This window comes from Streptomyces sp. NPDC050161, assembly GCF_044460025.1.
In the GTDB taxonomy this organism is placed as follows: Bacteria; Actinomycetota; Actinomycetes; order Streptomycetales; family Streptomycetaceae; genus Streptomyces.
Map to the genome: position 1 here is coordinate 170032 of NZ_JBITJM010000011.1, position 56701 is coordinate 226732.

The 56701-nt window shown below is 71.2% G+C and carries 57 protein-coding genes and 2 tRNA genes (2 of these 59 running past the window's edge); 48 read left to right on the forward strand and 11 right to left on the reverse strand.

The annotated features are described in order from the left end of the window. The 3 genes in view from ACIBK8_RS19860 to ACIBK8_RS19870 are tightly spaced (at most 35 nt apart) and all read left to right on the forward strand, a layout consistent with a single transcriptional unit that may run on beyond the window. Positions 1–32, forward strand: the 3' end of a protein-coding gene (locus tag ACIBK8_RS19860) for a chorismate-binding protein (protein WP_399043135.1). 1039 nt of this gene lie to the left of the window's left edge; 32 of the gene's 1071 nt are visible here — the last part of the coding sequence; its start codon lies off the left edge, out of view; the stop codon is at positions 30–32. Continuing rightward, positions 29–853, forward strand: coding sequence for an aminotransferase class IV (locus tag ACIBK8_RS19865; protein ID WP_399043136.1), 825 nt, complete (start codon positions 29–31; stop codon positions 851–853). Before ACIBK8_RS19860 ends, ACIBK8_RS19865 begins: the two co-directional genes overlap by 4 nt. 35 nt (positions 854–888) lie before the next feature. Continuing rightward, positions 889–1719 carry a GNAT family N-acetyltransferase gene (locus tag ACIBK8_RS19870; protein ID WP_399043137.1) on the forward strand — a complete coding sequence of 277 codons (831 nt, stop codon included), beginning with the start codon at positions 889–891 and terminating at the stop codon, positions 1717–1719. 18 nt (positions 1720–1737) lie between these two features. Here ACIBK8_RS19870 and ACIBK8_RS19875 read toward each other — a convergent pair whose 3' ends face one another. Beyond that, entirely contained in the window at positions 1738–2268 is a 531-nt protein-coding gene (locus ACIBK8_RS19875) for a DsbA family protein (RefSeq protein WP_399043138.1), read from the reverse strand. Positions 2269–2438: 170 nt separating this feature from the next. Between ACIBK8_RS19875 and ACIBK8_RS19880 the strand changes: the two genes are divergently transcribed. After that, positions 2439–2897 carry a hypothetical protein gene (locus ACIBK8_RS19880; protein WP_399043139.1) on the forward strand — a complete coding sequence of 153 codons (459 nt, stop codon included), beginning with the start codon at positions 2439–2441 and terminating at the stop codon, positions 2895–2897. Between the two features lie 68 nt (positions 2898–2965). Continuing rightward, positions 2966–3121 (forward strand): hypothetical protein, encoded by a 156-nt coding sequence (locus tag ACIBK8_RS19885; protein WP_399043140.1) that lies wholly within the window; start codon positions 2966–2968, stop codon positions 3119–3121. 109 nt (positions 3122–3230) lie between these two features. Here the strand turns inward: ACIBK8_RS19885 and ACIBK8_RS19890 are convergent, their stop codons facing one another. Beyond that, entirely contained in the window at positions 3231–3797 is a 567-nt protein-coding gene (locus tag ACIBK8_RS19890) for a CGNR zinc finger domain-containing protein (RefSeq protein ID WP_399043141.1), read from the reverse strand. 224 nt (positions 3798–4021) lie between these two features. Then, a complete protein-coding gene (locus tag ACIBK8_RS19895; protein ID WP_003959770.1) occupies positions 4022–4435 on the reverse strand; it encodes an SsgA family sporulation/cell division regulator in 414 nt (137 codons plus the stop codon). 190 nt (positions 4436–4625) lie between these two features. On the opposite strand from ACIBK8_RS19895, the gene ACIBK8_RS19900 reads away from it, so the two are divergent. From ACIBK8_RS19900 to ACIBK8_RS19915, 4 genes are all read left to right on the forward strand, one after another. Further along, positions 4626–5057: a TIGR02611 family protein gene (locus ACIBK8_RS19900; protein ID WP_399043142.1), complete on the forward strand. Its 432-nt coding sequence runs from the start codon at positions 4626–4628 to the stop codon at positions 5055–5057. A gap of 52 nt (positions 5058–5109) precedes the next feature. After that, positions 5110–5181 (forward strand) — tRNA-Val (locus ACIBK8_RS19905). An 86-nt stretch (positions 5182–5267) separates the two neighbouring features. Then, a complete protein-coding gene (locus ACIBK8_RS19910) occupies positions 5268–5726 on the forward strand; it encodes an SRPBCC family protein (protein ID WP_399043143.1) in 459 nt (152 codons plus the stop codon). Positions 5727–5858: 132 nt separating this feature from the next. Further along, positions 5859–5930, forward strand: a tRNA-Val gene (locus ACIBK8_RS19915). A 107-nt stretch (positions 5931–6037) separates the two neighbouring features. Here ACIBK8_RS19915 and ACIBK8_RS19920 read toward each other — a convergent pair. After that, complete coding sequence (locus tag ACIBK8_RS19920) at positions 6038–6763, reverse strand: exonuclease domain-containing protein (protein ID WP_399043144.1); 726 nt, start codon at positions 6761–6763, stop codon at positions 6038–6040. Positions 6764–6971: 208 nt separating this feature from the next. Between ACIBK8_RS19920 and ACIBK8_RS19925 the strand changes: the two genes are divergently transcribed. The 3 genes from ACIBK8_RS19925 to thrS all read left to right on the forward strand — a co-directional run bounded on the left by ACIBK8_RS19925 (position 6972) and on the right by thrS (position 10853). Continuing rightward, the gene (locus ACIBK8_RS19925; protein ID WP_399043145.1) at positions 6972–7538 is read left to right on the forward strand and encodes a DUF4365 domain-containing protein; all 567 of its coding nucleotides are present in this window, start codon (positions 6972–6974) and stop codon (positions 7536–7538) included. Continuing rightward, positions 7538–8746 carry a hypothetical protein gene (locus ACIBK8_RS19930; protein WP_399043146.1) on the forward strand — a complete coding sequence of 403 codons (1209 nt, stop codon included), beginning with the start codon at positions 7538–7540 and terminating at the stop codon, positions 8744–8746. The genes ACIBK8_RS19925 and ACIBK8_RS19930 overlap by 1 nt, the downstream gene beginning before the upstream one ends. Before the next feature lie 127 nt (positions 8747–8873). Next, the gene (thrS, locus tag ACIBK8_RS19935) at positions 8874–10853 is read left to right on the forward strand and encodes a threonine--tRNA ligase (protein ID WP_399043147.1); all 1980 of its coding nucleotides are present in this window, start codon (positions 8874–8876) and stop codon (positions 10851–10853) included. Positions 10854–10925: 72 nt separating this feature from the next. Here the strand turns inward: thrS and ACIBK8_RS19940 are convergent, their stop codons facing one another. Beyond that, positions 10926–11567, reverse strand: coding sequence for a potassium channel family protein (locus tag ACIBK8_RS19940; protein ID WP_399043148.1), 642 nt, complete (start codon positions 11565–11567; stop codon positions 10926–10928). Between the two features lie 67 nt (positions 11568–11634). Between ACIBK8_RS19940 and ACIBK8_RS19945 the strand changes: the two genes are divergently transcribed. The 3 genes from ACIBK8_RS19945 (at position 11635) to ACIBK8_RS19955 (ending at position 14319) form a co-directional block, all read left to right on the forward strand. Then, positions 11635–12192 (forward strand): HIT family protein, encoded by a 558-nt coding sequence (locus tag ACIBK8_RS19945; RefSeq protein ID WP_399043192.1) that lies wholly within the window; start codon positions 11635–11637, stop codon positions 12190–12192. A 115-nt stretch (positions 12193–12307) separates the two neighbouring features. Continuing rightward, positions 12308–13108 (forward strand): polysaccharide deacetylase family protein, encoded by an 801-nt coding sequence (locus tag ACIBK8_RS19950; protein ID WP_399043149.1) that lies wholly within the window; start codon positions 12308–12310, stop codon positions 13106–13108. Beyond that, positions 13108–14319, forward strand: a complete 1212-nt coding sequence (locus ACIBK8_RS19955; RefSeq protein ID WP_399043150.1) for a hypothetical protein — start codon at positions 13108–13110, stop codon at positions 14317–14319. The genes ACIBK8_RS19950 and ACIBK8_RS19955 overlap by 1 nt, the downstream gene beginning before the upstream one ends. On the opposite strand, the gene ACIBK8_RS19960 is transcribed toward ACIBK8_RS19955, so the two are convergent. From ACIBK8_RS19960 to ACIBK8_RS19970, 3 genes are all read right to left on the reverse strand, one after another. Continuing rightward, positions 14316–14975, reverse strand: a complete 660-nt coding sequence (locus ACIBK8_RS19960) for a DUF5701 family protein (RefSeq protein ID WP_399043151.1) — start codon at positions 14973–14975, stop codon at positions 14316–14318. The two genes, ACIBK8_RS19955 and ACIBK8_RS19960, sit on opposite strands and share 4 nt — an antisense overlap. A 147-nt stretch (positions 14976–15122) precedes the next feature. Beyond that, positions 15123–16778: a hypothetical protein gene (locus ACIBK8_RS19965; protein ID WP_399043152.1), complete on the reverse strand. Its 1656-nt coding sequence runs from the start codon at positions 16776–16778 to the stop codon at positions 15123–15125. Between the two features lie 146 nt (positions 16779–16924). Further along, positions 16925–19123 (reverse strand): elongation factor G-like protein EF-G2, encoded by a 2199-nt coding sequence (locus ACIBK8_RS19970; RefSeq protein ID WP_399043153.1) that lies wholly within the window; start codon positions 19121–19123, stop codon positions 16925–16927. 264 nt (positions 19124–19387) lie between these two features. Here ACIBK8_RS19970 and pgsA point away from each other — a divergent pair, with 264 nt between their 5' ends. The 15 genes from pgsA to ACIBK8_RS20045 all read left to right on the forward strand — a co-directional run bounded on the left by pgsA (position 19388) and on the right by ACIBK8_RS20045 (position 35026). Continuing rightward, positions 19388–20044 (forward strand): phosphatidylinositol phosphate synthase, encoded by a 657-nt coding sequence (gene pgsA / locus ACIBK8_RS19975; protein WP_399043154.1) that lies wholly within the window; start codon positions 19388–19390, stop codon positions 20042–20044. Next, positions 20041–20985, forward strand: coding sequence for a phosphatidylinositol mannoside acyltransferase (locus tag ACIBK8_RS19980; RefSeq protein WP_399043155.1), 945 nt, complete (start codon positions 20041–20043; stop codon positions 20983–20985). Before pgsA ends, ACIBK8_RS19980 begins: the two co-directional genes overlap by 4 nt. Next, positions 20982–22181 (forward strand): glycosyltransferase family 4 protein, encoded by a 1200-nt coding sequence (locus ACIBK8_RS19985; protein ID WP_399043156.1) that lies wholly within the window; start codon positions 20982–20984, stop codon positions 22179–22181. Before ACIBK8_RS19980 ends, ACIBK8_RS19985 begins: the two co-directional genes overlap by 4 nt. 77 nt (positions 22182–22258) lie before the next feature. After that, positions 22259–22804, forward strand: a complete 546-nt coding sequence (locus ACIBK8_RS19990) for a hypothetical protein (protein ID WP_393686005.1) — start codon at positions 22259–22261, stop codon at positions 22802–22804. Positions 22805–22912: 108 nt separating this feature from the next. After that, positions 22913–23824 carry a pyridoxal 5'-phosphate synthase lyase subunit PdxS gene (pdxS, locus tag ACIBK8_RS19995; RefSeq protein WP_393686003.1) on the forward strand — a complete coding sequence of 304 codons (912 nt, stop codon included), beginning with the start codon at positions 22913–22915 and terminating at the stop codon, positions 23822–23824. Between the two features lie 8 nt (positions 23825–23832). Beyond that, positions 23833–24420, forward strand: a complete 588-nt coding sequence (pdxT, locus tag ACIBK8_RS20000; protein WP_399043157.1) for a pyridoxal 5'-phosphate synthase glutaminase subunit PdxT — start codon at positions 23833–23835, stop codon at positions 24418–24420. Between the two features lie 117 nt (positions 24421–24537). Beyond that, complete coding sequence (locus ACIBK8_RS20005; RefSeq protein WP_393686000.1) at positions 24538–25290, forward strand: YebC/PmpR family DNA-binding transcriptional regulator; 753 nt, start codon at positions 24538–24540, stop codon at positions 25288–25290. A gap of 158 nt (positions 25291–25448) precedes the next feature. Continuing rightward, entirely contained in the window at positions 25449–26024 is a 576-nt protein-coding gene (ruvC, locus tag ACIBK8_RS20010) for a crossover junction endodeoxyribonuclease RuvC (protein ID WP_393685998.1), read from the forward strand. Further along, positions 26021–26641 (forward strand): Holliday junction branch migration protein RuvA, encoded by a 621-nt coding sequence (gene ruvA / locus ACIBK8_RS20015; protein WP_399043158.1) that lies wholly within the window; start codon positions 26021–26023, stop codon positions 26639–26641. Before ruvC ends, ruvA begins: the two co-directional genes overlap by 4 nt. Positions 26642–26756: 115 nt before the next feature. Then, a complete protein-coding gene (ruvB, locus tag ACIBK8_RS20020; RefSeq protein ID WP_393685994.1) occupies positions 26757–27842 on the forward strand; it encodes a Holliday junction branch migration DNA helicase RuvB in 1086 nt (361 codons plus the stop codon). Positions 27843–28005: 163 nt separating this feature from the next. Then, positions 28006–28521: a preprotein translocase subunit YajC gene (gene yajC, locus ACIBK8_RS20025; protein ID WP_393685993.1), complete on the forward strand. Its 516-nt coding sequence runs from the start codon at positions 28006–28008 to the stop codon at positions 28519–28521. 151 nt (positions 28522–28672) lie between these two features. Next, complete coding sequence (secD, locus tag ACIBK8_RS20030; protein ID WP_399043159.1) at positions 28673–30436, forward strand: protein translocase subunit SecD; 1764 nt, start codon at positions 28673–28675, stop codon at positions 30434–30436. A 1-nt stretch (position 30437) separates the two neighbouring features. After that, positions 30438–31580 carry a protein translocase subunit SecF gene (gene secF / locus ACIBK8_RS20035; RefSeq protein ID WP_399043160.1) on the forward strand — a complete coding sequence of 381 codons (1143 nt, stop codon included), beginning with the start codon at positions 30438–30440 and terminating at the stop codon, positions 31578–31580. Further along, a complete protein-coding gene (locus ACIBK8_RS20040) occupies positions 31577–32125 on the forward strand; it encodes an adenine phosphoribosyltransferase (RefSeq protein ID WP_399043161.1) in 549 nt (182 codons plus the stop codon). The genes secF and ACIBK8_RS20040 overlap by 4 nt, the downstream gene beginning before the upstream one ends. 171 nt (positions 32126–32296) lie before the next feature. After that, the gene (locus ACIBK8_RS20045; RefSeq protein ID WP_399043162.1) at positions 32297–35026 is read left to right on the forward strand and encodes a RelA/SpoT family protein; all 2730 of its coding nucleotides are present in this window, start codon (positions 32297–32299) and stop codon (positions 35024–35026) included. Positions 35027–35095: 69 nt separating this feature from the next. Here the strand turns inward: ACIBK8_RS20045 and ACIBK8_RS20050 are convergent, their stop codons facing one another. Then, complete coding sequence (locus ACIBK8_RS20050) at positions 35096–36325, reverse strand: DUF349 domain-containing protein (RefSeq protein ID WP_393685984.1); 1230 nt, start codon at positions 36323–36325, stop codon at positions 35096–35098. 241 nt (positions 36326–36566) lie between these two features. Next, positions 36567–37391: a peptidylprolyl isomerase gene (locus ACIBK8_RS20055; protein WP_399043163.1), complete on the reverse strand. Its 825-nt coding sequence runs from the start codon at positions 37389–37391 to the stop codon at positions 36567–36569. A gap of 180 nt (positions 37392–37571) precedes the next feature. On the opposite strand from ACIBK8_RS20055, the gene ACIBK8_RS20060 reads away from it, so the two are divergent. The 4 genes from ACIBK8_RS20060 (at position 37572) to ACIBK8_RS20075 (ending at position 42037) form a co-directional block, all read left to right on the forward strand. Beyond that, positions 37572–38285, forward strand: a complete 714-nt coding sequence (locus ACIBK8_RS20060) for an MBL fold metallo-hydrolase (RefSeq protein WP_399043164.1) — start codon at positions 37572–37574, stop codon at positions 38283–38285. An 11-nt stretch (positions 38286–38296) separates the two neighbouring features. Beyond that, positions 38297–39559 carry a histidine--tRNA ligase gene (hisS, locus tag ACIBK8_RS20065; protein ID WP_399043165.1) on the forward strand — a complete coding sequence of 421 codons (1263 nt, stop codon included), beginning with the start codon at positions 38297–38299 and terminating at the stop codon, positions 39557–39559. 383 nt (positions 39560–39942) lie between these two features. Beyond that, positions 39943–40593 carry a vitamin K epoxide reductase family protein gene (locus ACIBK8_RS20070; protein WP_399043166.1) on the forward strand — a complete coding sequence of 217 codons (651 nt, stop codon included), beginning with the start codon at positions 39943–39945 and terminating at the stop codon, positions 40591–40593. 85 nt (positions 40594–40678) lie between these two features. Further along, complete coding sequence (locus ACIBK8_RS20075) at positions 40679–42037, forward strand: replication-associated recombination protein A (RefSeq protein WP_399043167.1); 1359 nt, start codon at positions 40679–40681, stop codon at positions 42035–42037. A 141-nt stretch (positions 42038–42178) separates the two neighbouring features. Here the strand turns inward: ACIBK8_RS20075 and ACIBK8_RS20080 are convergent, their stop codons facing one another. Beyond that, a complete protein-coding gene (locus ACIBK8_RS20080; RefSeq protein WP_399043168.1) occupies positions 42179–42937 on the reverse strand; it encodes a DUF2470 domain-containing protein in 759 nt (252 codons plus the stop codon). A gap of 185 nt (positions 42938–43122) precedes the next feature. Between ACIBK8_RS20080 and rpsD the strand changes: the two genes are divergently transcribed. The 14 genes from rpsD to efp form a co-directional block, all read left to right on the forward strand. Further along, positions 43123–43734, forward strand: coding sequence for a 30S ribosomal protein S4 (gene rpsD / locus ACIBK8_RS20085; RefSeq protein ID WP_393685972.1), 612 nt, complete (start codon positions 43123–43125; stop codon positions 43732–43734). A gap of 312 nt (positions 43735–44046) precedes the next feature. Then, complete coding sequence (locus tag ACIBK8_RS20090; RefSeq protein ID WP_227047037.1) at positions 44047–44466, forward strand: DUF948 domain-containing protein; 420 nt, start codon at positions 44047–44049, stop codon at positions 44464–44466. Between the two features lie 8 nt (positions 44467–44474). After that, positions 44475–44822, forward strand: coding sequence for a DUF6167 family protein (locus tag ACIBK8_RS20095; protein WP_399043169.1), 348 nt, complete (start codon positions 44475–44477; stop codon positions 44820–44822). Next, positions 44822–47491 carry an alanine--tRNA ligase gene (gene alaS / locus ACIBK8_RS20100; protein ID WP_399043170.1) on the forward strand — a complete coding sequence of 890 codons (2670 nt, stop codon included), beginning with the start codon at positions 44822–44824 and terminating at the stop codon, positions 47489–47491. Before ACIBK8_RS20095 ends, alaS begins: the two co-directional genes overlap by 1 nt. Positions 47492–47504: 13 nt before the next feature. Beyond that, a complete protein-coding gene (ruvX, locus tag ACIBK8_RS20105; protein ID WP_393686475.1) occupies positions 47505–47969 on the forward strand; it encodes a Holliday junction resolvase RuvX in 465 nt (154 codons plus the stop codon). Positions 47970–48095: 126 nt separating this feature from the next. Further along, positions 48096–49832, forward strand: coding sequence for an endolytic transglycosylase MltG (gene mltG / locus ACIBK8_RS20110; RefSeq protein WP_399043171.1), 1737 nt, complete (start codon positions 48096–48098; stop codon positions 49830–49832). 10 nt (positions 49833–49842) lie between these two features. Next, complete coding sequence (locus ACIBK8_RS20115) at positions 49843–50670, forward strand: shikimate dehydrogenase (protein WP_399043172.1); 828 nt, start codon at positions 49843–49845, stop codon at positions 50668–50670. A gap of 134 nt (positions 50671–50804) precedes the next feature. Next, on the forward strand, positions 50805–51989 hold the full coding sequence (gene aroC / locus ACIBK8_RS20120; RefSeq protein WP_399043173.1) for a chorismate synthase: 1185 nt from the start codon (positions 50805–50807) through the stop codon (positions 51987–51989). Beyond that, positions 51986–52543 (forward strand): shikimate kinase, encoded by a 558-nt coding sequence (locus tag ACIBK8_RS20125; RefSeq protein WP_399043174.1) that lies wholly within the window; start codon positions 51986–51988, stop codon positions 52541–52543. Before aroC ends, ACIBK8_RS20125 begins: the two co-directional genes overlap by 4 nt. After that, positions 52540–53631 (forward strand): 3-dehydroquinate synthase, encoded by a 1092-nt coding sequence (gene aroB / locus ACIBK8_RS20130; RefSeq protein ID WP_393685956.1) that lies wholly within the window; start codon positions 52540–52542, stop codon positions 53629–53631. The genes ACIBK8_RS20125 and aroB overlap by 4 nt, the downstream gene beginning before the upstream one ends. Continuing rightward, the gene (gene aroQ, locus ACIBK8_RS20135) at positions 53628–54095 is read left to right on the forward strand and encodes a type II 3-dehydroquinate dehydratase (RefSeq protein WP_399043175.1); all 468 of its coding nucleotides are present in this window, start codon (positions 53628–53630) and stop codon (positions 54093–54095) included. The genes aroB and aroQ overlap by 4 nt, the downstream gene beginning before the upstream one ends. Positions 54096–54309: 214 nt before the next feature. Then, complete coding sequence (locus ACIBK8_RS20140; RefSeq protein WP_399043176.1) at positions 54310–55209, forward strand: Pro-rich N-terminal domain-containing protein; 900 nt, start codon at positions 54310–54312, stop codon at positions 55207–55209. 80 nt (positions 55210–55289) lie between these two features. Continuing rightward, entirely contained in the window at positions 55290–56396 is a 1107-nt protein-coding gene (locus ACIBK8_RS20145) for an aminopeptidase P family protein (protein ID WP_399043177.1), read from the forward strand. Positions 56397–56462: 66 nt separating this feature from the next. Continuing rightward, on the forward strand, positions 56463–56701 hold the beginning of the coding sequence (efp, locus tag ACIBK8_RS20150) for an elongation factor P (protein WP_393685949.1). Its footprint extends 328 nt past the window's final position; 239 of the gene's 567 nt are visible here — the first part of the coding sequence; its start codon is at positions 56463–56465; its stop codon lies beyond the right edge, outside the window.

Genomic DNA, 56701 nt, shown 5'->3' on the forward strand with positions numbered 1-56701 from the left:
GGCACGGCACGAGCGGAGGGGAACAGTCATGAGGATCTGGTTCGACGGAGCGCTGCGGGACGCCGAAGGCGCCCGGGTATCGGTCTTCGACCACGGCCTGACCGTCGGCGACGGAGTCTTCGAGACCCTCAAGGCCGAGCAGGGCCGCGCCTTCGCCCTCACCCGCCACCTGGAGCGCCTGGTCACCTCCGCGCGCGGCCTCGGCCTGCCCGCACCCGACGTCGACGAGGTCCGCCGCGGCTGCGCCGCCGTCCTGGAGGCCAACCCCATGGCGTTCGGCCGGCTGCGGATCACCTACACCGGCGGCGATTCCCCGCTCGGCTCGGACCGCGGCGACGCCGGTACGACCCTGGTCATCGCGCTCGCCGAGGCCACCCGCAGGCCCGACACCGCGTCCGCCGTCACGGTCCCCTGGACCCGCAACGAACGCGGCGCGCTCACCGGCCTCAAGGCCACCTCGTACGGCGAGAACGTCATCGCGCTCGCCCGCGCCCGTGAACAGGGCGCGTCCGAGGCGCTGTTCGGCAACACCGTCGGCGCGCTCTGCGAGGGCAGCGGATCCAACGTCTTCGTCGTCATCGACGGCGAACTGCACACCCCGCCGCTGACATCGGGCTGCCTCCCGGGCATCACCCGTGCCCTCACCGTCTCCTGGACGGGCGCCGCGGAGACCGATCTGCCGCTGGACGTCCTGGAGCGCGCCGACGAGATCTTCCTGACCTCGTCGCTGCGCGACATCCAGGCCGTCACCCGGATCGACGGCCGCCAACTCGCCGCCGTACCGGGCCCGGTGACGGCGAAAGCCATGCGGGTCTTCGCCGAGCGGACGGCCGCCGACTTCGACCCGAGGTGATGACGGCCGGTGGCAGGGGCGAGTAGAAAGTCCTTGTGACCACAACGCTGCGCCCCGCGGGGCCGGACGACCGAAGCGATGACGGACACCGTTCCCGTACCTACGACGTCTGCGTCAACTCCCGCCGGGTCGGCGGGATCCGGCTGACCACGGACCCGCTCTTCGGCCCCGCCGCCGGGCGGATGGCGGACCTGGAGATCGACCCGCCCGACCGGCACCGCGGCCGGGCCACGGTCGCCGCGCTGGCCGCCGAGGAAGTGCTGCGCGGCTGGGGCTGCCGGCAGATCGAACTGACCGTCCCCGCCGAAGCGCGGGCCGCCTTGGACCTCGCCGCGGCACTCGGATACACCGAGCGCAGCCGCCGGCTGGCCAAACCCGTCACCACCGCACCGCAGTTGCCCGCCGGCAGCACCGACCTGCCGCTGTCCGAAGCCGCGTACCCGGCCTGGCGCGAGGCCGCCGTCGCGGCCCGTACCCGCCATCTCGCGCAGCAGGGAATGCCGCCCGAGCACGCCGCGCGCACCGCGGTCGACGGGCACCGCGCGATGCTCCCGCAGGGCGCCGCGACGCCGGACCACGCCCTGCGGATCCTCGTCCACGACGGCACGGAGGCGGGGCACGTCTGGGTCGCCCTGCGGATGCCGGGGCACCCCGGTGGCCACGTCGTCGACGTGCGGGTCCGCGAGGGGCACCGGGGGCGCGGCCACGGCCGCACCCTGATGGGCATCGCCGAACGGGAGTGCCTGGCCGCCGGGCGGCCCGTACTCGGCCTCACCGCCCACTCCGGCAACGCCCCGGCCGCCGGCCTGTACGCGGCGCTGGGCTACCGGCCCACCGCCCACCTCCTGCACAAGCCGATCCTGTGACGCCGGGCCGCTGACCGGTTAACCCTCCCCGGCCGCCAGCCGGTCGGCGATCTCCTCGATGCGGGCGCGCAGGCCCTCCTGGCTCTGGCCGCCGTCGAGCCGCTGCCCGTCGATCACGTACGTGGGGGTGCCGGTGACACCGATCGCCTTGCCCTCGGCCTGGTCGGCGTCGACGATCAGCAGATGCCGGCCGTCGATCAGCGCGGTGTCCATCTCGTCGGTGTCCAGGCCGAGACCGCCCGCGATCTCCAGCAGCAGCCGCTCGCCCGACCTGCCCAGCTCCTCGGCACGCGCCAGCACCGCCTCGGCGAACGGCCACCCCTGGCCCTGGGCCATGGCCTCCTCGGCGGCCTGCGCCGCGGCGTAGGCGTGCTTGTGCTTCTCCAGCGGGAAGTGCCGCAGCCGGATCTCCAGCCGGTCGCCGTAGCGCTCGCGCAGGGCACGCAGGTCGTCCAGGGCGGCGTGGCAGTCGGGACACTGCAGTTCGCACCACACGTCGAGGACGGCGGGTGCGGTACGGGCGGGGCCGGAGGCGGCGGAGTCGTTCATGGGGCCAGTCTTCCAGCCCGCCCGGAGGGCCGGGCGACGGGACCTGCGGACGACCGCTACCCGGAGATCTCCCTGAGGCCGGACCCGAACATGGCCCCGCGCGCGCCGGACAAGGCAGGATGGAGACAGGAGCGCACCGTGCGCTCCACGTCCAACGGCAGGAGAACCCGATGCTGACGTCGACCGTATGCGCCGCGGTGTCGGCGGCGGGCTTGGGTATCGCCGCGCTGACGGCCTACCGCAAGCGCTTCCTGGCCGCGACGCGTATCGCGGCCTTCGCCCTCATCCCCGTCGGCCTGGCGATGACCGGCATCATCGACTGGGTCACCAACATCATCTTCAAGCCCATGGTCTGGGCCGGCTTCGGCGTGCTGGCGCTCTCGGTCGTGCTGTTCATGATCGGCCGCTTCGCGGAGCGCCGCAGGGGCGGGATCGGCAGCCGCAAGGAGCGCAGGGCAGCCACGGCCGCCCGCCCCGAGGCGGTGGCACCCGCCGCATCGGCCCCCTCGCTCGGCGCCGGCCGCACGGCGTCGCAGCCGTCCGCCGACGCCGGGAAGAAGGGCAGGTCCAGTGCACCCAAGGATGACTTCTCGGACATCGAAGCGATCCTGAAAAAGCACGGGATCTGATGAACTCCCGCTGCTGAGAGGCATCTTGGGCGATCCCGCCCGTCCGTCTGCGCCATCATCGGCGCGAGATGAACGATGAGTGCGTCCTGGCCCGGGACGATGCCCCGGCCCCCGAACCGCGCGGCTGTCTTTTCGCGCTGTCCCAGCCACCCCTGATGCTCTTCCTGGGCGTCATCGGCTTCCTGCTCCTGCTGGGCGCCGTGCACGACCTCTTCCTCCTGTGAGCCGCAGGACACGGTCGGCACAGGCGCCGGAAACGCGGGACATACGCAGCGGGCATCCCTGGCCCCTGCGCCGGTCGAAACGGCGGCCCGCCCCCAAGGGCGCAGCCGCTCAGCCCGCGGCCTCACGCCGTCGCGCCCGGTACGCCGCGACGTGCAGCCGGTTGCCGCAGGTACGGCTGTCGCAGTAGCGCCGCGAGCGGTTGCGCGACAGGTCGACGAAGGCGTTCCGGCAGTCCGGCGCCTCGCAGTACCGCAGCCGCTCCCGCTCACCGGCCACGACGAGGAAGGCCAGCGCCATCCCGCCGTCGGCCGCGAGGTGGTCGGCGACCGAGGCGCCCGGCGCGAAGTAGTGGACGTGCCAGTCGTAGCCGTCGTGGTCGGTCAGCTGCGGCGTGGTGCCCGCCGAGGCCACCAGCGCGTTCAGCAGCTCCACCGCGCCGCGGTCGTCGGCGGCGGCGAAGACCTGCGCGAAGCGCGTACGGACGGCACGTACATCGGCCAGATCGCCGGAGCCGAGCGCGCCGACCCCGCTGACGTTGTTGCGGCCCAGGAAGTCCTGGAGGGCGGCGAGGTCGGCGAGGCTGTCCGGAGCGCCGGGCCCCTCGCCTTCCGGCGCGGAGTTCAGCAGGTCGACGACCGCGTCGAGCGCGCACCGGGTGTCATGGGTGATCATCACGGTTCCGCTCCCAGGCCGGGTGGGGCGGACGGGTACCGCCCCGGGGTCCTTGCCGAATGGTCGCCGACTCTAGCGCGTCGAACAAGCTTCGGCGCCGCCTCCGCGGTGGGTCCGCGGCGACGGCGCCGGAGTGTGCCGTATGAACTTGTCGGTCCTGCGGCGTCTCCCCGAGTCGGACGCCGCAGAAGGTGAGCGGATCTTGCGGTGGGTTGCTGTGGTGCGCCTCAGCTCTCCGCGAGGATGTGGGAGAGCTCCGTGTCGAGATCGAAGTGCCGATGCTCCGTACCGGGGGGCACGGCGGCATCGGTCCTTTTGAGGAACGATTCGAGGGCCCTCGCGGGCGCCTCAAGGAGGGCTTCGCCTTCCGGTGAGCTCAGGGCGATGCAGACCACGCCCTGACCGTGGCTCCGGGACGGCCAGACACGGACGTCTCCGGTGCCGGTGGGCCGGTGCAGGCCCTCGGCGAGGAGGTCGCGGGCGAAAACCCACTCCACGGTCTCCTCGGCTCCGGTATGGAAGGTGGCATGCACGGCATAGGGATCGGCCGTGTCATACCGCAGGCCCGCGGGTACAGGCAGTGAGGACTCGCTCGACACAACGAGGCGCAGGTGCAGCTCGCAGCTGACCGTGGTGTTCATAAGCGCCAGGGCCTTTCGCTCAGTGTGCGCTCGGGGATTCGCACGTCGGCGAAATCGACATGCCACCTACGGTGCCGTTGTAAACCCCTCTGACGGTTTTGGGTGGCTTCAGGTACCTCTTACGGCGGATTGCGGGATCGTCCTCAGTGGTAATTCCGGCGGAGTGGCACAGTCCGGTAAGTTTGACGCTATGAATACGGAGAGTAACGGGGGGTCGGAGGGCGGCGAAGGAGGCGCGACGTCGGTGGGGAAGCCGCTCGGATCCAGGGCGCCGCACTTCATCAAGCGCTCCCGGCCGCTGCACGTGAGCTGGCAGGCAGGGGTCTTCGTCGTCGGCCTCGCGGTGGTGGCCGTCGGCGTGGTGATGCTCCCGCTGCCGGGCCCCGGCTGGCTGGTGATCTTCGCGGGCATGGCGATCTGGGCGACGGAGTTCGTCTGGGCCCAGCTGGTGCTGCGCTGGACCAAACGCAAGGTGACCGAAGCGGCACACAAGGCGCTCGACCCGAAGGTGCGCCGCCGCAACATCATTCTCACGTCCGTCGGCGTGGTGATCATCGCGGTGCTGCTTGCGGTGTACGTGGCCCAGTTCGGCTTCGCGATGCCGTGGAACATCGACGAATGATCCCCGGTGGTCACAAGTGCCCGCCGACGTGGGGTAATGTTGGCGGCGCGCCGGGCGATTAGCTCAGTGGGAGAGCGCTTCGTTCACACCGAAGAGGTCACTGGTTCGAACCCAGTATCGCCCACCCCGGCCGAAGGTCCGGAGGCTTCAAGCCTCCGGACCTTCGCGGTTGTTGGGCACCCCGGGCCCCTGAAGCGGCACACTGGCACCATGCCTCACCGGCCACGCGCATCACACCGCTACCGCTTCCGCAGCGTGTGGCTCCTCCAGGCCCCGCCCGCCGTCGTCTACGCGGTCCTCGAACGCGTCGAGAGCTATCCCCGCTGGTGGCCGCAGGTGCGGTCGGTCGACCGGATCGACGCGCACAGCGGCACCGCCAGGTTCCGCTCGCTACTGCCGTACGACCTCGACGTGATCGCCGGGGAAGGCGTACGGGATCCGCGTGCCGGGGTGCTGGAGGTGACGCTGGGCGGCGACATGGAGGGCTGGGTGCGCTGGAGGGTCGAGCCGCGGGGTGGCGGGACGCGGGTCGTCTTCGAGCAGGAGGTGGAGCTGCGCAAGCCCCTGCTGAGGCGGTTGGCGGTGCCGGGGCGCCCGCTGTTCGTGCTCAATCACGCGCTGATGATGCGCGGTGGCCGGCGCGGTCTCGCCGCCTGGCTGGCCCGCTGAGCAGGGCCGCGGTCGCGACGCGGGGTGACCGCCCGCGAGGCCGGATGCAGCCGGATCGCGAAGGAATTTGATGGAAGGCAGTGGCGGCCTGTATTGTTCAGGTCGTTCGCGAGGGAAACCCCGCAGACACCCGGGCGATTAGCTCAGTGGGAGAGCGCTTCGTTCACACCGAAGAGGTCACTGGTTCGAACCCAGTATCGCCCACCGGGATCAAGGGCCGGTCCGTCAAATGACGGACCGGCCCTTTTCGTTGAGATCCTTTTCCGGGGCCCGGTGATTTCCCCGGGATTTCTCTGAGGCGGCATCAGAATTCAGGCGGCGGCGGGCAGCTCGGGCCGTATCGGCCAATGCGGATCGACGGGTTCGGGCTTTCCACTGCGTGCGAACCACGCCTGGAGACCGCGTGCCTGGGCCGCGTACCACTTCGTCTGGAGAGCGTGCAGTGCGCTCGGTTGCAGCTGGTCGAGGCGTTGGGCGAAGCGCTGGCCCAGAGTCCGCACCACGTGCAGCGCCGCCAGCGCGTCGGCGGCTGCCTCGTGCGCGCCCTCCAGCTCGACCTCGTAGTGCGCGCACAGGTCGGTCAGGGTGCGGCGGCCCTTGCGGTAGCGGTCCAGGTGCTTGTCCAGGACCCGCGGATCGAGGACGTGCAGCGGCTGCGTGCCCAGGTAGGCGGCCAGGGAAGTGGCGCGGTGCCGCTTCAACTCGCGGTCCAGCAGCGTGAGATCGAACGGGGCGTTCATCACCACCAGCGGCCGGCCGGCCAGTGCCTGCGCGGCCAGCGCCTTGGCGATCTCCTCCAGGACCGGCGACGGCCAACGGCCGCTGCGCGCGAGATGGCCGGCCGTCAGGCCGTGGACCGCCGTCGCCGCTTCGGGTATCTCCACGCCGGGGTTGATCAGCCACCGGGTGACGCGCGGCGCGGAGCGCGGGGTCTCCTGGAGCACCAGCGCCGCGGAGACGACGCGGTCGCTCTCGACGTCCACGCCGGTCGTCTCGGTGTCGAAGGAAGCCAGCGGACCCTCATACCAGCACGGCATCGTCCCAACTCCTCGCGCTCGTGCGACAGCTGACGGGGCACCTCGCCCGAGCTGGTGATACCCGTCCCATGGTGTTGTCGAACCGTCTTTGTTTGCGGACCACTTGACGCGGAGACAACCAGAGGGACGGGCCGCGGCGATCCGTACGGCCGTCTCCCGTCACTCGCGGACCCCACTCGATCGGCACAGCCCGGAAGGCACTTGAGCGATGACGCTCGCGCAGCCCGAACCGGGCGGGCTGCTGCCGCAGCGGACCACACCGCAGCGCGGCGGACTCGCCATGACGGCCTGCATGGAGACTCTCCAGGTGGGCTATCTGCACGCGATCGCCGCCGCCTCCGGGTGCTCGCTGGCGCAGCCCTTCCCGGACAACGGAATCGACTGGCACGTCAGCCATGGCGCGCCCGGACACACCGTCGACGACGAGGTCACCATCAAGGTGCAGCTGAAATGCACCTACCAGACGGCGCCGCACCCGCCGGGCCGCACCTTCGGCTTCACGCTCGACAACGACCATCTGGTGAAGCTGGCCCGTACGCCCGTCGCGGTGCACAAGATCCTGGTCGTGATGCTGGCGCCGCGCGGCCGTGACGACTGGCTGCGGGCCGGGCACGACTGCCTCGAACTGCGGCACTGCTGCTACTGGATCAACCTGGCCGGCCACCCGGTGACCGGCAGGCGCAGGACCACCGTGCGGATCCCGACCGCGCGGATCTTCGACGACCGCGCGCTCTGCGACATCATGACGCGGGTCGGGGCGGGAGGGAGACCCTGATGCACCGGCCGACCGACGACCACGACACGAGGTACCCGGCGGGCGCACTCCCGGCGTACCCGGATCCGGCCGGGCTGGATCCGGCGGTGCTCGGCGCCCTGCTGGCCCGGCACGGCTGGCACCGCCGCGGCGGCGCCGCCGGCCGCTACGCGCGCTGGACGCCGCCCGGCGGTGGCGCGGGGACGAGCCTGCTGGTGCCGCAGGACGGCCGTTTCCCCGACAGCGCGGAACTGCTGGCCGAGGCGCTGGCCGCGCTGGCGCAGAGCGCGGCGCCGTCCGCCCGCGACATCCTGCTGGGCCTGGCGACGCCCAGTGACGAGGTGCGCTGGGAGCGCGAGATCCCCGACGACGGGTCGGGGGCCGCGCGCTGGGTGGCCCAGGAACAGCTGCGCGGCGCGGCCCGCGCGATGCTGGTCGCGGGCGCGCTCGGCACCTTCGCCCGCGCCGGGTACTACGGCTCGCGGTACAAGCGCCAGGCCGAGCGGTTCCTGGGCGAGGTGCTGGTGGGTCCGGCGTCGGCGGGGCGCAGGCTCACCGCGTTCGTACCGGTGACGGCCGGGCGCGGCGCGGTGGCCGGGCTGCAACGGGCGCTGCACGCGACCCGCGACGCCACCGACTACCAGCGGGCCACCGGCCGCATGGAGGCGTTCGACGCGGCCGTCGGGCTCGGGGTCTGCCACGAACTGGCGCAGGCGCTGATCGCGCTGATCAGGGACGCGGAGGGGCTGCGGATCACCGTGGACTGGTCGCCGGGCGCGGGACCGCCGGCCGGCTGCCCGGCCCGTCCCGAGCCGGTGGAGTTCTCGCCCGGTGACCTGCCGGCGTTGCAGCGCGCCGCGCAGCGCTACGTACGGGACGAGCCGTCGCTGCCCGTACGGGTGACCGGCGCGGTGGTGCGGCTGCGCAGGGAGCGGCCGGGCGGCGGCGCGGTGCGGCTGCGGGTGCTCACCGGGGCGGACGTGGTGCAGGTGCGGGTCGCGCTGGGGGAGGAGGACTACCGGATCGCGGGGCACGCGCATCTGGTGGGGCTGCCGATCCGGGTCAGCGGCCGGCTGGAGAGCAGGGGTGGGTTCCGGCGGATCACCGGGGCGTGCGACGTCACCCCGGTGCAGGTCGACCAGGCGGAGCGGGACCGGCTGCTGAAGTCGCTCCAGGAGAACGTCGGCTCCTTCGAGGAGGCGTGCGGCGGGCCGCCGGCGGAGGAGTGAGCGGCGGGGGAGCGGCGGGGTGTGAGGTCACCGGGACAAACCGTTTCGCGGTCCGGTCCATCGGCTCGGTACGATTCTGCTGCGCAGCGACCGCTGTCGCGCAGGAGACATGAGTCAGGAGAGACCGGTGTCAGACGTCCGTGTGACCGTCCAACGCGATTCCGAGCGGGAAGAACGCGTGGTGACCACGGGGACTACGGCCGCCGACCTCTTCCAGGGCGAGCGCAGTGTCGTCGCCGCGCGGGTGGCCGGGGAGCTGAAGGACCTGGCGTACGAGGTGGCCGACGGCGAGGTCGTCGAGCCCGTCGAGATCACCTCCGACGATGGCCTGAACATCCTGCGGCACTCCACCGCGCACGTGATGGCGCAGGCCGTCCAGGAGCTGTTCCCTGAGGCCAAGCTCGGCATCGGCCCGCCGATCAAGGACGGCTTCTACTACGACTTCGACGTCGAGACCCCGTTCCACCCGGACGACCTCAAGCGCATCGAGAAGAAGATGCAGGAGATCCAGAAGCGCGGCCAGAAGTTCGCCCGCCGGGTCACCACCGACGAGGACGCCCGCGTCGAGCTGGCGGACGAGCCTTACAAGATCGAGCTGATCGGCCTCAAGGGCTCCGCCGCCGATGCCGCGGAGGGCGCGTCGGCCGAGGTCGGCGCCGGTGAGCTGACCATCTACGACAACCTCGACGCGAAGACCGGCGAGCTGTGCTGGAAGGACCTGTGCCGCGGCCCGCACCTGCCCAGCACCCGCGCCATCCCGGCGTTCAAGCTGATGCGGTCGGCCGCCGCCTACTGGCGCGGCAGCGAGAAGAACAAGCAGCTCCAGCGGATCTACGGCACCGCCTGGCCCACCAAGGACGAGCTGAAGGCCCACCTGGAGTTCCTCGCCGAGGCCGAGAAGCGCGACCACCGCAAGCTGGGTGCCGAGCTGGACCTGTTCTCCATCCCTGAGGAGATCGGTTCCGGCCTCGCGGTCTTCCACCCCAAGGGCGGCATCATCCGCCGCACCATGGAGGACTACTCCCGCAGGCGGCACGAGGAGTCGGGGTACGAGTTCGTCTACACCCCGCACGCCACCAAGGGGAAGCTGTTCGAGAAGTCCGGCCACCTGGACTGGTACGCCGACGGCATGTACCCGCCCATGGAGCTGGACGAGGGCACGGACTACTACCTCAAGCCCATGAACTGCCCGATGCACAACCTCATCTTCGACGCGCGCGGCCGTTCCTACCGTGAACTCCCCCTGCGCCTCTTCGAGTTCGGGACGGTCTACCGCTACGAGAAGTCCGGCGTGGTGCACGGCCTGACCCGGGCCCGCGGCTTCACCCAGGACGACGCGCACATCTACTGCACCAAGGAGCAGATGGCGGACGAGCTCGACTCGACGCTCACCTTCGTGCTCGACCTGCTGCGCGACTACGGCCTGAACGACTTCTACCTGGAGCTGTCCACCAAGGACGAGACCAAGTTCGTCGGCTCGGACGAGGTCTGGGAAGAGGCCACCGAGACGCTGCGCAAGGTCGCCGAGAAGCAGGGGCTGCCGCTGGTCCCGGACCCGGGCGGCGCCGCGTTCTACGGCCCGAAGATCTCGGTGCAGGCGAAGGATGCCATCGGCAGGACCTGGCAGATGTCGACCGTGCAGCTGGACTTCAACCTCCCGGAGCGGTTCGACCTGGAGTACACCGCGGCGGACGGCTCGAAGCAGCGTCCCGTCATGATCCACCGTGCGCTGTTCGGCTCCATCGAGCGGTTCTTCGCGGTCCTGCTGGAGCACTACGCGGGCGCGTTCCCGGCCTGGCTGGCCCCGGTGCAGGCGACCGGCATCCCGATCGGCGACGCGCACGTGCCCTACCTCCAGGAGTTCGCCGCCGAGGCGCGCGCCAAGGGGCTGCGGATCGACGTCGACTCGTCGTCGGACCGGATGCAGAAGAAGATCAGGAATGCCCAGCGCAGCAAGGTGCCTTTCATGATCATCGCTGGTGACGAGGACGTCGCGAACGGCGCGGTCTCCTTCCGTTACCGCGACGGATCGCAGAAGAACGGCATCCCGCGCGACGAGGCGATCGCGGAGATCCTGGACGCGGTGGAGCGCCGGGTTCAGGTCTGACCCTGCCCGCCCGCTGAGCAACGGCCCGGCCCCGGCACGCGACACCGCGTGCCGGGGCCGGGCCGTTTCCGCTCACCCCTCGCCCTCCTGCCGGAAGCGGCGCACCAGCCAGGACGAGAACGAGCCGACCACCGCGCCGACCAGCCCCACCCCCACGCACATCAGGCCGGACGCGAGGAACCGGCCGCGGGCGGTGACCGGGACGACATCGCCGTATCCGGTCGTCGTCAGCGCCGACACGGCCCACCACGCGGCGTCGCCCAGGGTGCGGATGTGGCTGCCGGGCGCATGGCGCTCGTCGTGCAGTACGGCCAGCGCGGCGGCGAAGCCCAGCAGCAGGGAGGCGAGCCCGGTGTACGCCATGACCCGGGCCTCCAGGGCGAGCCGCGGCCGGCTCCGGTTCCGGCGCATCCGGTCGTGCAGCTCGACCAGGCGCAGCGGTCGCAGCAGCGGCAGAACGGTCACGACCAGATCCAGCCAGCGGGTGCGCACGAAGTGCCGGCGGTCGGGGCTGAACGCCAGCCGCGCCAGGTACTCCGCCACGAAGACCGCCCAGCTGACGACGGTGACGGCCGCCCACAGTTCCAGCCAGCCGGGGGAGAGGCCGGGCATCAGGACCCGGACCGCGTAGGCGGTCAGGAAGAGCAGCGACGCGGCCAGAAGATACGGATCGACGCGCCTTTCCCAGGTCCGCAGCCGCTCTTCCCTGTCCATCGGCTCAGCATCGGGGAGCGGGCGGCGGAGTGTGCCCCAGCGACACGCCCAGGGCCTGCGACGCCATATGCTGGCCCGTATGACAAGCGAGCCGGAGCAGCAGATCGGAGTCGGGACACAGGACGCCTTCCAGCGCCTGTGGACGCCCCACCGGATGGCCTACATCCAGGGGGAGAACAAACCGAGCGGCCCGGGGGCCGCGGACGGCTGTCCTTTCTGCGCGATTCCCGCGAAGTCGGACGAGGACGGCCTCGTGATCGCGCGCGGCGAGCATGTCTACGCGGTGCTGAACCTCTATCCGTACAACGGCGGCCACCTCATGGTCGTCCCGTTCCGGCACGTCGCCGACTACACCGAGCTGGACGCCGCCGAGACGGCTGAGCTGGCCGAGCTGACGAAGCGGGCGATGACCGCGCTGCGCACCGCCTCCGGGGCGCACGGTTTCAACATCGGGATGAACCAGGGCGCGGTCGCCGGCGCCGGCATCGCGGCCCATCTCCACCAGCACGTCGTACCGCGCTGGGGCGGCGACACCAACTTCATGCCGGTGGTCGGCCACACCAAGGTGCTGCCCCAACTCCTCGCGGACACCCGGGCGATGCTCGCCGACGCCTGGCCTTCCTGAGGCGGGTGCGGGGCCGCCGGATACGGAGTACGCCGGCGCGTGCGGGGAGCGACACGCACCCCTAAGGGCCGGGTGAATTGCACCATTTCGGGCGTTCTGCGCCTGTAATGGGGCGGTGACTTTCTCAGACCGTCGCTCCGTGCTGCGCGCGGTCGCGTCCGCCGCTGCCACCGGCGCGTTCGCTGCGGCCTGCGCCCCGGCCCGTACGGACTCCGCGACCGTACGGGCCTCCGGTGGCACGCCGACAGGATCCGCGCACTCCGCCACCCCGCCGCACCCGGCCCATGCCGCCCGGCCGCCCACCCGGGTGCCGGGCCTGCCCGTGCAGATCGCCCACGGGCCCCGGGACGGGCACGCGGTCGCGCTGACCTTCCACGGCCGCGGCGACCCCGGGACGGCCACCGCGCTGCTGTCCGAGGCCGAGCGGGCCGGCGCCCGGGTCACCGTGCTCGCCATCGGCGACTGGCTCGACGAGCAGCCCCGGATGGCCCGCCGGATCCTCGACGGCGGCCATGAGCTGGGCAATCACACCCTGCACCACCGCAACATCTGCGCCCTGGCCGAGGCCGACGCCTACGCCGAGATCACCGGCTGCGCCGAGCGGCTGCGCAAGCTCACCGGCAGCATCGGCAGCTGGTTCCGCCCCTCGCAGACCCAGTACGCCACCGACCTGGTGACCCGGCTGGCCCGCAAGGCCGGCTACCCCCACGTCCTCTCGTACGACGTGGACTCCCGCGACGCCGACGACCCCGGTGCGCCGGCCGTACGGCGCGCGGTGCTGGACGGCGCCCGTCCCGGCTCCGTCGTCAGCCTCCACCTCGGGCACCCCGGCACGGTCGCCGCGCTGCCCCCGATCCTCGACGGCCTGCGCCGGCGCGGCCTGCGCGCGGTGACGACAACGGAGCTGGTGACCTGATGGCTGAGCGGACCCCTGCCCATGACCGCATGACGTCCCCGGCCCTGCGCAGGGCCGCACCGGCGGCCCTGGTGTGCGCCCTGCTGGCGGTGGCCGGCTGCGGCGCCGGGGGCGGCGGGGCGGACACCGCGGCGCACAGCCCGCAGCCGGCCAGGCCCTCGCCGGTACGGGCCGCGGCGTCCGATCTGCCCGGGATGCCGCCGCCGCTCGACCGGCACGACCTCTACGCGGCGGACCGGCCCGGCAGGCTGGCGCCGCAGGTCAAGGACTTCCCGTCGCGGATCTACGTACCGAACACCCAGTCCGACACGGTCAGCGTCATCGACCCCAGGACGTACAAGGTCATCCGGACCATCCCGGTGGGCGTGCAGCCGCAGCACGTCGTGCCCTCCTGGGACATGAAGACCCTGTGGGTCAACAACGACCGCGGCCACAGCCTGACCCCGATCGACCCCGAGACCGGCAAGGCCGGGAAGACCGTCGCGGTGCACGACCCGTACAACCTCTACTTCACACCCAACGGGAAGTACGCGATCGTGATGGCGTCGATGGACCGGGAGCTGGTCTTCCGCGATCCGCACACCATGAAGGTCCGCAAGACCGTGCCGGTGACCTGCGCCGGTGTCAATCACGCCGACTTCTCGGCGGACGGCAGGTACTTCATCGTCTCCTGTGAGTTCTCCGGCGAACTCCTCAAGGTCGACACCGAGAAGATGAAGGTGACCGGCCGGCAGAAGCTGCCGTTCGACGGCGCGATGCCGCAGGACGTGAAGATCTCCCCGGACGGCAGGACCTGGTACATCGCGGACATGGCGGCCGACGGGGTGTGGGTGCTCAACGGCGACACCTTCGCCCGGCCCGAGCTGCTGCCCACCGGCAAGGGCGCCCACGGCCTCTACGTCAGCCGTGACTCCAAGAACATGTACATCACCAACCGCGGCGAGGGATCCGTCTCGCTCCTCGACTTCACGACCCGCCGCCTCACCGGCAAGTGGCACATCCGCGGCGGCGGCAGCCCCGACATGGGCGGCGTCTCCAGCGACGGCAAGGTGCTCTGGCTGTCCGGCCGTTACCACTCCGAGGTCTACGCGCTCGACACCCGTACGGGGAAGACCCTGGCGAAGATCCCGGTCGGCAACGGCCCGCACGGCCTGGCTGTCTACCCGCAGCCCGGCCGCTACTCGCTCGGGCACACGGGGATCTTCCGTTAGGAGGTACGGCCCGTCGCCGAGGCGAAGCCCAGCCAGGTGTGCCGGTTGCCCGCCCAGCACCAGCCGACCTTGGGGGCGTTGCGGCGCTCGCGGCCGTCCCGGCCGGTGCCGTTGCTGATCCAGATCGCTGGGGTACGGGCGTCCAGGGTGCCGTTCGCCTTGCGCAGCCGGGAGCCGATGGTCATGAAGCAGTGGTTGCGCTCCAGGGCGGCCGGTTGTTGCAGCACCCAGTGGATGCCCTCGGTGAGCAGCAGTGGGGTGCGGGATTCCGCGGTGAGGGCGGGCAGCGCTTCGTCGGGGCTCCAGTTGGCCAGGTGGTCGCCGCGGTCGAGGCCGGTGAGGAGGTAGAGGGGAGCGCCGGGCAGCTCGATGGTGTCGAGCGGGGCGAAGCGGTCGGCATCGGGCATGTCGGTGACGAGGAAGCCGGGCCTGCCGTCGTGGCGGAGCAGTGGCGCGAGGGCGGAGGCCGGGGCGAGTTCCGGGCGGACGACGAGCAGGCCGCCGCGCTCGCCGGTGGCGGACGCGGCGAAGGCGCGCAGTTCGGCGGCGGACAGCCCGGCGGTCTCGTGCACGCCGAGTGCGATGAGGCGCTCGGCCTGAGCGGCGGGGGAGGGGAGGGCGAGGTCGCTGGTGGCGGTGGGCGCGGTTACGGGCACGGCACTCCCTCAGGGGCGCGGTTCGGGGAACCGGAAGAGCGGTGGGCGTCCTGTCAACGAGGCGGCCCGGCCGGATGTTCCCGGATCACCGCACCCGGTGGCGAGGGCCGCGACGCCGCGGCGGTGTCCCCAACGGACCCCGCGCGCCTACGCGTTGTACTCGTCGGCCTTCGCCGGTTCCGCGCCCTGGACCATGCCGCTGAGCACCAGCGAGCGGTTGTCGAAGCGCTCGGTGTCCACGCCGTTCTCCTTGAGCACGCTCATCGCCGCGGCGTGGACCGTACGCAGCACGGGGGTCGCGGCGCGCAGCGCGTCATCGGCCATGAAGCGGTGCCGCCAGGGCTTGTCCGCCCAGACGTGCCGCAGTCCGAACGGCTCGGGGAGGGCCAGCTTCCCGCCCAGGAAGTCCAGCACCGGCGGGAACCACGTCAGCGGCGCGCGGGCGGCGAGCCTGACGACCTCGCCGGGCTCGATCAGCGGCAGCGTCTGGGTCCTGGTCTCCCAGAACTTGACGACCTTGGCGACGTCCTTGGTCTTCGGCGACGGCTTGCTGGTGAACAGGGAGTTGACCGGGCCCAGGGCGTGCCCGGTGACCTCGATGCGCAGCGTTTCGTGCAGCACCGTGACCGTGATCAGGAGGGTGATCACCAACTGGCCGTCCCAGAGGACGAATTGGACGCCCAGGTAGTGGCGGTTGCCGCTGCCGAACTGCTGCTCATTGCAGATCCGCTCTATCTCGTGACCGCGGATCTGGAACGCGTCGGTGTCCGTGCCGTCCGGGCGGGAGACGTCCTTGGCCTTCTCGCCGACCGGCGAGACGATCCAGTGGCGCACCTGCGGCGGCTGCTGGAAACCGCCGGTGTGCAGCGGGCTGCGCTCCAGCAGCCGCAGCCGGTCGTGGATCACCCGGATCACGTCCCAGCTGCGGAACGGGTGGATCTCGGTGCCCTCCTTCGCCGGCTTCAGCTCCTCGGCCAGCTGCCAGCTGCCCCAGCGGGTGCCCATTCCGAGTATTCCGCGGGGACCGGCGTAGAAGACGACGTTGCTGCGCTGCTCGGCGGAGAGTTTGGCGAGATTGTGCCGTAGCGTCTCGGCCGCGATCTCGTTCGGGTCGCCCGGCACCGCCTCGGGGATCTTCGCGCCCACGCCGCCGCCGTCGAGCAGTCCCTTCCACGCGCCGCGCAGGATCACGGCCGTCCGCTCGCAGATCTGCTTGGCGATCCACCAGCCCGCCACCGGGGCGATCAGCGCGCCCCGCACGTACAGCGGCCAGAAGCCGTCGAACGGGAGCTTGACCAGGAGGACGACCCCGGCCAGCGCGATCGCGAGGAGCAGCGCCCCGCCCATCACCGAGGTGCCCTTGCCGTCCTTGCCGAGCATCTTCTTGAGCTGGAAGGCGCCCAGCCACAGCAGCACACCCGGCAGGAACAGCAGGCCGAACCCGACCATGACCAGGGTCAGTTTGGCGTCCCGCTGCTTACGGATGCGGGTGGCGGCCAGGCAGTGCTCGACGACGGTCTGCGGTTCGGTCCCGAAGGACTGGATGAGCGCCTTGCGTCCGCCGCCGAGCATCCGCACCTGCACGGCGCGGGAGAACGCCTCGCCCAGATTCGGCGCGAACAGCGACAGCTTCGGCTTTTTGATGTCGGACTTGCTGGAATCCGAGTCCGCCTTCGAGATGTCGTCGAGCGGGCTGTCCCGGTACGCGGCCGAGGCCAGCGCCTGCGTCGCCGCGGTCTGCCCGGCGCCGCCCGAGAGCGGTACCTGCGCCCCAGGACTGAAGTCGAAGCCGTCTGCTGCCACTGCCCGCCCCCATCGCCGCCCACATCTGCTGCTGCGGCTCTTTCCCGACTACCGCCCACGGCACACCTGCCGAGCCTGTGACCTCAGCGTACAGCCGCCGTCCCGCTCAAGGGAGTTGAGCCGGACAGCGGCTGACGAACCGTTGACTATGCGCCGTTTTCCGCCTGCTCCCGCAGCTTGCCCGCGAGCTGCGGCGGCATCGGCTCGTGCCGCAGGTAGGTGCGGGAGAACTGCCCCGTGCCGTGCGAGAGCGACCGCAGATCGACCGCGTACCTGCCGATCTCCGTCTCCGGCACCTCCGCGCGGACCAGCGTGCGGTCCGCCCCCGACTGCTCGGTGCCCACCACCCGGCCGCGGCGTCCCGACAGGTCGCTCATCACCGGGCCGACGAATTCGTCCGGAATCAACACCGTGACCTCGGCGACCGGTTCGAGGAGATCGATCCGGCACTGCGCCGCCGCGTCGCGCAGCGCCAGCGCCCCGGCGGTCTGGAACGCGGCGTCCGACGAGTCCACCGCGTGCGCCTTGCCGTCCAGCAGCGTGACGCGGAAGTCGGTGAGCGGGTACCCGGCGGCCACCCCGAGCGCCGCCTGGGCGCGGATGCCCTTCTCCACGGACGGGATGAACTGCCGGGGCACCGCGCCGCCCACGACCTTGTCGGCGAACTCGATGCCGGTGCCGCCCGGCAGCGGCTCGACCTCGATCTCGCAGATCGCGAACTGGCCGTGGCCGCCCGACTGCTTCACATGACGGCCGCGGCCAGGCGCCGTCCCGGCGAAGGTCTCCCGCAGCGACACCTTGTGCGTGACGGTGTCCACCTGCACGCCATAGCGGGTGCGCAGCCGCTCCAGCGCCACGTCGGCATGCGCCTCGCCCAGGCACCACAGCACCACCTGGCGGGTGTGCGGATGGTGTTCGAGGCGCATCGTCGGGTCCTCCGCCACCAGCCGCGCCAGGCCGTGCGAGAGCTTGTCCTCGTCGGCCTTGCTGTGCGCCCGGATGGCGACCGGCAGCTGAGGGTCGGGCATCGCCCAGGGCGTCATCAGCAGCGGGGCGTCCTTGGCCGAGAGGGTGTCGCCGGTCTCGGCGCGGGTCAGTTTCGCCACGCACGCCAGATCGCCCGCGACGGCCTGCGGCAGCGGTCGCTGCTGCTTGCCGAACGGCGCGGACAGCGCGCCCACTCGCTCCTCGACGTCGTGGTCCTCGTGGCCGCGGTCCTCCAGGCCGTGCCCCGAGACGTGCACGGTCTCGTCCGGGCGCAGGGTGCCGGAGAAGACCCGGACGAGGGAGAGCCTGCCGACGTACGGGTCGGACGAGGTCTTGACCACCTCGGCGGCGAGCGGCCCGGCCGGGTCGCAGGTCAGCGGGGGCCGTGGGGATCCGTCGGTGCCGGTGACCTCCGGTGCCTCGCGTTCGGCCGGGGTCGGGAAGCCGCGGGTGATCAGGTCGAGCAGTTCGACGGTGCCCAGGCCCTGCCGGGAGCCGTCGGGCGCCGGTGCCGCGGCGAGCACCGGATGGAACGTCCCCCGGGCGACCGCCGTCTCCAGATCCCCGATGAGGGTCTTGACGTCGATCTCCTCGCCGCCCAGATAGCGGTCCATCAAGGTCTCGTCCTCGCTCTCGGCGATGATCCCCTCGATGAGCCGGCCGCGGGCCTCGGCGATCACCGGCAGCTCGTCAGCCGTCGGTTCGCGCTCGGTGCGTTCGCCCGACGCGTAGTCGAAGACACGCTGGGTGAGCAGGCCGATCAGGCCGTGCACGGGGGCGTGGCCGTCGGCGCCGGGCGTGCCGTACAGCGGGAGATAGAGCGGTAGGACGGCGTCCGGATCGTCGCCTCCGAAGGCGTCGCGGCACAGCTCGGTCATCGCGTCGAAGTCGGCGCGGGCCGCTTCCAGGTGGGTGATCACCAGCGCCCGCGGCATGCCGACCGCCGCGCATTCGTTCCAGACGGTACGGGTCGCCCCGGCCACGCCGTCCGCCGCCGAGACCACGAAAAGGGCCGCGTCCGCAGCCCGCAGACCGGCCCGCAATTCGCCGACGAAATCGGCGTACCCGGGGGTGTCCAGCACATTGATCTTGGCGCCCTCCCACTCCACCGGCACCAGGGACAGCTGTACCGAGCGCTGCCTGCGGTGTTCGATCTCGTCGTAGTCCGACAGCGAGCCGCCGTCCTCGACCCGGCCCGCGCGGTTGATCGCGCCCGACGCCAGCGCCAGCGCCTCCACCAGGGTGGTCTTGCCCGATCCACTGTGGCCGACCAGCACCACGTTCCGCACGGCGGTGGGATGGCCGGCCGTCGGCGCCCTTCCGGCGGCTCCCGGACGTGTACCCGTTTTCTCGCTCATGTGTCTCGCCTCCAGGTCGACACTTTGCGGTGATTCGAGCTTTCCACCGCGGTCATGCCGCGTCCATACGTGGCACACGGCGGCGCCGGGTCCTGGCCCGCCCCGCGGCCGTGCGTCCCCGTTCCCGCCGGGCCCGGAGCCCCCTGTTCCGCCCGTTGCACCCCGTGCCGCGATGCGTCCGCAGCGGCTCGCGGGCGCCTGGCTACGATGGGCCAGCCGGTGGCCCATCGACCGCGCGGCCCGTATCAACCCTCCGGGAAGGCCATGCTGAACAAGTACGCGCGTGCGTTCTTCACGCGTGTTCTCACGCCGTTCGCCGCCCTGCTCATCCGTCTCGGGGTCAGCCCGGACGCGGTCACCCTCGTCGGTACCGGAGGCGTGGTGGCCGGCGCTCTGGTCTTCTACCCGCGCGGTGAGTTCTTCTGGGGCACGGTCGTCATCACCCTGTTCGTCTTCTCCGACCTGGTCGACGGCAACATGGCACGGCAACTGGGCAGGTCGAGCCGCTGGGGCGCCTTCCTGGACTCCACCCTCGACCGGGTCGCCGACTCCGCGATCTTCGGCGGCCTCGCCCTCTGGTACGCCGGGGGCGGCGACAGCCTGATGCTCTGCGCGATGGCGATCTTCTGCCTCGCCAGCGGCCAGGTGGTCTCGTACACCAAGGCGCGCGGCGAGGCCATCGGGCTGCCGGTGAACGTCAACGGCCTGGTGGAGCGCGCCGAGCGGCTGGTCATCTCGCTGGTGGCCTGCGGTCTGTCAGGACTGCACGCGTTCGGGGTGCCCGGCGTCCAGATCCTGCTGCCGGTCGCCCTGTGGGTCGTCGGCCTCGGCAGCGCCGTCACGCTCGCCCAGCGCGTGGTGACCGTACGCCGTGAATCGGCTGAGGCCGACGCCGTCGCACAAGGGGGGAACGGCGCATGAGCCGCACCGGCCGACCGCTCATCGACACCGAGAAGCTCACCGACGGCCTGTACGGCCTGGGCTGGAGCACCGTCAAGAAGCTGCCCGAAGGCGTCGCGACGCGCCTGGGCCGCCGTATCGCCGACACGGCCTGGAAGCGCCGCGGCAAGGGCGTCCTGCGCCTGGAGGCCAACCTCGCCCGGGTCATCCCTGACGCCTCGCCGCAGCGCCTCGCCCAGCTGTCCAGGGCCGGTATGCGCTCCTACATGCGCTACTGGATGGAGTCCTTCCGGCTGCCTGCCTGGAGCAAGGACCGGATAAGGGCGGGTTTCGACCCGCAGGACGTGCACCACCTGGAAGAGGGCCTCAAGAGCGACCGCGGCGTCATCCTCGCCCTGCCCCACATGGGCAACTACGACCTCGCGGGTGTCTGGGTCACCACCAAACTCGGCGTCCCCTTCACCACCGTCGCCGAACGCCTCAAGCCGGAGAGCCTCTACGACCGGTTCGTCGCCTACCGCGAGGGCCTGGGCATGGAGGTGCTGCCGCACACCGGGGGCGCCGCCTTCGGCACCCTCGCCCGGCGGCTGCGGTCCGGCGGCCTGGTCTGCCTGGTCGCCGACCGCGACCTGTCCAGCTCCGGCATCGAGGTCACGTTCTTCGGCGGCGCCGCGAAGATGCCGGCCGGGCCCGCGATGCTCGCCGTACAGACCGGCGCCATGCTGCTGCCGGTCACCCTCTGGTACGACGACACCGCCGTCATGCGCGGCCGGGTCCACCCCGAGATCGGCGTTCCGGAGAGCGGAACCCGCGCCGAGAAGGCCGCGGCGATGACCCAGTCGCTCGCCGACGCCTTCGCCTCCGGCATCGCCGACCACCCCGAGGACTGGCACATGCTGCAACGCCTGTGGCTCGCCGACCTGGAGCCGCGCGACGCGGCCCGCGGAACGGAGAAGCCGTGAGAATCGGCATCGTCTGCCCCTACGCCTGGGACGTCCCCGGCGGTGTCCAGTTCCACATCCGCGACCTCGCCGAACACCTCATCCGGCTCGGCCACGAGGTCTCCGTCCTGGCCCCCGCGGACGACGAGACGCCGCTGCCGCCCTACGTCGTCTCCGCGGGGCGCGCCGTGCCCGTCCCGTACAACGGCTCGGTCGCCCGGCTGAACTTCGGCTTCCTGTCCGCCGCCCGGGTCCGCCGCTGGCTCCAGAACGGCGGCTTCGACGTCATCCACATCCACGAACCGGCGTCCCCCTCGCTCGGCCTGCTCGCCTGCTGGGCCGCGCAGGGCCCGATCGTGGCGACCTTCCACACCTCCAACCCGCGCTCCCGGGCGATGATCGCCGCGTACCCGATCCTGCAGCCCGCGCTGGAGAAGATCAGCGCGCGGATCGCGGTCAGCGAGTACGCCAGGCGCACGCTCGTCGAACACCTCGGCGGGGACGCGGTGGTCATCCCCAACGGCGTGGACGTCGACTTCTTCGCCGACGCCGAACCGAAGCCCGAGTGGCAGTCGGCGGCGGCCCGCGGCCAGGAGGAGAGCGGGCCGCGGGAGGGCACGATCGGCTTCATCGGGCGGATCGACGAACCCCGCAAGGGCCTGCCGGTCCTGATGAAGGCGCTGCCCGCGATCCTCGCCGAGGTCCCCGGAGCCCGGCTGCTGGTGGCAGGCCGCGGCGACGAGGAGGAGGCGGTCGCCGGGCTGCCGGCCGAGCTGCGCTCCCGCGTCGAATTCCTCGGCATGGTCAGCGACGAGGACAAGGCGAGGCTGCTGCGCAGCGTCGACCTCTACGTCGCCCCGAACACCGGCGGCGAGTCGTTCGGCATCATCCTCGTCGAGGCGATGTCGGCGGGCGCACCCGTACTCGCCAGCGATCTCGACGCCTTCGCCCAGGTACTCGACCAGGGCGCGGCGGGCGAGCTGTTCGCGAACGAGGACGCGGACGCGCTGGCGGCTGCGGCGGTACGGCTGCTGGGCGACCCCGGACGCCGGGCCGATCTGCGCGAGCACGGATCCAAGCACGTCCGCCGCTTCGACTGGTCGACGGTCGGCGCCGACATCCTCGCCGTCTACGAGACGGTCACCGACGGTGCCGCGTCCGTGGCCACCGACGAACGCGTCGGGCTGCGCGCCCGCTGGGGCCTGGCCAAGGACTGAGCGCGGGGGAGCGCCGGCGCCCGGCGGCGTACGCGGGCGGTCGGGCCGGGCGCGGCGGCCCGGTAACGTGACCCGGCGTGACCACTTTCATCTGGATCGCGGCGGTCGTCGTCCTCGTCGGCATCTACCTGAGCTGGACGGCAGGACGCCTCGACCGCCTGCACGCCCGCATCGACGCCGCCAGGGCCGCGCTCGACGCGCAACTGCTGCGGCGCGCCTCGGTCGCCCAGGAGATCGGCACATCGGGGGTCCTCGACCCCGCGGCGTCGATCGTCCTCTACCAGGCGGCGCACGAGGCCCGGCAGGCCGCGGAGGACCACCGCGAGGTCGCCGAGAGCGAGCTGACCCAGGCGCTGCGCGCCACCCTCGGCGAGGAGGCGCAGCTGGAGGCGGTCCGCGAGGCACCGGGCGGCGCGCAGACGGTCACCGAACTCACCGCCGCGATCCGCCGCGTCCCCATGGCGCGCCGTTTCCACAACGACGCCGTACGGGCCGCCCGCGCCGTCCGCCGGCACCGGGTCGTCCGCTACTTCCGGCTCGCGGGGCATGCCCCGTTCCCGCTCGCCTTCGAGATGGACGACGAACCGCCGGCCACGCTCGGCGACAGGCCCGCGGGCTCCTGACCCGGGGCGCGACGAGCCACCGGCCGCTAATTGGCCCTTTTCGCGGTCCCCTCACAAACGGTTGTGTGGGTGGAGAAGCCCACACACCCGCACTGAGTGAGGTCAACAGTGTCCAGCACGCCCACCACGCCCCAGCACCCCGAGACCGGAACGGCACGCGTCAAGCGCGGCATGGCCGAGCAGCTCAAGGGCGGCGTGATCATGGACGTCGTCACGCCGGAAGAGGCGAAGATCGCCGAGGACGCCGGCGCGGTCGCCGTCATGGCCCTGGAGCGGGTGCCCGCCGACATCCGCAAGGACGGCGGCGTGGCCCGGATGTCCGACCCCGACATGATCGACGGCATCATCGAGGCCGTCTCCATCCCGGTCATGGCCAAGTCCCGCATCGGCCACTTCGTCGAGGCCCAGGTGCTGCAGTCGCTCGGCGTCGACTACATCGACGAGTCCGAGGTCCTCACCCCGGCCGACGAGGTCAACCACTCCGACAAGTGGGCCTTCACCACGCCCTTCGTGTGCGGTGCCACCAACCTGGGCGAGGCGCTGCGCCGGATCGCCGAGGGCGCGGCCATGATCCGCTCCAAGGGCGAGGCCGGCACCGGCAACGTCGTCGAGGCGGTCCGCCACATGCGGCAGATCAAGGGCGAGATCGCCCGGCTGCGCGGCTACGACAACAACGAGCTGTTCGCCGCGGCCAAGGAGCTGCGCGCCCCGTACGAGCTGGTCAAGGAGGTCGCCGAGCTGGGCAAGCTGCCGGTCGTGCTGTTCTCCGCCGGCGGCGTGGCGACCCCGGCGGACGCGGCCCTGATGCGCCAGCTCGGCGCCGAGGGCGTCTTCGTCGGCTCCGGCATCTTCAAGTCGGGCGACCCGGCCAAGCGCGCCGCCGCGATCGTCAAGGCCACCACCTTCTACGACGACCCGAAAGTGATCGCGGACGTCTCCCGCAACCTCGGCGAGGCCATGGTCGGCATCAACTGCGACACCCTCCCCGAGGCCGAGCGCTACGCCAACCGCGGCTGGTAAGGCAGCAGATGAGCACCCCCACCATCGGTGTGCTGGCCCTCCAGGGCGACGTCCGCGAGCACCTTGTGGCGCTCGCCGAGGCGGACGCCCTGGCCAGGCCGGTACGCCGCCCCGAAGAACTGGACGGGCTCGACGGGCTGGTCGTCCCCGGCGGCGAGTCCACCACCATGTCCAAGCTCGCGGTCACCTTCGGCATGCTGGAGCCGCTGCGCGCGTTCGTACGGTCCGGCAAGCCGGTCTACGGCACCTGCGCCGGGATGATCATGGTCGCGGACAAGCTGCTGGACGCCCGCGAGGACCAGGAGACGCTCGGCGGCGTCGACATGATCGTGCGCCGGAACGCTTTCGGGCGGCAGAACGAGTCCTTCGAGGCCGCCATCGAGATGGCCGGCATCCCGGGCGGCCCGGTCCAGGGCGTCTTCATCAGGGCGCCCTGGGTGGAGTCGGTCGGCGCGGCGGCGGATGTCCTGGCGACGTACGGCGGGCACACGGTGGCCGTCCGGCAAGGTAACGTCCTCGCCACGTCTTTCCATCCGGAGCTGACCGGCGATCACCGGGTGCACGCGTTCTTCGTCGCTATGGTGAAGGCCGCATAACGCGTGTACCTGGTCGTCCGCGGGAGACGGACCGGCGGTACGTACGGCGGTCCGAGGCATTCCCGGTAGGATCTCAGGCGTTCGTTTCTCAATTGGTTACGCGAAGGAGACAGGCGGATGTCCGGCCACTCTAAATGGGCTACGACGAAGCACAAGAAGGCCGTGATCGATGCCAAGCGCGGCAAGCTCTTCGCGAAGCTGATCAAGAACATCGAGGTCGCGGCCCGTACCGGCGGTGCCGACCCGGAGGGCAACCCGACCCTCTTCGACGCCATCCAGAAGGCCAAGAAGAGCTCGGTGCCCAACAAGAACATCGACTCCGCGCTCAAGCGCGGTGCGGGTCTTGAGGCGGGCGGCGCCGACTACGAAACCATCATGTACGAGGGGTACGGCCCCAACGGTGTCGCGGTGCTCATCGAGTGCCTCACCGACAACCGCAACCGTGCCGCATCGGACGTCCGCGTCGCGATGACCCGCAACGGCGGCTCGATGGCCGACCCGGGCTCGGTGTCCTACCTGTTCAACCGCAAGGGCGTCGTCATCGTCCCCAAGGGCGAGCTGTCCGAGGACGACGTCCTCGGGGCCGTCCTGGACGCCGGTGCCGAAGAGGTCAACGACCTCGGTGACACCTTCGAGGTGATCAGCGAGGCCACCGACCTGGTCGCGGTCCGCACCGCGCTCCAGGAAGCCGGCATCGACTACGACTCGGCCGACGCCAGCTTCGTCCCGACCATGCAGGTCGAACTGGAGGAAGAGGGCGCGCGCAAGATCTTCAAGCTGATCGACGCGCTGGAGGACAGCGACGACGTGCAGAACGTCTTCGCCAACTTCGACGTCTCGGACGAGACGATGGCCAAGGTCGACGCCTGACGGGCCCTCGCCCCGCACGACGACAACGGCCCGCCGGTGCCAACCGGCGGGCCGTTTCGGCTGATCCGGCCGGTGCGGCGTCCCGCCCCCGACGCATTGTCAGCGGCAGCCGATAGCCTGCACGAACAGACTGCCGGTTTGATCAGGGAAGGGGCATCGTGCGCGTACTGGGTGTGGACCCGGGGCTGACCCGCTGCGGCGTCGGCGTGGTGGACGGCGTGGCCGGCCGGCCGCTGACGATGGCCGGCGTCGGTGTGGTCCGCACCCCGGCGGACGCCGACGTCGCCCAGCGGCTGGTCCTCATCGAGCGCGGCATCGACGCCTGGCTCGACGAGCACCGCCCCGAATTCGTCGCCGTGGAGCGGGTGTTCAGCCAGCACAACGTCCGTACGGTCATGGGTACCGCCCAGGCCAGCGCGGTCGCCATGCTGTGCGCGGCCCGCCGCGGGCTGCCGGTGGCGCTGCACACCCCCAGCGAGGTCAAAGCCGCCGTGACGGGCTCGGGCCGGGCGGGCAAGGAGCAGGTCGGCGCCATGGTGACCCGCCTGCTGCGGCTCGACGCACCACCCAAACCGGCCGACGCCGCCGACGCCCTGGCGCTGGCCATCTGCCACATATGGCGTGCGCCCGCGGTCAACCGCCTCCAGCAGGCGCACGCCGCGGCCCGCCGCGCCGCTCCCGTCCGCGCCCCCGGTATCCGCCGGGCGGCTCCCCAGAAGGGCACCACCCGATGATCGCCTTCGTCTCAGGACCGGTCGCGGCCCTCGCACCGGACACCGCCGTCATCGAGGTCGGCGGCATCGGCATGGCCGTCCAGTGCACGCCTGACACCCTTTCCGGGCTGCGCGTCGGCCAGCCGGCCAAGCTCGCCACCTCCCTCGTCGTCCGCGAGGAATCGCTCACCCTCTACGGCTTCGCCGACGACGACGAGCGGAGCACCTTCGAACTCCTCCAGACCGCGAGCGGCGTCGGCCCGCGGCTGGCGCAGGCCATGCTCGCGGTGCACTCCCCAGACGCCCTGCGCCTGGCCGTCTCCACCGGCGACGAGAAGAGCCTCACCGCGGTGCCAGGCATCGGCAAGAAGGGCGCCCAGAAGCTGCTCCTTGAGCTGAAGGACCGGCTCGGCGCACCGCTCGGCACCGGCCGCGCCGGCGTCGGCAGCCCCGTCACCACCGGCTGGAGCGACCAGCTGCACGCCGCCCTGATCGGCCTCGGGTACGCCACGCGCGAGGCGGACGAAGCGGTCGCCGCCGTCACCCCGCAGGCCGACGCCGCCGTCGCCGACGGCGGCAAGCCGCAGATCCCGCAGCTGCTCAAGGCGGCGCTGCAGACCCTGAACCGCGCACGATGAGCCGCTTCCCGCGGCGGGACCGGGCCAGGCCGCGCGCCGCCGTGCCGGCCGCGCGCCCCCGACCGTACGACCACCCAGGCGGCCAGACCGCCACGACTCCGCGAGGCAATCCGCAGTGAACTGGGACGACACCGCACCGTCCACCGCAGACGAGGCCGACGGCACCGACCGGCTGGTCGGGGCCGACGCCGACGGCGAGGACACCGCGGTCGAAGCGGCCCTGCGCCCCAAGGACCTCGAAGAATTCGTCGGCCAGGAGCGGGTGCGCGAACAGCTCGACCTGGTGCTGCGCGCCGCCCGCGCCCGCGGCGCCACCGCCGACCACGTCCTGCTCTCCGGCGCCCCCGGCCTCGGCAAGACCACCCTCTCGATGATCATCGCCGCCGAGATGGGCGCCCCGATCCGCATCACATCGGGCCCCGCCATCCAGCACGCCGGTGACCTCGCCGCGATCCTCTCCTCCCTCCAGGAGGGCGAGGTGCTCTTCCTCGACGAGATCCACCGGATGTCCCGCCCGGCCGAGGAAATGCTCTACATGGCGATGGAGGACTTCCGCGTCGACGTCATCGTCGGCAAGGGTCCGGGCGCCACCGCCATCCCCCTCGAACTCCCGCCCTTCACCCTGGTCGGCGCCACCACCCGGGCCGGCCTGCTGCCGCCCCCGCTGCGCGACCGCTTCGGCTTCACCGGCCACATGGAGTTCTACGCCCCGCCGGAGCTGGAGCGGGTCATCCACCGCTCGGCCGGCCTGCTGGACGTCGACATCGACTCCGGCGGCGCCGCCGAGATCGCCGGCCGCTCCCGCGGCACCCCGCGCATCGCCAACCGCCTGCTGCGCAGGGTCCGCGACTACGCCCAGGTCAAGGCCGACGGCGTGATCGCCCGCGACACCGCGTCCCGTGCCCTGGACGTCTACGAGGTCGACGCCCGGGGCCTGGACCGCCTCGACCGCGCGGTGCTCACCGCGTTGCTGAAGCTGTTCGGCGGCGGCCCGGTGGGACTCTCCACCCTCGCCGTCGCGGTGGGGGAGGAGCGGGAGACCGTCGAGGAGGTCGCCGAACCGTTCCTGGTCCGCGAAGGACTCCTGGCGCGTACACCCCGTGGCCGGATCGCCACCCCGGCGGCATGGACGCATCTCGGGCTGGTACCGCCCCAGCAGCAATCGGGTGGAAGCGGGCAGCAGGGCCTGTTCAGGGCTTGACGGCGCGGAGACTCGCAGGGTCAGGAACTGCGGTGCGATGCTGGGCGTTGTTCCACTGGTGCGGACTGACTTAGACTCCGCCGATGCCGTCCGTATGGTCCGGCATACCCACCCCCGAATATCAGGCCGCCGACCAGCGGTCGTGCGAAGGAATTTCCGTCCCGTGAATCCCGTGACTCTCCTCCCCTTCATCGTCCTCATCGGGGCCATGTTCCTGATGACCCGGTCCGCCAAGAAGAAGCAGCAGGCGGCTGCCCAGATGCGCAACGAGATGCAGCCCGGCACCGGCGTCCGGACGATCGGGGGCATGTACGCCACCGTCAAGGAGATCCACGAGGAGTCGGTTCTCCTCGAGGTCGCCCCCGGTGTGCACGCCATCTACGCCAAGAACTCCATCGGCGCGGTCCTCCCCGACGAGGAGTACAACCGCATCATCGACGGTGCCGACCCGATCAAGGCCGACGGCACGGTCGTGCCCGACGACGCCTCCTCGCTGACCGGTGACGCCGCTGCCGACGCCACCGAAAAGAGTGAGAAGGCGGACAAGATCGACCTGGGCAAGGACGAGGCCCCGGCCGCCGACGCCGACGAGCCCGCCGCCGACGAGGCCCCGGCTGCCAAGGCCGACAAGGGCGCGTCCGCCGAGGAGAAGAAGTCCGGCGGCGCCGACGCGAAGTAGTCCCGCCCGGACGGAGCCGCGGAGCGCCCCCTGGGCGGTGCACCGCGGTTCCGGGACGGTTTAGGCTCCGGCGGGGGCACGTCCCCACAACACTTCGTGGCCGCTCGGCAGACACCCGAAGCCGAGTGGTTGGACAGGGAGATACGAGAAGGTGGCAGCACCGAAGAAGGGCCGCAGGGCGCCCACGGGCCAGGGGAAGCCGGGGCGCACCCTGGTTTTCATCCTGATCGCCATGGTGGCGCTGGTCGGGGGAATGTTCTACTCCGGCACTCTGACGCCCCGATTGGGCATCGATCTGGCGGGTGGTACCAGCTTCACGCTCCAGGCCCAGAACCAGCCGGGCAAGCCCAACGCGATCAACGAGACCAACATGAAGACCGCCGCGGGCATCATGGAGCGGCGTGTCAACGGTCTGGGCGTGACCGAGTCCGAGGTCCAGACCCAGGGCCAGAACCACATCATCGTGAACATCCCCAAGGGGACGGACGCGAAGCAGTCCCGCCAGCAGGTCGGTACCACCGCCCAGCTCGCGTTCCGCCCGGTGCTGACCACCACGGCGGGCGCCAAGACCCCCACGCCCTCCGGAAGCCCGTCGAAGGACGCCCAGAACGGCAAGGACGCGAAGGCCACCGACGGCAAGAAGTCCGATGACGGCGAGAAGGCCGGCGACCCGTCGCCCGGCGCGAGCGCCACCACTCAGGGCCGCGCCGTGACGGACGCCCTGAAGAAGGACCCCACGCCCGGCGGCTCCGCCTCGTCGAAGCCCGACGCGCCCGCGACGCCCCCCGTCCCCGGCACCGAGGGCATCCCGGCCGACCTGCAGAAGCAGCTCGCCGCCCTGGACTGCTCCACCAAGCAGAACCGCGCGACCGCAGGTGAGAAGGCGGCCGGCACCAAGCCGTCCGACCCGGTCGTGGCCTGCAAGGACGACGGCACGCAGAAGTACGTGCTCGGCCCGGTCGGTGTCGAGGGCACCGACGTCAAGGACGCCAAGGCGGTCTTCGACAGCCAGCAGGGCCAGGGCTGGATCGTCCAGATGGACTTCACCTCCGGCGGTGGCAAGAAGTTCGCCGACATCACCGGCAAGCTCGCCACCAAGACGCAGCCGCAGAACCAGTTCGCGATCGTCCTCGACGGCGCCGTCGTCTCCGACCCCCGGGTGAGCCAGCGGCTCAACGGCGGCAACGCCACCATCTCCGGCGGCTTCACCCAGCAGTCCGCCGAGGACCTGGGCAACATGCTGTCGTACGGCGCCCTGCCGCTCTCCTTCAAGATCGTCGACGAGACCACGGTCACCGCGGCGCTCGGTGGCGAGCAGCTGCACGCCGGTCTGATCGCCGGCGCCATCGGCCTCGCGCTCGTCGTGATCTACCTCGTCGCGTACTACCGGGGCCTGGCGCTCGTCGCGCTGGCGAGCCTCGGTGTCTCGGCGGTCCTGACGTACACGATCATGACGTTGCTCGGCCCCGCCATCGGATTCGCGCTGAACCTCCCCGCGGTCTGCGGCGCCATCGTGGCGATCGGTATCACCGCGGACTCGTTCATCGTCTACTTCGAGCGCATCCGTGACGAGATCCGCGAGGGCCGCACGCTCCGCCCGTCCGTCGAACGCGGCTGGCCGCGCGCCCGCCGTACGATCCTGGTCTCCGACTTCGTGTCGTTCCTGGCCGCCGCGGTCCTGTTCATCGTCACCGTCGGCAAGGTCCAGGGCTTCGCGTTCACGCTCGGCCTGACCACCGTCCTCGACGTCGTCGTGGTCTTCTTCTTCACCAAGCCGCTGATGACGTTGCTGGCCCGGCGCAAGTTCTTCTCCGACGGCCACTCCTGGTCCGGCCTGGACCCGCAGCGCCTGGGAGCCAAACCACCGCTGCGCCGCCGCCGCGGCAGCGCCCCCACCCAGACGAAGGAGGCGTGAGATGTCCAAGCTCGGAAACCTCGGCGCCAGGCTCTACCGCGGTGAGGTCGGCTACGACTTCATCGGCAAGCGGAAGATCTGGTACGGCATCTCGATCCTCATCACCATCACGGCCCTCGTCGGCCTGGCGGTGCGCGGCCTGAACATGGGCATCGAGTTCTCCGGCGGCGCGGTGCTGACCACCCCGAAGACCTCCGTCTCCTCGTCCGAGGTGCAGCACAAGGCCGAAGAGGCATCCGGCGGCCACCAGGCCGTGGTGCAGCAGCTCGGCGGCGGCGCGATGCGCATCCAGATCAGCGGTCTGGACACCAAGCAGGCGGTGCCGGTCCAGGAGAAGCTGGCCCAGGACCTGAAGGTCCCGGTCAAGGACATCAACACCCAGCTCGTCGGCCCGAGTTGGGGTGAGGAGATCGCCAACAAGGCCTGGCTGGGCCTGGGGATCTTCATGGTCCTGGTGGTGATCTATCTGGCCATCGCCTTCGAGTGGCGGATGGCGCTCGCCGCGCTGATCGCGCTGATCCACGACCTCACGATCACGGTCGGCGTCTACGCGCTGGTCGGCTTCGAGGTCACCCCGGGCACCGTCATCGGTCTGCTGACCATCCTCGGTTACTCCTTGTACGACACGGTCGTCGTCTTCGACAGCCTCAAGGAAGCCTCCAAGGACATCACCAAGCAGACCCGCTTCACGTACGGCGAGATCGCCAACCGCAGCATCAACGGCACGCTGGTGCGGTCCATCAACACCACGGTCGTCGCGCTGCTGCCGGTCGCCGGTCTGCTGTTCGTCGGCGGTGGCGTGCTGGGCGCCGGCATGCTCAACGACATCTCGCTGGCCCTGTTCGTCGGCCTCGCCGCCGGTGCGTACTCGTCGATCTTCATCGCGACCCCGCTGGTCGCCGACCTGAAGAACGGCGAGCCGCAGATGAAGGCGCTGGCCAAGCGGGTCCAGGCGAAGCGCGCGGCAGCCGCGGTCAAGGACGCCGAGCGGGAGGAGTCGCAGGACGGCTCCTCGGCGGCCGACGGCGGCCAGGACGCGGCCGACGGGGATGCCGCCGCCGCGGCGAGCGGCGTCGGCGGCCAGCGCAACCAGCCCGCCGCCCGCAACCGCGGGCGCGGCCGGCCGTCGGGCAAGCGCCGATGAGCGCCCCCGCCGAGCTGCACGAGCTGCTGCTGAGCAAGATCACGGACGTGCCGGACTACCCCCAGCCCGGAGTGATCTTCAAGGACATCACCCCGCTGCTGGCGGACGCCGCCGCGTTCGGCGCGCTGACCGACGCCTTCGTCGACCTCTGCGTCCGCCACCGCGCGGACAAGGTCGTCGGCCTGGAGGCGCGCGGATTCATCCTCGCCGCTCCGGTGGCGGTCCGGGCCGGCATCGGTTTCGTCCCGGTCCGCAAGGCCGGCAAGCTGCCCGGCGCGACGCTGGGGCAGCGGTACGACCTCGAATACGGCACGGCGGAGGTCGAGATCCACGCCGACGCGCTGGCCCCGGGGGACCGGGTGCTGGTCATCGACGACGTGCTGGCCACCGGCGGCACCGCCGACGCCTCGCTCCAGCTCATCCGCCGCGCCGGCGCCGACGTCGCCGGCCTGGCCGTCCTGATGGAGCTGGGCTTCCTGGACGGCAGGAAGCGGGTGGAGACCGGTTTGAAGGGCGCTCCGCTGGAGGCCCTGATCACGGTCTGAGCCCGCCCGGCACCGGCTTCGGCGCCGGGGTCACCTGGGAAGTTTCCCGGTGGCCCCGGCGCTGTGTCATGTACGGACCGTAGCCGCAGGAGAGGCCGGGCGGTGAGGTCGATACGATGGCATCCCGACCCGATCGTGGTCTTGTGGTCCGGAATCGCTTGAGGAGTGCTCTTGCCAGACGAGGCCCAGCCGCTCTCCCCCGGACTGCGTCCGGCGGGATCCCCCGCCACGCGCCCGGACGAGCAGCAGCCGCAGGACGCGGCTCATCCGGACGCGCCGCAGCCCGAGCAGCGGGGCGCGGCCGACGGCGGTGCCACGCCGTCCGGCACCACCGGTGCGTCCGCGGCCGGGCCACGGCCGGCACCGGGCCCGAAGCCGGAGCCCGGCACCTCAGCCGCGCCCGCGCCGAAGCCGGGGCCCGCGCCGCAGCAGGACCAGGCACCGAAGCCGGGCCCAGGGCCTGAACCGGCCACCCGCCCGCAGCCGGCTCCCGGCCCGGCCTCCCCGTCGAAGGCCACGCCGCCCGCCCCCGTCCGGGCCGACCGCCCGACCACGAACCCCACATCCGTGTCCAAGCCGGTGGCGCCCGCCCCGCCCGGCCGCTCCGGATCATCCAACCGCGTACGCGCCCGCCTCGCCCGACTGGGCGTACAGCGCTCCAGCCCGTACAACCCGGTCCTGGAGCCGCTGCTGCGGGTCGTCCGCAGCAACGATCCCAAGATCGAGGCGGCGACGCTGCGCCAGGTCGAGCGGGCCTACCAGGTCGCCGAGCGCTGGCACCGCGGCCAGAAGCGCAAGAGCGGCGACCCGTACATCACCCACCCGCTCGCCGTGACGACGATCCTCGCCGAACTGGGCATGGATCCGGCCACGCTCATGGCGGGTCTGCTGCACGACACCGTCGAGGACACCGAGTACGGCCTGGACACCCTGCGCCGCGACTTCGGCGACCAGGTGGCGCTGCTCGTCGACGGCGTCACCAAGCTCGACCGGGTCAAGTTCGGCGAGGCCGCGCAGGCCGAGACGGTCCGCAAGATGGTCGTCGCGATGGCCAAGGACCCGCGCGTCCTGGTCATCAAGCTCGCCGACCGGCTGCACAACATGCGCACGATGCGCTACCTCAAGCGGGAGAAGCAGGAGAAGAAGGCCCGCGAGACGCTGGAGATCTACGCCCCGCTGGCGCACCGGCTGGGCATGAACACCATCAAGTGGGAACTGGAGGACCTCGCCTTCGCGATCCTCTACCCCAAGATGTACGACGAGATCGTGCGGCTGGTCGCCGAGCGGGCGCCCAAGCGGGACGAGTACCTGGCGATAGTGACCGACGAGGTCCAGGCCGACCTGCGCTCCGCCCGCATCAAGGCCACCGTCACCGGCCGCCCCAAGCACTACTACAGCGTCTACCAGAAGATGATCGTCCGCGGCCGTGACTTCGCGGAGATCTACGACCTGGTGGGCATCCGCGTCCTCGTCGACACCGTCCGCGACTGCTACGCGGCGCTCGGCACCGTCCACGCGCGATGGAATCCGGTCCCCGGCCGGTTCAAGGACTACATCGCGATGCCCAAGTTCAACATGTACCAGTCGCTGCACACGACGGTCATCGGGCCGGCCGGCAAGCCCGTCGAGCTGCAGATCCGCACGTTCGACATGCACCGCCGCGCCGAATACGGCATCGCCGCGCACTGGAAGTACAAGCAGGAGGCCGTCGCGGGCGCCTCCAAGGTGCGTACCGACGTCCCCAAGGGCGCGGGCAAGGGCGCGGGCCAGGACACCGTCAACGACATGGCCTGGCTGCGGCAGCTCCTGGACTGGCAGAAGGAGACCGAGGACCCGGGCGAATTCCTCGAATCGCTGCGCTTCGACCTCTCCCGCAACGAAGTCTTCGTCTTCACGCCGAAGGGCGACGTCATAGCGCTGCCGGCCGGCGCCACCCCCGTCGACTTCGCGTACGCGGTGCACACCGAGGTCGGCCACCGCACGATAGGGGCGCGGGTCAACGGACGGCTGGTGCCGCTCGAATCGACCCTGGACAACGGCGACTTGGTGGAGGTCTTCACCTCCAAGGCGCCCGGAGCCGGCCCGTCGCGCGACTGGCTGGGCTTCGTCAAGTCCCCGCGCGCCCGCAACAAGATCCGCGCCTGGTTCTCCAAGGAGCGCCGCGACGAGGCGATCGAGCAGGGCAAGGACGCCATCGCGCGCGCCATGCGCAAGCAGAACCTGCCGATACAGCGGATCCTCACCGGCGACTCCCTGGTCACCCTCGCGCACGAGATGCGCTACCCCGACATCTCCTCGCTGTACGCCGCGATCGGTGAGGGCCATGTCGCGGCCCAGGGCGTCGTCCAGAAGCTGGTGCAGGCGCTCGGCGGGCAGGACGAGGCCACCGAGGACATCGCCGAGTCCACCCCGATCCGGCGCTCCAAGCGCCGCTCCAACGCCGACCCGGGTGTGGTCGTCAAGGGCGTCGACGACGTCTGGGTCAAGCTCGCCCGCTGCTGCACCCCGGTTCCGGGCGACCCCATCATCGGCTTCGTCACCCGCGGCAGCGGCGTCTCGGTGCACCGCGCCGACTGCGTCAACGTCGACTCGCTGTCCAAGCAGCCGGAGCGGATCCTGGAGGTCGAGTGGGCGCCCACCCAGTCCTCGGTCTTCCTGGTGGCCATCCAGGTCGAGGCGCTGGACCGCTCGCGGCTGCTGTCGGACGTCACCCGCGTCCTGTCCGACCAGCACGTCAACATCCTGTCCGCGGCCGTCCAGACCTCCCGCGACCGGGTCGCCACCTCGCGCTTCACATTCGAGATGGGCGACCCCAAGCACCTCGGCCATGTCCTGAAGGCCGTACGCGGCGTGGAAGGCGTGTACGACGTCTACCGCGTGACGTCGGCACGCAGGCCGTAGCCGGCACGCACGGAGAGGGCCCCGGTACGCGATGCGTACCGGGGCCCTCCTCGTATCAGTGGCTCACGCTCAGCCGCCGAACTCCTCAAGGCCCTTCAGTGCCTGGTCCAGCAGCGCCTTGCGGCCCTCCAGCTCCCGGCCGAGCTTGTCGGCCTTGGCGTTGTTGCCGGCCGCCCGCGCCGTGTCGATCTGCTTCTCCAGCTTGTCGACGGCGTCCTGGAGCTGGCCGGTCAGGCCCGCAGCCCGCGCCCGCGCCTCCGGGTTCGTACGCCGCCAGTCGGCCTCCTCGGCCTCCTGGATGGCGCGCTCGACCGCGTGGATCCGTCCCTCGATCTTCGGGCGGGCGTCCCGCGGCACGTGTCCGATGGCCTCCCACCGCTCGTTGACCGAACGGAACGCGGCCCGCGCCGCCTTCAGGTCGGTCACCGGGAGCAGCTTCTCGGCCTCGGTGACCAGCTCCTCCTTGCGGGTCAGGTTCTCCCGCTGCTCGGCGTCCCGTTCCGCGAAGACCTCGCCGCGGGCCTGGAAGAAGACGTCCTGGGCGCCGCGGAAGCGGTTCCACAGGTCGTCCTCGTGCTCGCGCTGGGCGCGGCCCGCGGCCTTCCATTCGGTCATCAGCTCGCGGTAACGGGCGGCGGTGGCCCCCCAGTCCGTCGAGTTCGACAGCGCCTGCGCCTCGGCGACCAGCTTCTCCTTGGCCTGCCTGGCCTCCTCGCGCTGCGCGTCGAGCGAGGCGAAGTGCGCCTTGCGCCGCTTGGAGAACGCGGAGCGGGCGTGCGAGAAGCGGTGCCACAGCTCGTCGTCCGCCTTGCGGTCGAGGCGCGGCAGCCCCTTCCAGGTATCGACCAGCGCCCGCAGCCGCTCGCCTGCCGCCCGCCACTGCTCGCTGGCCGCCAGCTCCTCGGCCTCGGCGACCAGCTTCTCCTTGGCCAGCCTGGCCTCGTCGCTCTGCTTGGCCTTCTGCGCCTTGCGCTCCTCGCGCCGCGCGTCGACCGTGCCGACGAGGGCGTCGAGCCGCTTCCTCAGCGCGTCCAGGTCGCCGACCGCGTGGTGCTCGTCGACCTGCTGACGCAGATGGTCGATCGCGGCCGTCGCGTCCTTCGCCGACAGGTCGGTGGTCTTGACCCGGCGCTCGAGGAGGCCGATCTCGACGACCAGGCCCTCATACTTGCGCTCGAAGTAGGCGAGGGCCTCCTCGGGGGATCCCGCCTGCCACGATCCGACGACCTGCTCGCCGTCGGCGGTACGCACGTACACGGTCCCCGTCTCATCGACGCGGCCCCATGGGTCGCTGCTCACAGCGCCTCCTCCACATGATGCCGACGAGGGCGCGCGGCCCCCCGGCATCGTCCACAGTTTCTGTCCGGCAGAGCTGTGCCCTGGCCGGTCCGACGGGCTGTCTTGCGGGTGCGGGTGGCAGCCGTCGGCGCAGGCACCCTACACAACGCCAATCTAGGCGAAGGGCGGTCGGCTGTCCGCATCCAGCACGACCGAAATTACGCGGTGGACACACCGGGACGACGGATCGCCCCGGTCACCGTCAGGACGCGGCAACCGTGGCGCGGTTGATGACGACCGTGGCGTTCGGTGCGGTGTTGCCGGTCTGCGGCTCGGGGGTCGAGCCGGCCGCGGCGATCTTCTTGAGGACGTCCATGCCGCCGGTGATCGTCCCGAACGGCGTGTAGTTCGGCGGCAGCTTGCTGTCCTGGTAGACGAGGAAGAACTGACTGCCCCCGGAATTGCGGGTCTTGTCGCTCTTGCCGTCGTACTGGTTGGCCATCGCGACCGTGCCCGCCGGGTAGACGCCGCCCTTGAGGCGCGGGTCCTTGAGGTTCTCGTCCGGGAGGGTGTAGCCGGGAGTGCCGGCGCCGGTGGCGGTCGGGTCGCCGCACTGGAGGACGTAGATGCCCTGGTCCACCAGGCGGTGGCACTTGCTGTGGTCGAAATACCCCTGTTTGGTGAGGAACGCGAAGGAGTTGACGGTGTGCGGGGCCTTGCCCGCATCCAGCTTCAGGTCGATCTCACCGCAGGTGGTCCGCAGCTTCGCGGAATAGGCGGCCGAGGTGTCGACGGACATTGCGGGCTCCTTCTTCCACTTCTTCTTCGACGGCGCGCCCTTCGCGGGGCGGGCGCACGGGTCGGCCGGCTTCGTGGGGCCGGCGGCGGCCTCGTCGGACGACCGGTCGTTGCCGCCGAGACCGGCCGTCGCGTACGCCGCGGCGCCCGCGGCCACCACCACGGCCAGCGTGGACGCGATGATCACGTTGCGGCGTTTGGCCTTGCGCCGGGCTGCGGCCCGCCGCTGCTGCTGGCGCGCGAACTTCTCCCTGGCGAGCTGCCGCCGCCGCTGATCGCTGCTGACCACCGGTCGTCTCCTTGTCCTGCGCTCCGGTCCTGCCGCGCGCGGGTCGCTCTGGTCTGCCGTGGCCGTACCGTATACGGGTTCGCAACCGCGGGAGTTGCGCCGGTAGGCTCTGGAGCTGCCGAATTGTTCCGGAGCGGCCGAGTGCACGAGCCGCCGCCCCACCGACCTTTAAGGACGAACGTGCTGATTGCCGGGTTCCCGGCCGGGGCCTGGGGGACCAACTGCTACGTGGTCGCCCCCGCCGCGGGCGAGGAGTGCGTGATCATCGACCCGGGCCACCAAGCGGCCCAAGGAGTCGAGGACGCGGTACGCAAACATCGGCTCAAGCCCGTCGCGGTCGTCCTGACCCATGGCCACATCGACCACGTCGCCTCGGTCGTCCCGGTGTGCGGGGCGCACGACGTCCCCGCCTGGATCCACCCCGAGGACCGCTACATGATGAGCGACCCGGAGAAGGCCATCGGCCGGTCCTTCGGCGCGCAGCTCATGGGCGAACTGACCGTGGGTGAACCGGACGACGTCAAGGAACTCACCGACGGCAGCGCCCTGGAGCTGGCCGGCATGGAATTCTCCGTCGCGCACGCCCCGGGCCATACCAAGGGGTCGGTGACGTTCAGGATGCCCGAGCAGGAGGACATTCCGCCGGTCCTCTTCTCCGGCGACCTGCTGTTCGCCGGCTCCATCGGACGCACCGACCTGCCGGGCGGCGACCACGCCGAGATCCTGCAGTCGCTGGCGCGCGTGTGCCTGCCGCTGGAGGATTCCACCGTCGTCCTGTCCGGGCACGGCCCCCAGACCACCATCGGCCGCGAGCGCGCCGGCAACCCCTACCTGCGGGAGCTGGCCGCCGGCCTCGGAGACGGCACAACTGCCCCTCCGCGACGAGGAATGTGACGAGACTTTCCGTGAGCACCTTTCAGGCACCCAAGGGCACGTACGACCTGCTCCCGCCGAATTCCGCGACCTACCTCGCAGTGCGCGAGGCGATTTCCGCCCCGCTGAAGAACTCCGGGTACGGCTACATCGAGACGCCGGGCTTCGAGAACGTCGAGCTGTTCGCCCGCGGTGTCGGTGAGTCCACCGACATCGTGACCAAGGAGATGTACGCCTTCGAGACCAAGGGCGGCGACCAGCTCGCGCTGCGCCCGGAGGGCACCGCATCCGTGCTGCGCGCCGCGCTGGAGGCCAACCTCCACAAGGGCGGCAACCTCCCCGTCAAGCTCTGGTACTCCGGCTCGTACTACCGCTACGAGCGCCCGCAGAAGGGCCGTTACCGCCACTTCTCGCAGGTCGGTGCCGAGGCGATCGGCGCCGAGGACCCGGCGCTTGACGCCGAGCTGATCATCCTGGCCGACCAGGCGTACCGCGCGCTCGGGCTGCGCGACTTCCGCATCCTGCTCAACTCGCTGGGCGACAAGGAGTGCCGTCCGGTCTACCGGACCGCGCTCCAGGACTTCCTGCGCGGCCTCGACCTGGACGAGGACACCAGGCGCCGGATCGACATCAACCCGCTGCGGGTGCTGGACGACAAGCGTGAGTACGTCCAGGAGCGGCTCGTCGGGGCGCCGATGCTCCGCGATTACCTGTGCGAGGCGTGCAAGGCGTACCACGAGCAGGTGCGCGAGCTGCTGACCGCGGCCGGCGTCGCGTTCGAGGACGACGTGAAGCTCGTCCGCGGCCTGGACTACTACACCCGCACCACCTTCGAGTTCGTCCACGACGGCCTCGGCTCGCAGTCGGCGGTGGGCGGCGGCGGACGGTACGACGGCCTGTCCGAGATGATCGGCGGCCCCGCGCTGCCGTCCGTCGGCTGGGCGCTGGGCGTGGACCGTACGGTGCTGGCGCTGGAGGCGGAGGGTGTCACGCTCGACATCCCGGCCGCCACCGCGGTCTACGCCGTGCCGCTGGGCGAGGAGGCCCGCAGGGTGCTCTTCGGGGCGGTCACCGAGCTGCGCCGGGCCGGTATCGCGACGGACTTCGCGTTCGGCGGCAAGGGGCTGAAGAACGCCATGAAGTCGGCCAACCGTTCCGGCGCGCGGCTGGCGCTGGTGGCCGGCGAGCGTGACCTCGCCGAGGGTGTGGTGCAGCTCAAGGATCTGCAGAGCGGTGAGCAGACGCCGGTCGCACTGGACGCCGTCGTCGAGGAGACCAGGCGCGCGCTGGGCTGAGGCCCGCGGACGTACCCGGCACGAGGGCCCGGCGGTGCACCGCACCGTACGGGCCCTTCGTGCGCCGCCGCGACGCCCGTGGGGCGGGACCGGCGTCAAGGCGCTGCACGGGCCGTTCATCCGCGGGGATGGTTCCGGCCCGCGGCGGGCGGGCCCGCGGGAAGCGGCGGGGCCGGAGCGGGCGCCGCACGGGGCCCGGCAACGGCGCCGGTCAGCCGGTGAGCGACGGCTTCCGGGGACGCGGCCTGCCGACGCCGGGCAGTTGTCTTTATGTTCGCCGAACGGATATACGGGCCGCTGTTGGGGCAGAATGTGGGGCGCGACCGCTGCCCGCGGGCCCGCTTGTCCACCCCCACCTCCCAAGGGATCGACGGAACCGCGATATGACGACGACAGCGTTGGACGACGACGTGTCCACCGACGACGACCGTGACCGCGACCGCGGTGAGGGAACCATCGGATCGGGCCGTGGTCTCGCCTGGCTCCTGGTGATCACCGGCGCGCTGGGCATCCTGGCGTCCTGGATCATCACCACCGACAAGTTCGAGTTGCTGAAGGACCCGAACTTCAAGCCGGCCTGCAGCCTGAATCCGATCATCTCCTGCGGCAACGTCATGCAGAGCGCGCAGGCGGAGGTCTTCGGATTCCCGAATCCGCTGGCCGGCCTGATCGCGTTCCCCGTGGTCGTCGCGATCGGCGTGGGCCTGTTGGCCGGTGCCCGCTACCGCCGCTGGTACTGGATCGGCCTCAACGTCGGCAGCCTGCTCGGCACGGTCTTCTGCATGTGGCTGATGTCCCAGTCGCTGTACGAGATCAACTCGCTGTGCGTGTGGTGCACGCTGACCTGGTGCGTCACCCTCCTGATGTTCTGGTACACCACGGTGCACAACATCAAGCACGGCATCATCCCGGCCCCCGCGGGGCTGCGGAACGCGGTGCTGGAATTCCACTGGGTCGTGCCGGTGCTCTGGTACGGCGTGATCGCGCTGCTGATCCTCACCAAGTGGTGGTCGTACTGGAGCTCGCTGATCTGACGGCCGCCAGGCCACGACCCGACCGCTGCCCGGCCGCACCCGCGGCCGGGCAGCGTTGTCAGTGGGGTGGCATAGGCTCTTGAGCGTGGAGCCCGACCTGTTCACCGCCGCCGCCGAAGACCGTCAAGAGAAGGACCCCGCGGGGTCTCCCCTCGCCGTACGGATGCGTCCGCGCACCCTCGACGAGGTCGTGGGGCAGCAGCATCTGCTCAAGCCGGGGTCGCCGTTGCGCCGCCTGGTCGGTGAGGGCAGCGGCGGCCCGGCCGGACCGTCGTCGGTCTTCCTGTGGGGGCCGCCGGGCATCGGCAAGACCACCCTCGCCTACGTCGTCAGCCAGGCGACGAACAAGCGCTTCGTGGAGCTGTCCGCGATCACCGCGGGAGTCAAGGAGGTGCGGGCCGTCATCGACGGCGCCCGCCGCGCCTCGGGCGGTTACGGCAAGGAGACCGTCCTCTTCCTCGACGAGATCCACCGCTTCAGCAAGGCCCAGCAGGACTCCCTGCTGCCCGCCGTGGAGAACCGCTGGGTCACCCTCATCGCCGCCACGACCGAGAATCCGTACTTCTCGGTGATCTCCCCGTTGCTCTCCCGCTCCCTGCTGCTGACCCTCGAACCGCTCACCGACGACGATCTGCGCGGCCTGCTGGCGCGTGCGCTGACCGCGGAGCGCGGCCTGGCCGGTGCGGTGACGCTGCCCGACGACACCGAGGCGCATCTGCTGCGGATCGCCGGCGGGGATGCCAGGCGGGCGCTGACCGCCCTGGAGGCCGGCGCGGGCTCCGCGCTGTCCAAGGGCGAGAAGGAGATCACCCTCCAGACCCTGGAGGAGTCCGTCGACCGCGCCGCGGTGAAGTACGACCGGGACGGCGACCAGCACTACGACGTCGCCAGCGCGTTGATCAAGTCCATCCGGGGTTCGGACGTCGACGCGGCGCTGCACTACCTGGCGCGCATGATCGAGGCGGGGGAGGACCCCCGCTTCATCGCCCGCCGGTTGATGATCTCGGCCAGTGAGGACATCGGTCTGGCCGACCCTTCCGCGTTGCAGACCGCGGTGGCCGCGGCCCAGGCGGTCGCGATGATCGGCTTCCCCGAGGCCCGGATCACCCTCGGCCAGGCCACCATCGCCCTCGCCCTGGCCCCGAAGTCGAACGCCGCCTACACCGCGATAGACGCCGCGCTCGCGGACGTCCGCGCGGGTCAGGCGGGCCTGGTCCCGGCCCATCTGCGCGACAGCCACTACAAGGGCGCCCAGAAGCTCGGCCACGGCCAGGGGTACCAGTACCCGCACGACCTGCCGGGCGGCATCGCGGCACAGCAGTACGCGCCGGACGAGGTCCACGGCAAGCGGTACTACACCCCGACCCGGCACGGCGCCGAGGCGCGTTACGCCGATGTCGCGGAGCGGGTCAGGGCCCGGCTGCGCGGCGAGACGGGCGACTGAGGGACGGGCGGCCGAAGGGCCCGCCGCCGACCTGCAGGGCGGCTGTGGTGCACCGGGCGGACGGCGGACCGTCCCGGGCGGCGGACCGGCCGCGGACCGGTGCCCGCGGCGGCCGTGGCGCCGTCCCGGCGCGGCTCCGGGTCACTCCATGGCGGCGTCGAAGAGCGCGTGCATGGCGCGGCGCAGTTCGGCCACGTCCCGCACCGGCTCGGGAAAGTCGAACCGCGCGTCGAACGACCGCTGGTCGGCGGTGCCGGTGAAGCGGACCCGCAGTCCGAAGCGGTCCAGGGCCACCGGCGCGGCACGGTCCCGCACGCCGCAGAACTCCGCGGCCCGCTCGCCGAGCAGGCTGCACAGCGCGCGTACCTGCTCGCCGTGCGACGCGTCCAGATGCTGCAGCAGCTCCGCTTCGTGGGCCACCAGCGGGTCGGGGGAGGCGTCGGCGAACTCATCGGGCTCGACGGATTCCGCGCCCCACAGATCGTCCACCGCGCACTCGCCGACCTCCAGGCGCAGCATCACCCAGGCCGCCCGACCGTAGAGGCCGGGCGCGGGCTCCGGCTGGAGCGCCTCGCCGATGCCGAGCAGCTCACCCACCGGATGGCGCTCGGCGAGCAGCATCGCGCAGCGGGCCCGGTCGTCGTTGCGTACGGGGGTGAGCCAGCCGGCCACCCATGCCCGTCCACGGATGCGATGAGGCACCGAAACGGGTGCAACATCCGTGATCTCCATCACGGCTGCCAGGTCGTCGTCCTGCGCGTGCGCCGCCGCTCGGGCCGCCGCAGAATCGCCTGGAGCCAGCAATAGCACGTCACCTTCGGGTGTCACGGTGCGACAGACAGGTGCGGAAAGTCCGCTCTCGTCGAGGTCCTCGACTCCGGGGATGCTGAGAGAAGCCATACCATTGGACTCGACGAGAGTTCGTACGCGCTCGGCGGCAGTGGGTCGCTGGGCGTCTTCCACGGGACGCGGCTGACCCGATTCGGTGCTGTGAACGGCACCGGGCAGGGGGATCCCAGGTCGAAACATGCGTTCTCCTCGCGCTAAGGTAAGCCTCACCTAACTTACATGGAGGAACGTTCCACGTGAACCAGTCGCGTCCCAAGGTCAAGAAGTCCCGCGCGCTCGGCATCGCGCTGACGCCGAAGGCCGTCAAGTACTTCGAGGCCCGTCCCTACCCGCCCGGCGAGCACGGCCGTGGCCGCAAGCAGAACAGTGACTACAAGGTCCGTCTGCTCGAGAAGCAGCGTCTGCGTGCGCAGTACGACATCAGCGAGCGCCAGATGGCGCGTGCCTACGACCGCGCTCGGAAGGTCGAAGGCAAGACGGGCGAAGCCCTCATCGTCGAGCTTGAGCGCCGTCTGGACGCGCTCGTCCTGCGGTCGGGCATCGCCCGCACCATCTACCAGGCCCGCCAGATGGTCGTGCACGGCCACATCTCGGTCAACGACCGCAAGGTCGACAAGCCGTCCTTCCGCGTCCGCCCCGGCGACGTCGTGATGGTCCGCGAGCGCAGCCGCGAGAAGCACCCCTTCCAGGTTGCGCGCGAGGGCGGCTACGCCCCCGACGGCGAGACCCCGCGCTACCTGGAGGTCAACCTCCAGGCGCTGGCGTTCCGCCTGGACCGGGATCCCAACCGCAAGGAGATCCCGGTGATCTGCGACGAGCAGCTCGTCGTCGAGTACTACGCCCGCTGATCCAGGCGTAGCCACCCGGCAGCTTCAGCCCGCCGTCTCCCCGCCGTTCGCGGAGGGGGAGGCGGCGGGCTGCTGTGTGCCGGGAACCGGGAGTGCGGCGGCCGGTGGACGTCCGGAACGCCGCCCGGGACACGGAGCGTACGGGAATGCGTGCGGACCGTACGCTCTCCTGGCCGCGTCCCCCGCGGCCCCGCCCGGCGCACCGGAATCGGGGTACGGACGCACAGTCACGGCGCGATAAGGTCGAGGCTGCCGTTCGAGCAGGACGAACCAGACCAGTCGGAGAGTGGTGCCAACGTGTCCGGTGGAGAGGTGGCAGGGATCCTGGTCGCCGTCTTCTGGGCGATCCTCGTGTCGTTCCTCGCCCTGGTGCTGGTGAGGCTCGCGCAGACGCTCAAGGCGACGACCAAGATGGTGGCCGAGGTGTCCGACCAGGCCGTCCCGCTCCTCGCCGACGCGTCGGCCACGGTCCGCTCGGCGCACACCCAACTCGCCCGCGTCGACGCCATCGCCGCCGATGTGCAAGAGGTCACGGCCAACGCCTCCGCGCTCTCCTCGACCGTCTCGTCCGCCTTCGGCGGGCCGCTGGTCAAGGTCGCGGCCTTCGGCTACGGCGTGCGCCGCGCGATCGGCAAGAAGGGCGAGCCGGAGCCGAAGCGCACCGTCGTCGTCGGCCGTACCCTGCCCGGCGCCCGCCGGGGCGGGCGCCGCAACCGTCGCTCCAAGGACTGATCACCGCGATGTTCCGCCGCGCATTCTGGTTCACCACCGGCGCCGCAGCCGGCGTGTGGGCCACCAACAAGGTTCACCGCAAGCTGCGCAGGCTCCAGCCCGACAGCCTCGCGGCGCAGGCCGCGGACAAGGCCGTGGAAACCGGCCACCGGCTGCGTCAATTTGCAGTGGACGTACGCGCGGGAATGGCGGACCGTGAAGAGCAGTTGCACGATGCACTGGGTCTGACCGGGTCCGGCGACCCACGTGAACTCCCCGCATCGCACTACCGCGCGGTGCTCGAAACTCCCCACCGAACCCCGAGAGCAACCGGACCGTCCGGTATTGCCGGACCGACTGGAAATGAGGACCACTGATGGAGTCGGCTGAAATCCGCCGCCGCTGGCTGCGCTTCTTCGAGGAGCGCGGGCACACCGTCGTGCCGTCGGCGTCGCTCATCGCGGACGACCCGACGCTGCTGCTGGTCCCCGCGGGCATGGTGCCGTTCAAGCCGTACTTCCTCGGCGAGGTCAAGCCGCCCTTCGACCGGGCCACCAGCGTCCAGAAGTGCGTGCGCACCCCGGACATCGAAGAGGTGGGCAAGACCACCCGGCACGGCACCTTCTTCCAGATGTGCGGCAACTTCTCCTTCGGCGACTACTTCAAGGAAGGCGCCATCAAGTTCGCCTGGGAGCTGCTGACCGGCTCCCAGGACGACGGTGGCTACGGCCTGGACCCGGAGAAGCTCTGGATCACGGTCTACCTCGACGACGACGAGGCCGAGCGCATCTGGCGCGAGGTCGTCGGCGTGCCCGCCGAGCGCATCCAGCGCCTCGGCAAGAAGGAGAACTACTGGTCCATGGGCGTCCCCGGCCCCTGCGGACCGTGCTCCGAGATCAACTACGACCGCGGCCCGGAATTCGGCGTCGAGGGCGGCCCGGCCGTCAACGACGAGCGGTACGTGGAAATCTGGAACCTCGTCTTCATGCAGTACGAGCGGGGCGCGGGCATCGGCAAGGAGGACTTCGAGATCCTCGGCGACCTGCCCAGCCAGAACATCGACACCGGCCTCGGACTCGAACGCCTGGCGATGATCCTGCAGGACGTCCGCAACATGTACGAGACGGACACCCTGCGCGTGGTCATCGACAAGGCCACCGAGCTGACCGGTGTCCGCTACGGCGCGTCGGACGCCTCCGACGTCTCGCTGCGCGTCGTTGCCGACCACATGCGCACCTCCACGATGCTCATCGGCGACGGCGTCACCCCCGGCAACGAAGGCCGTGGCTACGTCCTGCGCCGCATCATGCGCCGCGCCATCCGCAACATGCGGCTGCTCGGCGCCGACGGCCTGGTCGTCGGCGAGCTGCTGGACGTCGTCATCAAGACGATGGGCCAGCAGTACCCGGAGCTGCTGGAGGACCGCCGCCGCATCGAGACGGTCGCCCTCGCCGAGGAGGCCGCCTTCGTCAAGACGCTGAAGGCCGGCACCAACATCCTCGACACCGCCGTCACGGAGACCAAGGCCACCGGCGGCAAGGTCCTGGCCGGCGACAAGGCGTTCCTGCTGCACGACACCTGGGGCTTCCCCATCGACCTCACCCTCGAAATGGCCGCCGAACAGGGCCTTTCGGTGGACGAGGACGGCTTCCGCCGGCTGATGAAGGAGCAGCGGGAGCGCGCCAAGGCCGACGCCCAGTCCAAGAAGCACGGCCACGCCGACCTGTCCGCCTACCGCGAGGTCGCCGACACCTCCGGTGCCACGGAGTTCACCGGATACCGCGACACCGAGGGCGAGTCCACCGTCGTCGGGCTGCTGGTCAACGGTGCCCCGGCCCCCGCCGCCCACGAGGGCGACGAGGTCGAGGTCGTGCTGGACCGCACCCCCTTCTACGCCGAGGGCGGCGGCCAGCTCGCCGACACCGGCCGGATCAGGCTCGAATCCGGCGCCGTCGTGCAGATCCGTGACGTACAGAAGCCGGTTCCCGGTGTCACGGTGCACAAGGGCGTCGTCCAGGTCGGCGAGGTGGTGCTGGGCTCCGCCGCGTACGCCACCATCGACGTGTCCCGCAGGCGCGCCATCGCCCGTGCGCACAGCGCCACCCACCTCACCCACCAGGCGCTGCGTGACGCCCTCGGGCCGACCGCCGCGCAGGCCGGTTCGGAGAACTCCCCGGGCCGTTTCCGCTTCGACTTCGGCTCGCCGGCCGCCGTGCCGGGCGCCGTCCTCACCGACGTCGAGCAGAAGATCAACGAAGTGCTCTCCCGCGAACTCGACGTGCACGCCGAGGTCATGAGCATGGAGGACGCCAAGAAGCAGGGCGCCATCGCCGAGTTCGGCGAGAAGTACGGCGACCGGGTGCGCGTGGTCACCATCGGCGACTTCTCCAAGGAGCTGTGCGGCGGTACCCACGTCCACAACACCGCCCAGCTCGGCCTGGTGAAGCTGCTCGGCGAGTCGTCCATCGGATCCGGCGTCCGCCGCGTCGAGGCGCTGGTGGGTGTGGACGCCTACAAGTTCCTCGCCCGTGAGCACACCGTCGTCTCGCAGCTGACCGAGCTGGTCAAGGGCCGTCCCGACGAGCTGCCCGAGAAGATCTCGGGTGTCCTGGCCAAGCTGCGGGACGCCGAGAAGGAGATCGAGAAGTACCGCGCCGAGAAGGTGCTCCAGGCGGCTGCCGGCCTCGCCGACGGCGCCAAGGACGTCCGCGGTGTGGCCCTGGCCTCCGGACAGGTCCCGGACGGTACCTCCGCCGACGACCTGCGCAAGCTGGTGCTTGACGTCCGGGGCCGCATCCCGGGTGACCGTGCCGCCGTCGTGGCCCTATTCACGGTGGCCAACGGCCGCCCGGTCACGGTCATCGCCACCAACGAGGCCGCCCGCGAGCGCGGCATCAAGGCCGGTGACCTGGTCCGTACGGCTGCCAAGACGCTCGGCGGAGGCGGCGGCGGCAAGCCGGACGTCGCCCAGGGCGGCGGCCAGAACGCCGCGGCCGTGCCCGAGGCCATCGAGGCCGTCGAGCGGCTCGTCGCCGAGGCGGCCTGACGGCGTGAGTGAGATGCGACGCGGCCGGCGCATCGCCGTGGATGTCGGGGATGCCCGTATCGGGGTCGCCTCGTGCGACCCCGACGGGGTCCTCGCCACCCCCGTCGAGACGGTGCCGGGACGTGACATCCCCGCGGCCCACCGCCGCCTCAAGGCGATCGTCGACGAGTACGAGCCGCTGGAGGTCGTGGTCGGGCTGCCCCGTTCCCTGAATGGGGGAGAGGGGCCGGCCGCGGCCAAGATTCGTACATTCGCCCAAGAGATGGCGAAGAACATCACACCCGTGGCCGTCCGGCTCGTCGACGAGCGGATGTCGACGGTCACCGCCGCACAGGGCCTGCGGGCCTCCGGAGTGCGGAGCAAGAAGGGCCGTTCGGTCATCGACCAGGCTGCTGCGGTGGTCATCCTGCAGAGCGCGCTGGAGACGGAACGGACCTCTGGGCGGCCTCCAGGGGAAAACGTCGAAGTGGGCATCTGATCGCAGTGCGGTAACGTTCCGCGCGATGCGGCCCGCGGTTCGGAAGCCGCGTGTGCAGGAAGAGGCGGGTCGGTAAAGGTAGCGCTGCCGGACAGGAGCGCACCGCCTCTAGGCCCTAGGGGATCGATGACCGAGTATGGCCGGGGCTACGGCTCCGAACCGTGGCACCCCGAAGACCCGCTCTACGGAGACCAGGGTCCTCGGGGTGGCCAGGGGCAGCAGCCCCAGTGGGGCGGACCGGAGTCCGTCCCCTACCCCGAGCAGCAGTACGACGGGGGCTGGGGCGGCGCACAGATAGGGCAGGTGCCGTACGACCCGTACGACCCGTACGGCCCGCCGCAGCACGACCCTTATGGCATAGCCGGGCAGGACCCTTACGGCACCCCGGACGCCTACCCGCCGCCGCAGCCGCGCCATCTGCGTCCGCAGGAACCCCAGCAGTACCCGCACCCGGGGCAGTTCCAGCAGCCGGATCCGTACGCGCAGCAGGGGCAGTACCCGCCGCACGATCCGTACGCGCAGCAGCAGTACCCGCAGGATCAGCAGTACCCGCAGGATCCGTACCCGCAGCACGTCCAGGAGCCCGAGCACTCCGAACCGCCGCAGCACATAGACGGCGGGGGGGAGGACTGGCGGGGGGAGCCGCAGCGGGAGCCGGACCCGGAGCACGCGTTCTTCGCGGATGACCCGGCCGGCGATGACGATGACGAGACCGCGGGCGACCCGCGGGAGAGCCGGCGGGCCACCCGCGAGCGCCGCGGAAAGAAGAACAAACGGCACAGCGGCTGTGCCTGTCTGGTCGTCAGCGCGGTGATCGCCGGCGCCGTCGGAACGGTCGGATATTTCGGCTACGACTTCTACCAGAGCCATTTCGCCAGCGCCCCGGACTTCGAGGGCGAGGGCTCGGGCGATATCCAGGTGGAAATCCCGGACGGCGCCCCCATCCAGCAGATGGGCCAGATCCTCAAACGTGAAGGCGTCGTCAAGAGCGTCGACGCCTTCACGGAGGCGGCGAAGGAGAACAAGAACGGCTCCGGTCTCCAGGCGGGCTCCTATGCATTGCACAAGGAAATGTCCGCGGCAGCCGCTGTCGCATTGATGCTGGACCCGAAGAGCCGTAACGGCCTCACGGTCCGTGAGGGGCTGCGGGCTGAAGCGGTCTACTCGCTCGTCGACGAAAAGCTCGACGTCAAGTCCGGCACCACCGAAGAAGTGGCCAAGAAGGACGTCAAGAGCCTCGGGCTGCCGTCCTGGGCGAGCCAGTCGTCGCAGGTCAAGGACCCGCTGGAGGGCTTCCTCTACCCGTCGACGTACAGCGTGGGCGGGCATGCGAAACCGGCGGACGTACTCAAGATGATGGTCGCGCGCGCCAAGCAGGAGTACGAGAAGTACGACCTGGAAGAGAATGCCGAGAAGCTTCATCTGAAATCGCCGCTCCAGGTGCTCACCGTGGCCAGCCTCACCCAGGCCGAGGGCATCACGCACGACGATTTCCGGAAGATGGCCGCGGTCATCTACAACCGGCTCTCGCCGAGCAATGTGGCGACGAACAAGAAGCTCGAATTCGACTCGACGTACAACTACCTGAAGAAGCAGAGCAAGATCAATATCGGGACGGACGAGATCCGGCATTACGACGACCCGTACAACACGTACTTCTACAGCGGGCTGCCGCCGGGGCCGATCGGTAACCCCGGTGCCGACGCGCTGAAGGCGACCATCAATCCGGATACGTCGCAGAAGTGGATGTTCTTCATCTCGATCGACGGGAAGAAGACGGAGTTCACCACCAATCTCACCGACCACAACAAGCTCGTGAAGAAATTCAACGAGCGGCAGTTGCAGAAGAAGCAGGAAGGCTGAAGGCGGGGCAGTGTCGGACACCAAGCAAGCCGCGGTACTCGGATCACCGATCGCACATTCCCTCTCGCCGGTCCTGCACCGCGCGGCCTACGACGAACTCGGCCTGGACGGCTGGGAGTACGGCCGGTTCGACGTCGACGAGGCCGGGCTGCCCGCCTTCATGGACACGCTGGACGCAGGCTGGGCCGGCCTCTCGCTGACCATGCCGCTCAAGCGCGCCGTCATCCCGCTGCTCGACGCGATCAGTGACACGGCGGCATCCGTCGAGGCGGTCAACACCGTCGTCGTCACCGGTGACGGACGCCGGGTGGGCGACAACACCGACATCCCCGGCATGCAGGCAGCGCTGCGCGAGCGCGGTGTGACGCAGGTCGAGCGGGCCGCGGTACTCGGCGCGGGCGCCACCGCGTCGTCGGCGCTCGCCGCGCTCTCCCGCGTCTGCACCGGCGAGGTCACCGCGTACGTCCGCAGCGCGGCCCGCGCCGACGAGATGCGCGGCTGGGGCGAGCGCCTCGGCGTCGCGGTGCGCACCGAGCCCTGGGACGACGCGGCCCGCGCCTTCGAGGCGCCGCTGGTCATCGCGACCACTCCGGCCGGCACCACCGACGCCCTGGCCGGCGCCGTCCCCGATGCGCCGGGCACCCTCTTCGACGTGCTCTACGAGCCCTGGCCCACGGCGCTCGCCGCCGCCTGGTCGAAGCGTGGCGGCGCGGTGGTCGGCGGCCTCGACCTGCTGGTGCACCAGGCGGTGCTCCAGGTCGAGCAGATGACCGGCAGGTCGCCCGCCCCGCTGGCCGCGATGCGCGCGGCGGGCGAGGCGGCCCTCGCGGCCCGCTGAGCCGCGGCCATCCGCCGCGCCCCGGTTCCGCCGGTGCTTCCGGTCCGATCTCCGGACGGGGCATCGGCCGAGCGGCGCGTCGTGGGAGGATCAGGGGAAGACCGTACGCGGAGTAGCAGTACAGAGGAGCACCGTTGAGCAGGTTGCGCTGGCTGACGGCGGGGGAGTCGCACGGCCCCGCACTGGTGGCGACGCTGGAGGGCCTTCCGGCCGGCGTCCCGATTACCACCGATCTGGTGGCGGACGCACTGGCACGGCGGCGGCTCGGCTATGGCCGCGGTGCCCGGATGAAGTTCGAGCGGGACGAGGTCACGTTCCTGGGCGGTGTGCGGCACGGCCTGTCGCTGGGCTCGCCGGTCGCGGTCATGGTGGGCAACACCGAGTGGCCCAAGTGGGAACAGGTCATGGCCGCCGACCCGGTGGACGAGTCGGTGCTGGCCGAGCTGGCGCGCAACGCGCCGCTGACCCGCCCGCGTCCCGGCCACGCCGACCTGGCCGGCATGCAGAAGTACGGCTTCGACGAGGCCCGCCCGGTCCTGGAGCGCGCCTCGGCACGCGAGACCGCGGCCCGGGTCGCCCTGGGCGCGGTGGCCCGCTCCTTCCTCAAGGAGGCCGCCGGCATCGAGATCGTCTCGCACGTGGTGGAGCTGGCCGCGGCGAAGGCGCCGTACGGCGTCCTCCCGAAGCCCTCCGACGTCGAGAAGCTGGACGCGGACCCGGTGCGCTGCCTGGACGCGGACGCGAGCGCGGCGATGGTCGCGGAGATCGACCAGGCGCACAAGGACGGCGACACCCTCGGCGGTGTGGTCGAGGTGCTGGCGTACGGCGTGCCGGTGGGCCTGGGCTCGCACGTGCACTGGGACCGCCGCCTCGACGCACGTCTGGCGGGCGCGCTGATGGGCATCCAGGCGATCAAGGGCGTCGAGGTCGGCGACGGCTTCGACCTGGCCCGGGTGCCGGGTTCGCAGGCGCACGACGAGATCGTGTCGACGGACGACGGCATCCGGCGCAGCTCGGGCCGCTCCGGCGGCACCGAGGGCGGCCTGACCACCGGTGAACTGCTGCGGGTGCGGGCCGCGATGAAGCCGATCGCGACGGTGCCGCGGGCACTGGCGACGGTGGACGTCACCACCGGCGAGGCCACCAAGGCGCATCACCAGCGGTCGGACGTCTGCGCGGTGCCGGCCGCCGGCATCGTCGCCGAGGCGATGGTGGCGCTGGTGCTCGCGGACGCGGTGGTCGAGAAGTTCGGCGGCGACAGCGTGCCGGAGACCCGCCGCAACGTCCGGTCCTTCCTCGACAATCTGGCGATCAAGTGACGTCGCCCGCCGTCGTCCTGGTCGGCCCGCCCGGAGCGGGCAAGTCGACCGTGGGCGCGCTGCTCGCCGAACGGCTGGGCGTGGGCTACCGCGACACCGACGCGGACATCGTCACCACGGCGGGCAAGCCGATCGCGGAGATCTTCATCGACGAGGGCGAGCCGCACTTCCGCCAACTGGAGCGGGAGGCGGTACGCGCCGCGGTGGCCGGCCATGAAGGTGTGCTGTCCCTGGGCGGCGGCGCGATCATGGACGACGGCACCAGGAAGCTGCTGGCCGGGCTGCCGGTCGTCTTCCTCGACGTCGCCCTCGCCGACGCGGTCAAGCGGGTCGGCCTGGACGCACCGCGCCCGCTGCTCGCGGTCAACCCGCGGCAGCGCTGGCGCGAACTGATGGACGTACGCCGCCCGTTGTACACCGAGGTCGCGCGCGCCGTGATCACCACCGGCGGCCGGACCCCCCAGGACGTCGTCGACGCGGTCCTGGACGCTTTGGAGCTACAGCAGGCGGCGGGCGGGGCACCGCAGGCCGCCAACAGGGAGGAACAGGCATGACGGAGCAGGCCACCCGTATCCAGGTCGGCGGTACGGCGGGCAGCGATCCGTACGAGGTGCTCGTCGGGCGGCAGCTGCTCGGAGAGCTGCCGGGGCTGATCGGCGAGGGCACCAAGCGGGTCGCCGTGCTGCACCCCGAGGCGCTCGCCGCCACCGGTGAGGCGCTGCGCGAGGACCTGGCGTCGCAGGGTTTCGAGGCGATCGCGATCCAGCTGCCGAACGCCGAGGAGTCCAAGACCGTCGAGGTCGCGGCGTACTGCTGGAAGGCGCTCGGGCAGACCGGGTTCACCCGCAGCGACGTGATCGTCGGCGTCGGCGGCGGCGCCACCACCGACCTGGCGGGCTTCGTCGCGGCCACCTGGCTGCGCGGTGTGCGCTGGATCGCGGTGCCGACCACGGTCCTCGGCATGGTGGACGCGGCGGTCGGCGGCAAGACCGGCATCAACACCGCCGAGGGCAAGAACCTCGTCGGCGCCTTCCACCCCCCGGCCGGTGTGCTCTGCGACCTCGCGGCGCTCGACTCGCTCCCCGTCCACGACTACGTCTCGGGTCTCGCCGAGGTCATCAAGGCCGGCTTCATCGCCGACCCGGCGATCCTCGGCCTGATCGAGTCCGACCCGGAGGCGGCCAAGCGCCCCGACGGACCGCACACGCAGGAGCTGATCGAGCGGGCGATCCGGGTCAAGGCCGAGGTGGTCTCCGCCGACCTCAAGGAGGCCGGGCTGCGCGAGATCCTCAACTACGGCCACACCCTGGCGCACGCCATCGAGAAGAACGAGCGCTACAACTGGCGGCACGGCGCCGCCGTCTCCGTCGGCATGGTCTTCGCCGCCGAACTGGGCCGGATCGCGGGCCGGTTGGACGACGCGACCGCCGACCGGCACCGCGCCGTCCTGGAGTCCGTCGGGCTGCCGCTGACCTACCGCGGCGACCAGTGGCCCAAGCTGCTGGAGACCATGAAGGTCGACAAGAAGTCCCGCGGCGACCGGCTGCGCTTCATCGTCCTGGACGGGCTGGCCAAGCCCACCGTCCTGGAGGGCCCGGACCCGGCCATGCTGCTCGCCGCGCACGCGGAGATCGCCGCATGAGCCAGGAGCCGGACGCGCCCCGTACGGCCCGCCGGGTCCTGGTGCTGAACGGCCCCAACCTCGGCCGTCTCGGCTCCCGCGAACCGGACGTCTACGGCGCGACCTCCTACGCGGGCCTGGTGGCGGAGTGCACCAGGCTCGGCAAGGAGCTGGGCTTTGACGCCGAGGTCCGCGAGACCAACGACGAGGGCGAGATGATCCGTTGGCTGCACGAAGCCGCCGACGGATCGATTCCGGTCGTCATCAACCCCGGCGCCTTCACGCACTACTCGTACGGCATGCGGGACGCAGCGGCCCAGCGCACCGCCCCGCTCATCGAGGTGCACATCTCGAACCCGTACGCGCGTGAGGAATTCCGTCACAATTCGGTCATCGCGGCCGTCGCCAGCGGAACGGTCGCCGGATTCGGTATCGGCTCGTACCGCCTCGCGCTGCGCGCACTCGCCGACGAACTCGGCGGCTGACGCGGTCTCCTGGGCACTCCCTGCCGCCCCCGGCCGTTCACACCGCGAGCGCCGGGGGCGGTACCGTTCGTCAGCGGTACCGCGCACGCCCCCGGCCGCGGGGCGGCCAGGCCCGCACCCGCCCGGCCCGCCCGCCGGGCCATGACGTGCCGGACGGCCCGCCCGGCACCCGCGCACCGCACCCAGTCGACCGCACGAGACGGAGAGCCACCGGATGCCGTACGCAGTGGGGGCTCCGCTGCCGCCGCCCCGCAGCCAGGCGCAGGAACTGGGCGCCACCATGAACTGGCCGCCCCACCCCGGTCATTCCCTCCCGCCGGGCCCGCCGCCCGCCCCGGCGCCCGTGGCCCCGCCGCAGCCCGCGCAGCCGGCCCCGGCGCCCGCCAATCCGGGCTGGAGCGGCCAGGCCCCCCCGCAGCAGCCGCCCGCCGCGGACACCACAGGCACCACGGGCAGCGCCGGTGGCACCGGCAGCACCGGGCACATCCAGCTGCCTCCCGGCGCCCCGGTGGCGCTGCCGAGCCCGCAGTCGGGCGCCACGGCACCGGACGCCGCGCACGCCGCGGTCGCCGTGCTGCTCATCGGCCCGGCCGGCGCGGGCAAGACCAGCGTGGCCCGCCACTGGGCCGACAGCCGCCGCGTGCCCACCGCGCACATCAGCCTCGACGACGTCCGCGAATGGGTGCGCTCCGGCTTCGCCGACCCGCAGCAGGGCTGGAACGACCACTCCGAGGCGCAGTACCGCCTCGCCCGCCGCACCTGCGGCTTCGCCGCCCGCAACTTCCTCGCCAACGGCATCTCCTGCATCCTCGACGACGCCGTCTTCCCCGACCGCCCGGTCGTCGGCCTCGGCGGCTGGAAGCGCCACGTGGGCCCCGGGCTGCTGCCGATAGTGCTGCTGCCGGGCCTGGAGATCGTCCTGGAGCGCAACGCACGGCGCAGCGGCAACCGCCGCCTGTCCGACGAGGAAGTGGCCAGGATCCACGGCCGGATGGCCGGCTGGTACGGCTCGGGCCTGCCGATCATCGACAACTCCCAGCACGACGTCGCGATGACCGTCAGGGTGCTCGACGACGTCGTCGCCCGCAGCCTCGCCAGCCCGCCCAGCTGGTAGCCCCGCCGCCCCGGAGGCCGCCCGCCCCGCCCGGCCGCTCCCGAAGGGCCGGGCGCGCCGTCCGCCCGTAAGCTCGGGTTATGTCCGAGCTGTATGCGGCCCGACGCACGCGGCTGCGGGACCGCTGCGCGGCAACCGGAAGCACCGCGGCACTGATCTCGCGTCCCGCCAACGTCCGCTATCTCACCGGCTGCGCGCCATCCGGCGCCGCGCTCCTGATGGGGCCTGCCGATGACGTGCTGCTCTGTGGCGGCCCGCTGAGCGGCGACCCTTCGGAAGGCAGGCCGGCCGACGACGTACGGGTCGAGGTACTGCCGACGCGGGACGGTGATCCGGTGGTGGCAGGCGCGGACCTGGCGGAGAAGGCCGGGGCCGCCGTCCTCGCGGTGGAGGAACACCACCTGACCGTCTCCCGGCACCGGGCGCTGTCCCAGGTCGCCCCCCGGCTGCTGCTGTCGGACCTGGCCTGTGCCGTCGAGGCGCAGCGGCTGGTCAAGGACGACGACGAGATCGCCTGTCTGCGGATCGCCGCGGAGATCACCGACCAGGCGCTCGGCGAACTGCTCGAATCGATCCTCGTCGGCCGCACCGAACGCCATCTCGCCCTGGAGCTGGAACGCCGGCTCGTCGATCACGGCGCGGAGGGTCCTGCCTTCCCCACGTCCGTGGCGGCCGGTCCGCATTCCGGGCGCCCGGGGCATCTGCCGACCGACCGCCGGGTCGAGGAGGGCGACTTCCTGACTGTCGGTCTCGGCGCGAGCTACCGCGGCTACCGCTGCGAGATCGGCCGCACCTTCGTCATCGGGACGGCGCCCGCGGACTGGCAGATCGAGCTCTACGACCTTGTTTTCGCAGCCCAGAGGGCCGGTCGGGAGGCGCTGGCGCCGGGTGTCGAGTGCCGTGAGGTGGACCGCGTGGCCCGTCATGTGCTGGAGTCTGCGGGGTACGGTGAGCGGCTCGGACCGTGGACCGGGCACGGTGTGGGACTCGAAATCGATGAGGACCCTCAATTGTCACCTGCGGCCATGGGTAAACTGGACGCTTGCGTGCCGGTCACCGTCGAACCGGGGGTTCACCTCCCCGGCCGCGGGGGCGTCCGGATCGACGACACACTCGTCGTCCGCCCCGAGGCGGACGGCGGGCCAGAGCTACTCACGATCACGACCAAGGAGCTGCTCGCGCTGTGAGCCGCAGGGCTTGCTGCGAGCGGCTTCGGGGTACCCACCACCTGCAGTCCAGGAGATTCCGCAACCGTGGCTTCCACGAACGACCTCAAGAACGGCCTGGTGCTCAAGCTCGAAGGGGGCCAGCTCTGGTCCGTCGTCGAGTTCCAGCACGTCAAGCCCGGTAAGGGCCCGGCCTTCGTCCGCACCAAGCTGAAGAATGTGCTTTCCGGCAAGGTGGTCGACAAGACCTTCAACGCCGGCGTGAAGGTCGAGACGGCCACTGTCGACAAGCGCGGGATGCAGTTCTCGTACATGGACGGCGAGTA

Coding starts and splice junctions, on each gene's coding strand:
- ACIBK8_RS19865 (WP_399043136.1), top strand. CDS start 29: ATGAGGATCTGGTTCGACGGAGCGCTGCGGGACGCCGAAGGCGCCCGG.
- ACIBK8_RS19875 (WP_399043138.1), bottom strand. CDS start 2,268: ATGAACGACTCCGCCGCCTCCGGCCCCGCCCGTACCGCACCCGCCGTC.
- ACIBK8_RS19880 (WP_399043139.1), top strand. CDS start 2,439: ATGCTGACGTCGACCGTATGCGCCGCGGTGTCGGCGGCGGGCTTGGGT.
- ACIBK8_RS19885 (WP_399043140.1), top strand. CDS start 2,966: ATGAACGATGAGTGCGTCCTGGCCCGGGACGATGCCCCGGCCCCCGAA.
- ACIBK8_RS19895 (WP_003959770.1), bottom strand. CDS start 4,435: ATGAACACCACGGTCAGCTGCGAGCTGCACCTGCGCCTCGTTGTGTCG.
- ACIBK8_RS19900 (WP_399043142.1), top strand. CDS start 4,626: ATGAATACGGAGAGTAACGGGGGGTCGGAGGGCGGCGAAGGAGGCGCG.
- ACIBK8_RS19910 (WP_399043143.1), top strand. CDS start 5,268: ATGCCTCACCGGCCACGCGCATCACACCGCTACCGCTTCCGCAGCGTG.
- ACIBK8_RS19920 (WP_399043144.1), bottom strand. CDS start 6,763: ATGCCGTGCTGGTATGAGGGTCCGCTGGCTTCCTTCGACACCGAGACG.
- ACIBK8_RS19925 (WP_399043145.1), top strand. CDS start 6,972: ATGACGCTCGCGCAGCCCGAACCGGGCGGGCTGCTGCCGCAGCGGACC.
- ACIBK8_RS19930 (WP_399043146.1), top strand. CDS start 7,538: ATGCACCGGCCGACCGACGACCACGACACGAGGTACCCGGCGGGCGCA.
- ACIBK8_RS19940 (WP_399043148.1), bottom strand. CDS start 11,567: ATGGACAGGGAAGAGCGGCTGCGGACCTGGGAAAGGCGCGTCGATCCG.
- ACIBK8_RS19945 (WP_399043192.1), top strand. CDS start 11,635: ATGCTGGCCCGTATGACAAGCGAGCCGGAGCAGCAGATCGGAGTCGGG.
- ACIBK8_RS19955 (WP_399043150.1), top strand. CDS start 13,108: ATGGCTGAGCGGACCCCTGCCCATGACCGCATGACGTCCCCGGCCCTG.
- ACIBK8_RS19970 (WP_399043153.1), bottom strand. CDS start 19,123: ATGAGCGAGAAAACGGGTACACGTCCGGGAGCCGCCGGAAGGGCGCCG.
- pgsA (WP_399043154.1), top strand. CDS start 19,388: ATGCTGAACAAGTACGCGCGTGCGTTCTTCACGCGTGTTCTCACGCCG.
- ACIBK8_RS19980 (WP_399043155.1), top strand. CDS start 20,041: ATGAGCCGCACCGGCCGACCGCTCATCGACACCGAGAAGCTCACCGAC.
- pdxT (WP_399043157.1), top strand. CDS start 23,833: ATGAGCACCCCCACCATCGGTGTGCTGGCCCTCCAGGGCGACGTCCGC.
- ACIBK8_RS20005 (WP_393686000.1), top strand. CDS start 24,538: ATGTCCGGCCACTCTAAATGGGCTACGACGAAGCACAAGAAGGCCGTG.
- ruvA (WP_399043158.1), top strand. CDS start 26,021: ATGATCGCCTTCGTCTCAGGACCGGTCGCGGCCCTCGCACCGGACACC.
- secF (WP_399043160.1), top strand. CDS start 30,438: ATGTCCAAGCTCGGAAACCTCGGCGCCAGGCTCTACCGCGGTGAGGTC.
- ACIBK8_RS20040 (WP_399043161.1), top strand. CDS start 31,577: ATGAGCGCCCCCGCCGAGCTGCACGAGCTGCTGCTGAGCAAGATCACG.
- ACIBK8_RS20070 (WP_399043166.1), top strand. CDS start 39,943: ATGACGACGACAGCGTTGGACGACGACGTGTCCACCGACGACGACCGT.
- ACIBK8_RS20080 (WP_399043168.1), bottom strand. CDS start 42,937: ATGGCTTCTCTCAGCATCCCCGGAGTCGAGGACCTCGACGAGAGCGGA.
- ACIBK8_RS20095 (WP_399043169.1), top strand. CDS start 44,475: ATGTTCCGCCGCGCATTCTGGTTCACCACCGGCGCCGCAGCCGGCGTG.
- alaS (WP_399043170.1), top strand. CDS start 44,822: ATGGAGTCGGCTGAAATCCGCCGCCGCTGGCTGCGCTTCTTCGAGGAG.
- ruvX (WP_393686475.1), top strand. CDS start 47,505: ATGCGACGCGGCCGGCGCATCGCCGTGGATGTCGGGGATGCCCGTATC.
- mltG (WP_399043171.1), top strand. CDS start 48,096: ATGACCGAGTATGGCCGGGGCTACGGCTCCGAACCGTGGCACCCCGAA.
- aroB (WP_393685956.1), top strand. CDS start 52,540: ATGACGGAGCAGGCCACCCGTATCCAGGTCGGCGGTACGGCGGGCAGC.
- aroQ (WP_399043175.1), top strand. CDS start 53,628: ATGAGCCAGGAGCCGGACGCGCCCCGTACGGCCCGCCGGGTCCTGGTG.
- ACIBK8_RS20140 (WP_399043176.1), top strand. CDS start 54,310: ATGCCGTACGCAGTGGGGGCTCCGCTGCCGCCGCCCCGCAGCCAGGCG.
- ACIBK8_RS20145 (WP_399043177.1), top strand. CDS start 55,290: ATGTCCGAGCTGTATGCGGCCCGACGCACGCGGCTGCGGGACCGCTGC.